The 57,671-nt window shown below is 72.8% G+C and carries 46 protein-coding genes (1 of these 46 running past the window's edge); 19 read left to right on the plus strand and 27 right to left on the minus strand.

Annotated features, from left to right (window positions below):
• The 7 genes from ahcY to ACVV2G_RS20255 form a co-directional block, all read right to left on the minus strand.
• Positions 1-1,458, minus strand: coding sequence for an adenosylhomocysteinase (gene ahcY, locus ACVV2G_RS20225; protein WP_453844136.1), 1,458 nt, complete (start codon positions 1,456-1,458; stop codon positions 1-3).
• Between the two features lie 334 nt (positions 1,459-1,792).
• Entirely contained in the window at positions 1,793-2,773 is a 981-nt protein-coding gene (locus ACVV2G_RS20230) for a cation diffusion facilitator family transporter (protein WP_453844137.1), read from the minus strand.
• A 154-nt stretch (positions 2,774-2,927) separates the two neighbouring features.
• Entirely contained in the window at positions 2,928-4,079 is a 1,152-nt protein-coding gene (gene manA / locus ACVV2G_RS20235) for a mannose-6-phosphate isomerase, class I (protein WP_453844138.1), read from the minus strand.
• Between the two features lie 64 nt (positions 4,080-4,143).
• On the minus strand, positions 4,144-5,271 hold the full coding sequence (locus tag ACVV2G_RS20240) for an SIS domain-containing protein (protein ID WP_453844139.1): 1,128 nt from the start codon (positions 5,269-5,271) through the stop codon (positions 4,144-4,146).
• A gap of 60 nt (positions 5,272-5,331) precedes the next feature.
• A complete protein-coding gene (locus ACVV2G_RS20245) occupies positions 5,332-5,502 on the minus strand; it encodes a Trm112 family protein (protein ID WP_079163527.1) in 171 nt (56 codons plus the stop codon).
• Positions 5,503-5,620: 118 nt separating this feature from the next.
• A complete protein-coding gene (locus ACVV2G_RS20250; protein ID WP_453844140.1) occupies positions 5,621-6,985 on the minus strand; it encodes a phosphomannomutase/phosphoglucomutase in 1,365 nt (454 codons plus the stop codon).
• A gap of 337 nt (positions 6,986-7,322) precedes the next feature.
• The gene (locus tag ACVV2G_RS20255; protein WP_453844141.1) at positions 7,323-7,745 is read right to left on the minus strand and encodes a DUF3499 domain-containing protein; all 423 of its coding nucleotides are present in this window, start codon (positions 7,743-7,745) and stop codon (positions 7,323-7,325) included.
• Positions 7,746-8,039: 294 nt separating this feature from the next.
• Between ACVV2G_RS20255 and ACVV2G_RS20260 the strand changes: the two genes are divergently transcribed.
• Entirely contained in the window at positions 8,040-8,495 is a 456-nt protein-coding gene (locus ACVV2G_RS20260; protein WP_453844197.1) for a metallopeptidase family protein, read from the plus strand.
• Positions 8,496-8,547: 52 nt separating this feature from the next.
• On the opposite strand, the gene ACVV2G_RS20265 is transcribed toward ACVV2G_RS20260, so the two are convergent.
• The 3 genes from ACVV2G_RS20265 to ACVV2G_RS20275 form a co-directional block, all read right to left on the minus strand.
• Positions 8,548-10,056, minus strand: coding sequence for a DUF5719 family protein (locus tag ACVV2G_RS20265; protein WP_453844142.1), 1,509 nt, complete (start codon positions 10,054-10,056; stop codon positions 8,548-8,550).
• A complete protein-coding gene (locus tag ACVV2G_RS20270) occupies positions 10,053-13,817 on the minus strand; it encodes a glycosyltransferase family 2 protein (RefSeq protein WP_453844143.1) in 3,765 nt (1,254 codons plus the stop codon). Before ACVV2G_RS20270 ends, ACVV2G_RS20265 begins: the two co-directional genes overlap by 4 nt.
• Positions 13,818-14,056: 239 nt before the next feature.
• Positions 14,057-14,320, minus strand: coding sequence for a WhiB family transcriptional regulator (locus ACVV2G_RS20275; RefSeq protein WP_003975777.1), 264 nt, complete (start codon positions 14,318-14,320; stop codon positions 14,057-14,059).
• Positions 14,321-15,007: 687 nt separating this feature from the next.
• On the opposite strand from ACVV2G_RS20275, the gene ACVV2G_RS20280 reads away from it, so the two are divergent.
• The 4 genes from ACVV2G_RS20280 (at position 15,008) to ACVV2G_RS20295 (ending at position 18,895) form a co-directional block, all read left to right on the plus strand.
• On the plus strand, positions 15,008-15,505 hold the full coding sequence (locus ACVV2G_RS20280) for a cysteine dioxygenase (RefSeq protein WP_453844144.1): 498 nt from the start codon (positions 15,008-15,010) through the stop codon (positions 15,503-15,505).
• 33 nt (positions 15,506-15,538) lie between these two features.
• Positions 15,539-16,498, plus strand: a complete 960-nt coding sequence (gene cofD / locus ACVV2G_RS20285; protein WP_453844145.1) for a 2-phospho-L-lactate transferase — start codon at positions 15,539-15,541, stop codon at positions 16,496-16,498.
• Positions 16,495-17,826 (plus strand): coenzyme F420-0:L-glutamate ligase, encoded by a 1,332-nt coding sequence (locus tag ACVV2G_RS20290; protein ID WP_453844146.1) that lies wholly within the window; start codon positions 16,495-16,497, stop codon positions 17,824-17,826. The genes cofD and ACVV2G_RS20290 overlap by 4 nt, the downstream gene beginning before the upstream one ends.
• Before the next feature lie 64 nt (positions 17,827-17,890).
• Positions 17,891-18,895 carry a DNA-3-methyladenine glycosylase family protein gene (locus tag ACVV2G_RS20295; protein WP_453844147.1) on the plus strand — a complete coding sequence of 335 codons (1,005 nt, stop codon included), beginning with the start codon at positions 17,891-17,893 and terminating at the stop codon, positions 18,893-18,895.
• Between the two features lie 219 nt (positions 18,896-19,114).
• Here the strand turns inward: ACVV2G_RS20295 and ACVV2G_RS20300 are convergent, their stop codons facing one another.
• Positions 19,115-20,623, minus strand: a complete 1,509-nt coding sequence (locus ACVV2G_RS20300; protein ID WP_453844148.1) for a peptidoglycan recognition protein family protein — start codon at positions 20,621-20,623, stop codon at positions 19,115-19,117.
• 139 nt (positions 20,624-20,762) lie between these two features.
• Here ACVV2G_RS20300 and ACVV2G_RS20305 point away from each other — a divergent pair, with 139 nt between their 5' ends.
• The 6 genes from ACVV2G_RS20305 (at position 20,763) to ACVV2G_RS20330 (ending at position 30,888) form a co-directional block, all read left to right on the plus strand.
• Entirely contained in the window at positions 20,763-21,527 is a 765-nt protein-coding gene (locus ACVV2G_RS20305; protein WP_453844149.1) for a TIGR03089 family protein, read from the plus strand.
• 195 nt (positions 21,528-21,722) lie between these two features.
• Positions 21,723-22,928, plus strand: a complete 1,206-nt coding sequence (locus tag ACVV2G_RS20310) for an LCP family protein (protein ID WP_453844150.1) — start codon at positions 21,723-21,725, stop codon at positions 22,926-22,928.
• Between the two features lie 282 nt (positions 22,929-23,210).
• Complete coding sequence (locus ACVV2G_RS20315; protein WP_453844151.1) at positions 23,211-25,004, plus strand: LCP family protein; 1,794 nt, start codon at positions 23,211-23,213, stop codon at positions 25,002-25,004.
• 185 nt (positions 25,005-25,189) lie between these two features.
• Positions 25,190-26,893: an LCP family protein gene (locus ACVV2G_RS20320; RefSeq protein WP_453844152.1), complete on the plus strand. Its 1,704-nt coding sequence runs from the start codon at positions 25,190-25,192 to the stop codon at positions 26,891-26,893.
• 204 nt (positions 26,894-27,097) lie between these two features.
• Positions 27,098-28,825: an LCP family protein gene (locus ACVV2G_RS20325; protein WP_453844153.1), complete on the plus strand. Its 1,728-nt coding sequence runs from the start codon at positions 27,098-27,100 to the stop codon at positions 28,823-28,825.
• Positions 28,826-29,160: 335 nt separating this feature from the next.
• Positions 29,161-30,888: an LCP family protein gene (locus ACVV2G_RS20330; protein WP_453844154.1), complete on the plus strand. Its 1,728-nt coding sequence runs from the start codon at positions 29,161-29,163 to the stop codon at positions 30,886-30,888.
• A gap of 416 nt (positions 30,889-31,304) precedes the next feature.
• Here ACVV2G_RS20330 and ACVV2G_RS20335 read toward each other — a convergent pair whose 3' ends face one another.
• Entirely contained in the window at positions 31,305-32,333 is a 1,029-nt protein-coding gene (locus ACVV2G_RS20335) for a glycosyltransferase family 2 protein (protein ID WP_453844155.1), read from the minus strand.
• A gap of 137 nt (positions 32,334-32,470) precedes the next feature.
• Between ACVV2G_RS20335 and ACVV2G_RS20340 the strand changes: the two genes are divergently transcribed.
• Entirely contained in the window at positions 32,471-33,982 is a 1,512-nt protein-coding gene (locus ACVV2G_RS20340; RefSeq protein WP_453844156.1) for an LCP family protein, read from the plus strand.
• Between the two features lie 13 nt (positions 33,983-33,995).
• Here ACVV2G_RS20340 and ACVV2G_RS20345 read toward each other — a convergent pair whose 3' ends face one another.
• Positions 33,996-35,261: an LCP family protein gene (locus tag ACVV2G_RS20345; RefSeq protein ID WP_453844157.1), complete on the minus strand. Its 1,266-nt coding sequence runs from the start codon at positions 35,259-35,261 to the stop codon at positions 33,996-33,998.
• Positions 35,262-35,380: 119 nt separating this feature from the next.
• Between ACVV2G_RS20345 and ACVV2G_RS20350 the strand changes: the two genes are divergently transcribed.
• Positions 35,381-35,947: an acyl-CoA thioesterase gene (locus ACVV2G_RS20350; protein ID WP_453844158.1), complete on the plus strand. Its 567-nt coding sequence runs from the start codon at positions 35,381-35,383 to the stop codon at positions 35,945-35,947.
• 32 nt (positions 35,948-35,979) lie between these two features.
• Here ACVV2G_RS20350 and ACVV2G_RS20355 read toward each other — a convergent pair whose 3' ends face one another.
• Positions 35,980-37,137, minus strand: coding sequence for an acyl-CoA dehydrogenase (locus ACVV2G_RS20355; protein WP_453844159.1), 1,158 nt, complete (start codon positions 37,135-37,137; stop codon positions 35,980-35,982).
• A gap of 179 nt (positions 37,138-37,316) precedes the next feature.
• Here ACVV2G_RS20355 and ACVV2G_RS20360 point away from each other — a divergent pair, with 179 nt between their 5' ends.
• Positions 37,317-38,660: a UDP-glucose dehydrogenase family protein gene (locus ACVV2G_RS20360; RefSeq protein WP_453844160.1), complete on the plus strand. Its 1,344-nt coding sequence runs from the start codon at positions 37,317-37,319 to the stop codon at positions 38,658-38,660.
• Positions 38,661-38,911: 251 nt separating this feature from the next.
• On the opposite strand, the gene ACVV2G_RS20365 is transcribed toward ACVV2G_RS20360, so the two are convergent.
• Positions 38,912-39,418, minus strand: coding sequence for a CGNR zinc finger domain-containing protein (locus tag ACVV2G_RS20365; protein ID WP_453844161.1), 507 nt, complete (start codon positions 39,416-39,418; stop codon positions 38,912-38,914).
• A 98-nt stretch (positions 39,419-39,516) separates the two neighbouring features.
• Between ACVV2G_RS20365 and ACVV2G_RS20370 the strand changes: the two genes are divergently transcribed.
• Positions 39,517-39,888 (plus strand): VOC family protein, encoded by a 372-nt coding sequence (locus ACVV2G_RS20370; protein ID WP_453844162.1) that lies wholly within the window; start codon positions 39,517-39,519, stop codon positions 39,886-39,888.
• A gap of 35 nt (positions 39,889-39,923) precedes the next feature.
• Positions 39,924-40,316, plus strand: coding sequence for a VOC family protein (locus ACVV2G_RS20375; RefSeq protein ID WP_453844163.1), 393 nt, complete (start codon positions 39,924-39,926; stop codon positions 40,314-40,316).
• Positions 40,317-40,328: 12 nt separating this feature from the next.
• Here ACVV2G_RS20375 and ACVV2G_RS20380 read toward each other — a convergent pair whose 3' ends face one another.
• The 4 genes from ACVV2G_RS20380 to ACVV2G_RS20395 form a co-directional block, all read right to left on the minus strand.
• Positions 40,329-41,459, minus strand: a complete 1,131-nt coding sequence (locus ACVV2G_RS20380; protein WP_453844164.1) for a dipeptidase — start codon at positions 41,457-41,459, stop codon at positions 40,329-40,331.
• A gap of 408 nt (positions 41,460-41,867) precedes the next feature.
• Positions 41,868-43,046, minus strand: a complete 1,179-nt coding sequence (locus ACVV2G_RS20385) for a dipeptidase (protein WP_453844198.1) — start codon at positions 43,044-43,046, stop codon at positions 41,868-41,870.
• A gap of 14 nt (positions 43,047-43,060) precedes the next feature.
• A complete protein-coding gene (purE, locus tag ACVV2G_RS20390) occupies positions 43,061-43,594 on the minus strand; it encodes a 5-(carboxyamino)imidazole ribonucleotide mutase (protein WP_453844165.1) in 534 nt (177 codons plus the stop codon).
• Entirely contained in the window at positions 43,591-44,730 is a 1,140-nt protein-coding gene (locus ACVV2G_RS20395) for a 5-(carboxyamino)imidazole ribonucleotide synthase (RefSeq protein ID WP_453844166.1), read from the minus strand. Before ACVV2G_RS20395 ends, purE begins: the two co-directional genes overlap by 4 nt.
• 165 nt (positions 44,731-44,895) lie before the next feature.
• Between ACVV2G_RS20395 and ACVV2G_RS20400 the strand changes: the two genes are divergently transcribed.
• On the plus strand, positions 44,896-45,468 hold the full coding sequence (locus tag ACVV2G_RS20400) for a GtrA family protein (RefSeq protein WP_453844167.1): 573 nt from the start codon (positions 44,896-44,898) through the stop codon (positions 45,466-45,468).
• Between the two features lie 224 nt (positions 45,469-45,692).
• On the opposite strand, the gene ACVV2G_RS20405 is transcribed toward ACVV2G_RS20400, so the two are convergent.
• Together ACVV2G_RS20405 and ACVV2G_RS20410 are read right to left on the minus strand one after the other, a co-directional pair.
• The gene (locus ACVV2G_RS20405) at positions 45,693-46,967 is read right to left on the minus strand and encodes an ATP-binding protein (protein ID WP_453844168.1); all 1,275 of its coding nucleotides are present in this window, start codon (positions 46,965-46,967) and stop codon (positions 45,693-45,695) included.
• Positions 46,968-47,077: 110 nt separating this feature from the next.
• A complete protein-coding gene (locus ACVV2G_RS20410) occupies positions 47,078-47,755 on the minus strand; it encodes a response regulator transcription factor (protein WP_453844169.1) in 678 nt (225 codons plus the stop codon).
• A 530-nt stretch (positions 47,756-48,285) separates the two neighbouring features.
• Here ACVV2G_RS20410 and ACVV2G_RS20415 point away from each other — a divergent pair.
• Complete coding sequence (locus tag ACVV2G_RS20415; protein ID WP_453844170.1) at positions 48,286-49,782, plus strand: MFS transporter; 1,497 nt, start codon at positions 48,286-48,288, stop codon at positions 49,780-49,782.
• A 528-nt stretch (positions 49,783-50,310) separates the two neighbouring features.
• Here the strand turns inward: ACVV2G_RS20415 and ACVV2G_RS20420 are convergent.
• Together ACVV2G_RS20420 and ACVV2G_RS20425 are read right to left on the minus strand one after the other, a co-directional pair.
• A complete protein-coding gene (locus ACVV2G_RS20420) occupies positions 50,311-50,931 on the minus strand; it encodes an ATP-binding protein (RefSeq protein ID WP_453844171.1) in 621 nt (206 codons plus the stop codon).
• Between the two features lie 180 nt (positions 50,932-51,111).
• Positions 51,112-51,489: an STAS domain-containing protein gene (locus tag ACVV2G_RS20425; protein WP_453844172.1), complete on the minus strand. Its 378-nt coding sequence runs from the start codon at positions 51,487-51,489 to the stop codon at positions 51,112-51,114.
• Between the two features lie 253 nt (positions 51,490-51,742).
• Between ACVV2G_RS20425 and ACVV2G_RS20430 the strand changes: the two genes are divergently transcribed.
• Complete coding sequence (locus ACVV2G_RS20430; RefSeq protein ID WP_453844173.1) at positions 51,743-52,657, plus strand: RNA polymerase sigma factor SigF; 915 nt, start codon at positions 51,743-51,745, stop codon at positions 52,655-52,657.
• 290 nt (positions 52,658-52,947) lie between these two features.
• Here ACVV2G_RS20430 and hutI read toward each other — a convergent pair whose 3' ends face one another.
• The 4 genes in view from hutI to hutU are tightly spaced (at most 38 nt apart) and all read right to left on the minus strand, a layout consistent with a single transcriptional unit that may run on beyond the window.
• Positions 52,948-54,123, minus strand: coding sequence for an imidazolonepropionase (hutI, locus tag ACVV2G_RS20435; RefSeq protein WP_453844174.1), 1,176 nt, complete (start codon positions 54,121-54,123; stop codon positions 52,948-52,950).
• Between the two features lie 38 nt (positions 54,124-54,161).
• Positions 54,162-55,538 carry a formimidoylglutamate deiminase gene (locus tag ACVV2G_RS20440; protein WP_453844175.1) on the minus strand — a complete coding sequence of 459 codons (1,377 nt, stop codon included), beginning with the start codon at positions 55,536-55,538 and terminating at the stop codon, positions 54,162-54,164.
• Positions 55,535-56,752, minus strand: a complete 1,218-nt coding sequence (locus ACVV2G_RS20445) for an allantoate amidohydrolase (protein WP_453844176.1) — start codon at positions 56,750-56,752, stop codon at positions 55,535-55,537. Before ACVV2G_RS20445 ends, ACVV2G_RS20440 begins: the two co-directional genes overlap by 4 nt.
• Positions 56,749-57,671, minus strand: the 3' portion of a protein-coding gene (gene hutU, locus ACVV2G_RS20450; protein WP_453844177.1) for a urocanate hydratase. Its footprint extends 838 nt past the window's final position; only the last 923 of its 1,761 coding nucleotides appear in the window; its start codon lies beyond the right edge, outside the window; its stop codon occupies positions 56,749-56,751. Before hutU ends, ACVV2G_RS20445 begins: the two co-directional genes overlap by 4 nt.

Raw genomic sequence — 57,671 nt, forward strand, 5'->3', positions numbered from 1 at the left:
TCAGTAGCGGTAGTGGTCCGCCTTGTACGGGCCCTCGACGTTGACGCCGATGTAGTCGGCCTGCTCCTGGCGGAGCGTGGTCAGCTTGACGCCGAGCGCGTCGAGGTGGAGGCGGGCGACCTTCTCGTCCAGGTGCTTGGGCAGCACGTACACGTCGGTCGGGTACGCGTCGGGCTTGGTGAACAGCTCGATCTGGGCCAGGGTCTGGTCCGCGAAGGAGTTGGACATCACGAACGACGGGTGGCCGGTGGCGTTGCCCAGGTTCAGCAGGCGGCCCTCGGACAGCACGATGAGGACCTTGCCGTCGGGGAAGGTCCAGGTGTGGACCTGCGGCTTGACCTCGTCCTTGACGACGCCGGGGATCTTGGCGAGGCCGGCCATGTCGATCTCGTTGTCGAAGTGGCCGATGTTGCCGATGATCGCCTGGTGCTTCATCCTGGCCATGTCCGAGGCCATGATGATGTCCTTGTTGCCCGTCGTCGTGACGAAGATGTCGGCCTGGTCGACGACCTCGTCCAGCGTCGTGACCTGGTAGCCGTCCATCGCCGCCTGCAGGGCGCAGATCGGGTCGATCTCGGTGACGATGACGCGGGCGCCCTGGCCGCGCAGGGACTCCGCGCAGCCCTTGCCCACGTCGCCGTAGCCGCAGACCACGGCCGTCTTGCCGCCGATGAGGACGTCCGTGGCACGGTTGATGCCGTCGATGAGGGAGTGGCGGCAGCCGTACTTGTTGTCGAACTTCGACTTCGTCACCGCGTCGTTGACGTTGATCGCCGGGAACAGCAGGGTGCCGTCGCGGTGCATCTCGTACAGACGGTGGACACCGGTCGTGGTCTCCTCGGTGACGCCGCGGATCTCGGACGCCAGCCGGGTCCACTTCTGCGGGCTCTCACTCACCGTGCGGGTGAGGAGCTCGAGGATGACACGGTGCTCGTCGGACTCGGCGGTGTCGGGCGAGGGAACCTTGCCGTCCTTCTCGTACTCGACGCCCTGATGGACCAGGAGGGTGGCGTCACCACCGTCGTCCAGGATCATGTTCGGGCCGCCGGTGGGAGTGTCCGGCCAGGTCAGCGCCTGCTCCGTGCACCACCAGTACTCCTCCAGGCTCTCGCCCTTCCAGGCGAAGACCGGAACGCCCTGCGGATTGTCGGGCGTGCCGTTCGGGCCGACGGCGATGGCGGCCGCGGCGTGGTCCTGGGTGGAGAAGATGTTGCAGGAGGCCCAGCGGACCTCGGCGCCCAGGGCGACCAGGGTCTCGATGAGCACCGCGGTCTGCACGGTCATGTGCAGGGAACCGGTGACCCGGGCGCCGGCGAGAGGCCGGGCCTCGGCGTACTCCCTGCGGATCGCCATCAGGCCGGGCATCTCATGCTCGGCGAGGGTGATCTCCTTGCGGCCGAACGCGGCCAGGGACAGGTCGGCGACCTTGAAGTCCTGGCGGTTGTCGACAGTCGTCATTGCGGGCTGCTCCTCGGGTTGGGTCGAGGTGGGTACGGCTGACCTGCGCGGCGGCGGACACAGGGGTGCCCCGAAGAGGACACAGGCATGCCCGCGTGCGCGCAGCGCAGTCCGTCGGAGGCCCTCTCTCCCTCGGCCGGTCCGTGTCCGGACCGCCCGACCGCCATCAGCAGCGACGTCTGGCTCCGTCCCAAGCTACACCGGTGGTGCCCGTCGTCCCCAGTCCGCCTCCGCACACGTCCGGACTTCGAGGGGGTGACGGGAGGTGCCTGACGGACGCGGACGGGGCCCGCCGAGGGTTCGGCGGGCCCCGGTGGTGCGGGTGGTGCGGGGGTCAGTGGGCGGCGGGCGGGGTGCTCGGGCCGCCCGGGCTGGCCTCGCGGTCCGGGCCCTTGGCGGCCTCGGTCTCGTTGTAGATGTCCGGCTCCAGGTAGATGACGCGGGCGATCGGGACGGCCTCGCGGATGCGGGCCTCGGCGGCGTCGATGGCGGAGGCGATCTCGATGGCCGTGCCGTCGTGGCGGACGGAGATCTTGGCGGCGACGAGCAGCTCCTCGGGGCCGAGGTGGAGCGTGCGCATGTGGATGATGCCGGTGACCGTGTCACCGGCGGCGATCGCGGTCTCGATCTGCTGGACCGCCTCGACCCCCGCGGCCTCACCGAGGAGCAGGGACTTGGTCTCGACGGCCAGGATCAGAGCGATCACGATGAGCAGCACGCCGATGCACAGGGTGCCGACGCCGTCCCAGACCCCGTCACCGGTGAGCAGGGCCATGCCGACACCGCCGAGGGCGAGGATCAGGCCGACGAGGGCGCCGAGGTCCTCCAGGAGGACGACGGGCAGTTCGGGGGCCTTGGAGTGGCGGACGAACTCCTTCCAGGACTTCTTGCCGCGCAGGGTGTCGGACTCCTTGATGGCGGTCCGGAAGGAGAAGGTCTCGGCGATGATCGCGAAGACGAGGACGCCCACCGGCCAGTACCAGTGCTCGATCTCGTGGGGGTGCTTGATCTTCTCGTAGCCCTCGTAGAGGGCGAACATGCCGCCGACCGAGAAGAGCACGATGGAGACGAGGAAGGCGTAGATGTAGCGCTCGCGGCCGTAGCCGAACGGGTGCTGGGGGGTGGCCTCGCGCTGGGCGCGCTTGCCGCCGAGGAGCAGGAGTCCCTGGTTGCCGGAGTCGGCGAGGGAGTGCACGGACTCGGCGAGCATCGACGACGATCCGCTGAAGAGGAACGCCACGAACTTCGCTACCGCGATCGAGAGGTTGGCGAGCAGTGCCGCCACGATCGCCTTGGTTCCGCCTGACGCGCTCATGTGTCGCGTAGTCCCTTCGCCTTCGTCTGCGTCCGTACGCCGGTGGGGGTGCGGCCGGTCATCGGCCGTGCCCCTCCTTCGCGGTGCGTCATTGTTGCAGCCCGTGCGGGCCCCGAGGTGCCGGATGCCCCGTCGTACGCCCGTCAGGCCTGTGTCAGACGAGCACGGTGGCCCGGAAGAGGGTGCCGGGTCCGGATGTCTCGGCCTTTTCACCCGCCGGGACGAACACGGACTGGCCGGGGGCGAGCACGTGTTCGCCCGCCCGGACGGTGCCCGCCGTGCAGAGCAGGATCTGCGGGGCGGGCAGGGTCAGGTCGTGGGCGCCGGAGCCCTCGGGGAGGACGTGGCGGGACAGCCGGAACTCGTCGATCGGGGTCGCGTAGACCTCTTCGCCGTCGGGGGACGCCTCCGGGCGGAGGACGCCGGGCTCGCCGGCCTCGAAGCGGACGACGCGCAGCAGTTCCGGGACGTCGACGTGCTTGGGGGTGAGGCCGCAGCGCAGGACGTTGTCGGAGTTGGCCATGATCTCGACGCCGAGGCCGCTGAGGTAGGCGTGCGGGATGCCCGCGCCGAGGAACAGGGCCTCTCCCGGCTGGAGCCGGACGTGGTTGAGGAGCAGGGCGGCGAGGACGCCGGGGTCGCCGGGGTAGTGGCGGGCGATGCCGGCGTAGGGCGTGTAGGCGCCGCCGAGGCGGTCGCAGGCGGCCGCGGTCTCGGTGACCGTGCGGGACATCTCCTCGGGGTCGGCCGTGAGGATCGCGGTGAGGACCTCGCGCAGGGCGGCGTCCTCGGGGTGTGCGCGCAGCAGGTCGACGTAGGGCTTGAGGGAGGCGACGCCGAGGCCGTCGAGCAGGTCGGCCGTCCCGGTGGGGGTGCGGAAGCCGCACAGGCCGTCGAACTCGGTGAGGGCGCAGATCAGTTCGGGCTTGTGGTTGGCGTCCTTGTAGTTGCGGTGCGGGGCGTCCAGGGGGACGCCCCGGCGCTCCTCGTCCTCGTAGCCCGCCTTCGCCCGGGCCAGGTCGGGGTGGACCTGGAGGGAGAGCGGGGCGCCGGCGGCGAGGAGCTTGAGCAGGAAGGGCAGCCGGGGGCCGAACCTGGCCACGGAGGCTTCGCCCAGCTCCTTCGCGGGGTCGGCGTCGACGACCTCGGCCAGGGTGCCCCGACCGGTGCGGGAGGGGGCTCCCGGGTGGGCTCCCATCCACATCTCCGCCTGCGGCTCGCCGGTCGGCTCGGTCCCGAGCAGGGCCGGGATCGCGGTGGTGGAACCCCAGGCGTAGGGGCGGACGGTGTTGTCGAGGCGGTCCATGTGCTCTCTCTGCCGGTGCGTGCGCGGTGCGTGTCCTGGTGCGTACGAGATGGTGCGTACGGGGTCAGGTGCTGGAGGCGAGCGCCAGGTAAACGGCGGCGAAATCCGTGATGGCGATCAGTTCGGCGAGGGTCTCCAGTTCGCCGCCCTCCTCCGGCTCCAGTTCGCTGATCGGCGTGTCGTGGCCGAGGGCGAGGTCACGGGCGCCCGGGGCGGCGGTGAGGCCGCCGCTGGGGCGGTCGCGGAGGAGCACCACGCGCGCGTGCAGGGCCGGTGCCTCCTCGACGCGGTCGCGGAAGAAGTCGTCGGGGTCCGCGCCCGCGGCGAGTTGGCCGGCGAGCAGGGCGCTGTGCGCGGCGAGTGCCTCGGGCAGTTCGGCGACGACGGCCGGGGTGCCGGACAACTCGGCGAGCGCGGCGGCGAAGCGGCGGCCCGCCGGTCCGGCCGAGGTGCCCTCGGTCCAGACGACCGGGAGGGAGTCGGCCAGTTCGGACGCCAGGGTCTTGGCGGGGTTGCCGTAGGTCGCGATGGCGGGTCCGCAGCGCTCGGCGATGCGGTCGAGGCGGTCGGCGACCTTCTCCAGGGTCTCGGGCGGCGCGTCGAGCAGGGCGGTGCGGTCCAGCAGCGCGAGGAGCGGGGTGAGCAGCGCCCACAGGACGCCGGGGGCCGCGCCGGCGAGGGGTTCGTCGTGGTCGTAGGGGGCTGTCGCCATCGGGATGAACAGGCCGTGCGAGCCGTTCACCGCCTCGCTGAGCGGGGAGCGGGCGGGGGCGACGGCGACGACCGTGCAGCCCCGGCGGTAGGCCTGTTCGGCGAGCAGGGCGAGGCCCGGCTCGGTGCCTTCGGGGGTGGCGATCAGCAGGAGGTCCACGGAGCCGGCCCAGCCGGGCAGTTCCCAGCGCAGGGCGCCCGCGGCGGGGGCGACGCCTGCGGGGGCGAGGCGGGTGACGGGGCTGCCGGCGCCGGCGAGCGTGCCGAGGAGGTCGGCGGCGTGGGTGGCGGCGGCGCCGGGACCGGCGATCAGTACGGCGCGGGGGCGGCCGTCGGGCTTGAGGTTGCCGACGCCCGCCTCGGCGGCGTACCGGGCGGCGGTGCGTACGCGGGCGCCGGCCTCGGCGGCACCGCGGAGCAGGCCGCGGCGGTCGGCCTCGGTGAGGCGCTCCGGGTCGTCGAGGAGCGTTTCGTCGAGCATGGCGGCAGTCTCCGATCGCCGGAAGCGTTCGTTCGGTTGCGCGGGGCGCCCGGCCGTCGGTTACGCCGGGCGGCGGGCCTCGTCGACGAGGAGGACGGGGATGCCGTCGCGCACGGGGTATGCCAGGCCGCAGTCCTGGCCGGTGCAGATCAGTTCCGCGTCCCGCTCCTCGAGGGGGGCGTGGCAGGCCGGGCAGGCGAGGATCTCCAGGAGGCCGGCTTCGAGCGGCATGGGGGTTCCCTTCGGGGCGGTTGCGGTCTGTGCGGATGTGCTGGTCAGGGTACCGCCGGTGGGCGCCGGGCGGAGGGGTGCCGTCCTTGCGGCCACCGGCGGCCGTGCGAGCGGGGCCTCATCCCCTGATGATCGCCAGCGCCTCGTCGCGCACCTTCGTCATCGTCGCCTCGTCCCGTGCCTCCGCGTTCAGGCGCAGCAGCGGTTCGGTGTTGGAGGGGCGGACGTTGAACCACCAGTCGGCGGCCGTGACGGTGAGGCCGTCCAGGTCGTCGATCGTGACGTCCTCGCGGCCCTGGTACGCGGCCCTGACGGCGTCGAGGCGGGCCGCCTGGTCGGCGACGGTGGAGTTGATCTCGCCGGAGCCGGCGTAGCGGTCGTACTGGGCGACCAGCGCGGACAGCGGGCCCTGCTGGCCGCCGAGGGCGGCGAGGACGTGGAGGGCGGCCAGCATGCCGGTGTCGGCGTTCCAGAAGTCGCGGAAGTAGTAGTGCGCGGAGTGCTCGCCGCCGAAGATGGCACCGGTCCTGGCCATCTCGGCCTTGATGAAGGAGTGGCCCACGCGGGTGCGCTCCGGTGTGCCGCCGTTCTCCTTCACGACCTCCGGGACGGACCAGGAGGTGATCAGGTTGTGGATGACGGTGCCCTCGCCGCCGTTGCGGGCGAGTTCCCGGGCGGCCACGAGGGCGGTGACGGCGGACGGGGAGACCGGGTCGCCGTTCTGGTCGACGACGAAGCAGCGGTCGGCGTCGCCGTCGAAGGCGAGGCCGAGGTCGGCGCCCTCCGCGCGGACGCGCTCCTGCAGGTCGACGAGGTTGGCCGGGTCCAGCGGGTTGGCCTCGTGGTGGGGGAAGGTGCCGTCCAGCTCGAAGTACATCGGCACCAGGTCCAGGGGCAGGCCGGCGAAGACCGAGGGGACGGTGTGGCCGCCCATGCCGTTGCCCGCGTCGACGACGACCTTCAGGGGCCTGAGGGCGGTCAGGTCGACCAGGGAGCGCAGGTGGGCGGCGTAGTCGGCGAGCGTGTCCCGCCGGGTGACCGTGCCCGGCCGGGACGCCGGCTCCGGGGCGCCGGAGGTGCTCCAGCGCTCCACCAGGGTGCGGATCTCGGCGAGGCCGGTGTCCTGGCCGACGGGGGCGGCGCCCGCGCGGCAGAGCTTGATGCCGTTGTACCGGGCGGGGTTGTGCGAGGCCGTGAACATGGCGCCCGGCAGGTCCAGTGCGCCGGAGGCGTAGTACAGCTGGTCGGTGGAGCACAGGCCGATCCCGGTGACGTCGGCGCCGCGGGCCGCGGCCCCGCGCGCGAAGGCACCGGACAGGGCCGGGGAGGAGGGCCTCATGTCGTGGCCGACCACGACGGCGCTCGCGCCGGTCAGCTCGACGAAGGCCGCGCCGAACAGCTCGGCCAGCGATGCGTCCCACTGGTCCGGAACCACACCGCGCACGTCGTACGCCTTCACGATCTGCGCCAGATCAGCAGCCACGGCCAACCTTCCCTGAAGTCCTGTCGGAGTCCACAAACTACCCGTAACCGCCGACCGGGCGTCGGGCGGTTCCCGAAGGCCGGGGCGGGCGGGCCCGGGAACGTGCCGGGCCGGTCGGGGCCTGTCCGGCCCGGGACCGGCGGGGGCTGCCCGCCTGCGCCCGGGCACCCGGCCGGGGCAGGCCGAGACTAGAGGGCGGCGCCTCGCGCGGCAGGCCGCCCCCCGTGCGCCCTGCGGCCGCGCAGGCGAGGGCGGCGTTCTGTGAGGGAGGCGTTTTGCGAGAGAGGGGGCGTCGCCGACGCTTGGGTACGGAAGTGGCCTGAGGTACCGGGAGGAGTCAGTTGTCCGGCGAGCGCAGCACGCGCAGGTGGCCGCGGCGCGCGACCTCCATCGGGTCGGCCGTGCGCGGACCGCCGCCGGCCTCGGCCTTCCGCTCCTGGGGCCGGGCCGCCTCGCGCACCGCGTTGGCGAGCGCTTCCAGGTCGTCACCGCTGGGGCGGGCCGGGGCCGAGCCGTCGAGCAGGCGGACGACCTCCCAGCCGCGGGGGGCGGTGAGGCGCTCGGAGTGCTCGGCGCACAGGTCGTAGCAGTGGGGTTCGGCGTAGGTGGCGAGCGGGCCGAGGACCGCGGTCGAGTCGGCGTAGACGTACGTCAGCGTCGCGACGGCGGGACGGCCGCAGGCGGTGCGCGAACAGCGACGTACAGGGCTCACGATGTTGGACGGTACCGCACTCTTGAGCGGGCCGCGACGACTCTGCACCAGGTCACACCACCGTGTCGGGTTGTGAAACGCCCCACACGGCGCTTCGCACCCACCTCGCTGACCTGCACGGACGCGACTTTTCGCGAGGTCCGGCGCCGGCGGAGCCGGTCGCGAACCGCTACGAACAGCGACATTTGCCTCGAGTTCGGCGGTCGCGGAGCGATATGGAATCGAGCCCTGGGCTGGCTGGAACGGTCATCCTGCGACACGTCCGACCGGGTGCCCCGGCACGTCGCGGTGTGCGTGTGCGGTCCGGCGTGCGGACCCGGCGGGGACTACCCTTCAGCAGTGATGGACAACCCCGTGACGCCCCGTGATGCCGGCCGCCCAGGGCCCCGCCGTCGTGATCGCCACGGCCGGGGCATGCGGGGCCCGATCGCACCCCCGCAGGTGCCGCTGGCCGCGAGCCGCGGCGAGGTCTTCGCGGACCTGGTGCAGGACTCCGTGGAGCGCCTGGAGCGCCGGTGGCCGCAGCTCGCCGACGTCGACTTCCTCGTCCTCGAGGTGCCGCGGCTGGACGGCGCCGCCGACGGGGCGTGGAACGACGAGGCGGTTCCGCTCGGCAGGGCGGTGCCGTCGCGGGAGGGCCGGCGGGGGCGGGTGGTCGTGTACCGGCGGCCGGTCGAGATCCGGACGAAGGGGCGCGACGAGCGGGCGGCGCTCGTGCACGAGATCGTCGTCGAGCAGGTCGCGGAGCTGTTGGGGCTGACGCCGGAGACGGTGGACCCGCGGTACGGGGAGGACTGAGCGGGCGGCCGCGGCACGGGGGCCGCGGCCGCTGTCCGCGCGGTGCGGCCCGCTACCTCTGCAGCACCGACAGGTCCTCGTCCGCGTTCGGTACGGCGACCGTCCCCCGGTCGTCGGGGAGGGTCTGCACGGTGAAGGACGCGACGTCGTCGTCCTGCCCGGTCAGGGTGCGCGACGCGTACACCGGGCCGCCCGAGACCGTCTCGACCGTCAGCGCGTAGGTGCCCTCCAGGCCGGCGGGGACCGGGGCCGCGACGTCCTGGGTCGTGCCGCCCTTGATCGTGTACGTCTCGGTCGCCGCCGTGCCGCCCTCGGTGCCCGCCGACGCCGTGACCCTGACCTGCGCGGCCTCCCCGGGGGCGGTCAGGGACAGCGTCGTGCTCCTGGCGCGGTTGTCCGCCGACGTCGCGCGTGCGCCGACCGGACCGGTGGCCGGGATGAACGCCGACTCCTGCTCCCCGCCCTTGCCCCGCACGACCCGGACCGCGGCCACGACCGGCACCGCACGGCCGGTCGGCGTCAGCACCAGCGACCCGGCCTCGCCGCGCGTGGCCTCACCGAGGTCGACGCCGGTCGTCATGCCCGCCTTCACGCGCACGGTCTCGTTCCCGGCGGGCGTGATCAGCCCGGACGGCGAGGCGAGCCGCACCTTCAGGTCGGCGTCCGTGCCACCGGGCGTGAACAGCACCAGGCGTACGGCCGTGGCGTCCTTCGGGATGCCCGGCAGCACGAGGTCGCCCGCCGGAGCCGCGGCCGCGGTCAGCCAGTCACCGCCGGTCTTGTCGTCCAGTGCCTGCACCGCGGCCCCGACCCGTCCGCTGCGCACGCCGACGTGCACGGTGAGGTCGGTCTCCCGCACGTCGCTGAGCGTGGACAGCAGCAGGGACTCACCGGCGTGCGGCGGCACCGTGACGCCGTCCGCCACCGTGGTCTTCAGGGCGCCGTCCTTGCCGTACAGCTCGATGTCGACGACGGCCGCCGAGTCGTCGGGGTTGGTCAGGTGCAGGTAGTCGGTGCGGTCGGTCACCGTGGCCGCGCCGGGGAACCAGAACTCGGTGTCCGGGGCGGTGCAGTTGACGCCCTGCAGTCCCCGGCCCGTTCCGGCGGCGACCTCCGTGGTCTGCTGCACGGTCCAGCCGGGGGCGTGGCTCCCCTCCGCGGTCCCGATCAGCGCGGGCGTGTCCGCGCCGGAGGTCTTGCCGGTGGCCGGCGTACCGGGCTCCTCGGGCTGCACGACGGGTTTGCCGGTCTTCTCCCCCTCCTCGGCGTCCCCGGCGCCCCCGGTGTCCCCGGACGCGTCGCCCGGCTCCGCCGTCGTGAGCGTGGCCGCGCCCTTCTCGGCGGCGCCCTTGGTGACGGGCGTGAAGGAGGTGTACGAGGTCTCGGCGAGGTCGGAGGTGCTGGGCGCCGGGCACGACAGACTGGTGCGTTCCACGGGCAGCCGGGCCGCCGGCCGGGCGGTGTCCGCACCGGTGGCGTCCGGAGTGGTCACCGCGGCGAATCCGGTGACGGCGGCGAGGGCGGTCGCGCCGGCGATCAGGGACAGGGTGGTGCGCTTCACTGCTGGCTCCCGTCGGGACGCTCACTGCCCGTACCGCGGGGGTCGTGGGGCGGGGAGGGGTCGTACGGCGTGTCGTATCCGCTCCGGCCGTACGCCTGGTCGTAGCCGGGGTCGTACGGTCCGGCCTGGGAGGGGCCGGAGGGGTCGCCGTAGGCATACGGGTCGTACTGGCCCGTGTCGTACCGGCCGCCCGGGCCGCCCTGGTGGGCGTCCGCCTGGTACGGGTCCGCCTGGTACGGCTGTTGCTGTGCGTACGCGCCCGGGTCGTACTGCTGGGTGTCCTGGTACTGCTCGCCGCCGTACGTCCCGTAGGAGCCGTGATCGGCGGCGGTGTACCCCGTCGAGTCCCAGGCGCCGTACGCAGGTTGCTGCGGGACGGACACGGGTGTCTCGGCGGGCGGGGCGGCCTCCTCGAAGGCGTCCGGGGTCCCGGTCGCCGCCTCGGCGCCCGCTCCGGCCTCGGCCTCGGCCTCCGCCCCGGCCTGGGCCCGCAGGCGCCGGGCGCGGCGGCCTTCGCCCTCGACGGCCTCGGCGGGAACGAGCTGCTCGTCGGGCAGGTCGTCGTCGACGTCGCGGCGCCTGCCGGGCAGGGCGAGGACGACCAGGACCACGGCGAGCAGGCCCTGGGCCCAGAGCCAGACGGTGTGGGTGAAGGGGGCGTCGTAGGTGACGTCCAGCCTTCCGCCGGAGGCCGGCAGTTCGAAGCCCTGCGCCCAGCCGTCGACGGTGGTGCGGGTGAGGGGCTTGCCGTCCAGGGTGGCCGTCCAGCCCTCGGCGGCGGTGTCGGCCAGGCGCAGCACGCGGCCGTCGGCGCCGGACGGGATGTCGGTGTGGATCTCGACGGGGCCGGCCGCCACGGGCCGCGGCTCGCCGGCCCCCGCACCGTCGCCGGAGACGATGGTCGCGCGCGCGACCTCCTGGTCCACCCGCCACAGGCCGCTGCCGTCCTGCTGGCTCAGCCGGTTCAGGCCGGGCGTGGTGTCCAGGACGCGGGTGACCTCGCGGGGCGCGCCCTTGTGCACGAGGACGTAGCGCACGGCGAAGCCGCCGAGTTGTTCCGCCTGGTCGGCGCCGGAACCGGCGACGAGGTTGGCGACGATCTTGTCGAGCCGGTCGTTCCCGCCGTCCCCGGCGGCCAGTTCGCCGTCGCCGAGGCGGGCTCCGGAGCCGCGGACCAGCATGTAGCCGACGTGGGCGGCGGAGTCGCTGTCGAGGACGAGGGTGCGGGCCTGGTCGCGGGTGCGGCTCTCCTCGGCGACGAACGCGGGCACCTGGACGGGGTCTCGTCGCTCCAGGGGCCCGTCGGCGCCGCCGATCATCCAGCCGGTGGCGGCGATCAGCGGGCCGACAGCCGAGGCGAGGGCGATCAGGGCGGCGACCGGCTGGCGCCAGCCGAAGCTCTGCTCGGCCACGCGGGAGCGGGCCCCGTCGGCGCCGAGGGTCGCGGCGGACAGGAGGGCGATGCCGTAGACGAGTGTGGCGGGTCCGGCCCAGACGGAGCGGTTGGAGAGCACCGCGAAGACCAGGGCGACCAGGGCGACGGCCCAGGCCGTGCGGATGCCCGACTGCCGCTCCGAGCGCAGCAGGGCGGCCAGTGCGGCGAGCACGATGCCGGTGAGGATCAGTCCGCCCACCGTGCCGGGGCCGCCGGGGCTCGCGCCGAGCAGGTCGAGGGCGGAGGCGGCCGAGGCGCCGTACTCGAGGCCGGCCTGGTCGAAGAAGCCGAACGGGAGCAGCGACAGCGACCAGGGGGCGAGGAGCAGCAGCGGGGTGCCGAGCTGGGCGACGAAACGCAGGCCGTACGCCGTGACGTCGCTCCCGCGCAGGATCACGACCCCGGCGCCGAGGAGCAGCGCGACGGGCCAGACGACGGGCGTGAAGGCGGTGGTGACCGTCAGCAGCAGCGCGTACGCCCAGGTGGCGCGCCAGCTGCCGCGGGTGCCGGCCGGGTTGCTGAGGCCGGCCGCCGCGACGCCCGCGCGCGCGATGAGCGGGAGGAGTACGGCGAGGACGGCGGTGCCGATGCGGCCGCCGGCGAGGGCGCCGGTGGCGGCGGGCAGGAAGGCGTAGGCGACGGCGGCCCACGCGCGCAGCAGCCGCGAGGTGACGAGCCGCCGGGAGGCGAAGTACGCGGTGACGCCGGCCAGGGGGACGGAGCAGACCAGCAGCAGGGTGACGGCGAGTGAGCCGGAGCCCAGCAGCAGGGAGGCGAGTGCGGCGAGGATCGCGAGGTAGGGGGGTGCGGAGGCGGTGCCGCCCGTGCCGACCGTGTGCCAGGCGTCCGTGTACCGCGACCACAGCTCGCCGGCGCCGTCCGGGGCGGGCAGCAGGGCGCCGCCGGCCAGTGCGCCGCCGCCGAACAGGGCGCGGCAGGCGGCCAGGGAGACGAGCAGCAGCACCAGGAGAAGCACCGGGCCCGGCTTGCGGGCGATGCGTTTGAGGCGGGCGAACTGCTCGATCTCCAGGAAGTCCGCGTCGTCGCCGCCGGGTCCGGACTCGATGCCGCCGCCGTGCCGTCCGGCGCCGGTGGCGGTCTCGGCGTCGGAGCTGCCGGCGAGGTTGCCCGCGACCTGCTCGACGGTGACGCGGATGGTCGCGCCGGGCGGCGGGAACAGGGGGCGCAGCTCGTCCTTGGAGATCTGCGGGCTGCCTCGTTCCCGGCGTCCGGCGATGATGCGCTCGGGGCGCAGCAGGACGCCCAGCAGGCCCCGGATCTCGTCGAGGGCCTGTCCGGGGACCTTGCCGACGAGGTGGGCGAGGGTGCGCAGCAGGGTGCCGACGACGATGCGCAGCAGCACCCAGGGCAGGGCGGCCGTGCGGACGTTGACGAGGAGGGTGTGGACGGCGCCCGCCTTGTCCACCTTGTGCGGGGAGGCGGTGGTGCGGCCCGCGCAGTCGACGGTGCGGCGTTCGCGGGAGGCGGCCTCGGCGTGGCGTACGACGGCCTCGGGAGCGACGAGGACGCGGAGGCCGGCGGCGTGCGCGCGCCAGCACAGGTCGACGTCGTCGCGCATCAGGGGGAGCCGGCGGTCGAACCCGCCGAGCCGTTCGAAGACGTCGCGCCGGATCAGCATGCCGGCGGTGGACACCGACAGGACGGGCCGGACGTGGTCGTGCTGGCCCTGGTCCTGTTCGCGGCGGTCCAGGCCGGTCCAGCGGCGGCCGGAGTTGGCGATGGAGACGCCGACCTCCAGCAGTTGCCTGCGGTCGTACCAGCCGCGGAGCTTGGGACCGACCACGGCGAGGTCGTCGCGGCCGAGTTCGTACTCGTTGTCCACGACGCGCAGCAGCTGGGCCAGGGCGTCGGGTTCGGGGGCGCAGTCGTCGTGCAGCAGCCACAGCCACTGCACCGGCTCTCCGTGGGGCAGCTCCGGCAGGTCGTAGGCGTCGTCGCGCCAGGTGCGCGTGACGGGGTCCCAGCCGCTGGGCCGCTTCAGGTACGCCAGGTCGTCGGCGGTGAGGACGGGGGCGGTGCGGGCGGCCTCCTCGACGGCCTGGCCGAAGCCGGTGCGCCGGGCGAGGTGGAGCACGCGGTCGTCGCCGAGGGCGTCGGCGACCAGCCGGGCGGAGTCGTCGGCGCTGCCGGTGTCGGCGGCCACGGCGTACTGGACGGGGCGCTCCTGGCCGAGCAGCCCGGCGAGTGCGTCGGGCAGCCAGCGGGCTCCGTCGTGGGCGACGAGGACCGCGGTCACGACGTGGCGCGGGAACTCAGGTGCGGCAGCGAGGTCTTGCTGGGCTGCCGTGTGGCTGTGCACGGACATCGAGGTACGGGCCCCGGTTCGGTGGACTGCGGTGGACACCCGTGCCCGTTGGGGGTGGCGGGGCGTCTCGGACGAGCGCCCACACTATCGGCTGGGCAGGACCACGGCCCGCCGCCTGTGGACAACCCACCCGCGACGGGCCGTTCCCGCCGATCCTGCCGATCCCGCCGGTATGTACGCGTGCGGGTGCGGGTGCGGGTGCACGCGGGTGTGCGCCGCTCCGTCCGTCGGGCGGCGGCTCAGACGGCGGCCTTCTTCAGCCGGCGGCGTTCCCGCTCGGACAGGCCGCCCCAGATGCCGAAGCGCTCGTCGTTCGCGAGGGCGTACTCGAGGCACTCGGAGCGGACCTCGCAGGCGAGGCAGACCTTCTTGGCCTCCCGGGTGGACCCGCCCTTCTCGGGGAAGAAGGACTCGGGGTCGGTCTGGGCGCACAGTGCGCGCTCCTGCCAGCCGAGTTCCTCGTCCGCGTCGTCGACCAGCAGTTGCTGCACCAGCTCGGTCATGTGCGCCCCTCGTCCGTCTTTCGCGTCCCCGTGATCCAGCCGTTATCGATTCCGGCTGAACGACACGAGTGAAATTACAAGTGTGCTGCTCCGGGCGAGTCAAGCCGAGATCTGCTATTGGGCCCCTTATTCACTCTGCGGAACCAAGGCCATGCGGAAAGTGTTCAAATCGCCTTAAACCTTGACATACCGATGAGGCCCACAGGGGCACCGATCCCGCGCAGAGCCTGCACAGGGAAGGACGTCCCGGCGTTCGATCCCGTTCCGATACACACGCCGAAGCGAACCGGATCACATTCGGATCACGGGATCGCAACGGGGGTTGTGCGCCCGGCTTGTGCGCCATGTGTCCCGGAACCCCCCTGAGCAAACCTTTCACCTGTGAGATGAACCGGATGAGGTGAAGCATGTCCCACATAACGGGCATCGAGTTGACAGTGCCGGTGTGAACCGCTGTCCTTGTGGGCATGCTCGCGAACTTGGCGCTCACCTCGACCCGCACCGCCGGGTCCCACGGTGCTGCCCGCGCTCGCTGTAGCCGTTGTCGCCGTTCCGGCTGTTGAGCCCACCGCGCTCCGGCCGTCTCCGGGTCCACGCGACCCGGCCGTCCACCCCTCGCCCCACCAGGGCCGTGCTTCGCCGTCTCCGCTTCTCCCCCGCACTCTCCTGCCGAGGAACCACCGACCCATGAACAGCGACAGCGACCTCCAGATCGCCGGCGACATCCTCGAAGTCCCGCACCTCCTCCAGGCACCGCGCGAGCACCCTGCCACCGTCGCCGAGTTCGCCGGCCTGGCCCGCTCCCTCGCCGCCGACCGCTCCCAGTGGGCGCACCTCGTGCGGTACGACGCGACGGCACGCTGGTACCACCGGCTGCGCACCGGCCCCGGCTACGAGGTCTGGCTGCTGTCCTGGGTGCCGGGCCAGGGCAGCGGACGACACGACCACGGCCGGTCCTCCGGCGTCCTGACCGTCCTGGACGGCACGCTCACCGAGCGCACTCGGCGCGGCACGCGCGCGTTGGAGAAGGGGGCGCAGCGGGTCTTCGCGCCGGGCTACGTGCACGAGGTGGCCAACGACGCGCTGGAGCCGGCGGTCAGCCTGCACGTCTACCACCCGGGGCTCACGTCGATGCCGATGCACTCCGCGCGGTGCTCGGACGCCGGTGCCGTGACGACTGCCTGACGCACTGTCGCACCCGCCTGCGAGACTGGGGCCATGCGCATTGTGGTTCTGGCAGGCGGCATCGGCGGTGCCCGGTTCCTGCGTGGTCTGAAGCAGGCCGCGCCGGACGCGGACATCACGGTCATCGGCAACACCGGGGACGACATCCACCTTTTCGGGCTGAAGGTCTGCCCGGACCTCGACACGGTGATGTACACGCTCGGTGGCGGCATCAACGAGGAGCAGGGCTGGGGGCGGGCCGACGAGACCTTCCACCTGAAGGAGGAACTCGCGGCGTACGGCGTCGGCCCCGAGTGGTTCGGCCTCGGCGACCGCGACTTCGCCACGCACATCGTGCGGACGCAGATGATCACCGCCGGGTACCCGCTCAGCGCGGTGACGCAGGCGCTGTGCGACCGCTGGAAGCCCGGCGTGCGTCTCATCCCGATGAGCGACGACCGGGTGGAGACCCACGTCGCCGTCGAGCTGGACGGGGAGCGCAAGGCGGTCCACTTCCAGGAGTACTGGGTGCGGCTGCGGGCCTCGGTGCCCGCCGAGGCGGTCGTCCCGGTCGGCGCCGACCGGGCGAAGCCCGCGCCCGGCGTCCTGGAGGCCATCGCGGAGGCGGACGTCATCCTCTTCCCGCCGTCCAACCCGGTCGTCTCGGTCGGCACGATCCTCGCCGTGCCCGGCATCCGGGAGGCGATCGCCGACGCCGGGGTGCCGGTGGTCGGCCTGTCCCCGATCGTCGGGGACGCGCCCGTGCGCGGGATGGCCGACAAGGTGCTCGCGGCGGTCGGCGTGGAGTCCACGGCCGCCGCCGTCGCCGAGCACTACGGCTCGGGCCTGCTCGACGGCTGGCTGGTCGACACGGTCGACGCGGAGTCCGTCACACGCGTGAAGGCGGCCGGCATCCTCTGCCGCGCCGTCCCGCTCATGATGACCGACCTCGACGCGACGGCGCGGATGGCCCGGGAGGCGCTGACGCTGGCGGAGGAGGTGCGGGAGGCGTGAGCGGGGGCGTGCGGGACGGGGCGGCCGGCCACCGGAAGGGCTACCGGGTGTGGGCCGTCCCCGGGCTGCCTGAGGTCCGGCCGGGCGACGACCTGGCCCAGCTGATCGCGGCGGCCGAGCCCGGGCTGGCCGACGGGGACGTGTTGCTCGTCACCTCGAAGATCGTCTCCAAGGCCGAGGGCCGGATCGTCCGAGCCGCCGACCGGGAGGCCGCGATCGACGCGGAGACCGTACGGGTGGTGGCCCGGCGCGGCGCGCTGCGCATCGTCGAGAACCGGCAGGGCCTCGTCATGGCGGCGGCCGGGGTCGACGCCTCCAACACACCCTCCGGGACGGTGCTGCTGCTTCCCGAGGACCCGGACGCCTCCGCGCGCGGCGTCCGCGACGGTCTGCGCGAAGAGCTGGGCGTGGACGTCGGCGTCGTCGTCACCGACACCTTCGGGCGGCCCTGGCGGGCCGGGCTCACGGACGTCGCGATCGGCGCCGCCGGGGTGCGGGTCCTCGACGACCTGCGCGGGGGCACGGACGCGCACGGCAATCCGCTCGGCGTCACGGTCGTCGCCACGGCCGACGAGCTCGCCGCCGCGGGCGACCTGGTCAAGGGCAAGGCGGCGGGCTTGCCCGTCGCCGTCGTGCGCGGGCTGCCGCAGGTGGTGACCGAGGAGGACGGCGAGGGCGCGCGGGCCATGGTGCGCGGCGCGCGCGACGACATGTTCCGGCTGGGTACGTCGGAGGCGGTACGGCAGGCGGTCACCCAGCGCCGTACGGTGCGGGCCTTCACGGATGAGCCGGTCGACCCCGCTGCCGTACGCCGGGCGGTGGCCGCGGCCGTGACCGCACCGGCTCCGCACCACACGACGCCGTGGCGGTTCGTGCTGCTGGAGTCGCCGCGGTCCCGTGTCCGTCTGCTGGACGCGATGCGGGACGCCTGGGTCGCGGACCTGCGGCGGGACGGCAAGAGCGAGGAGTCGATCGCCAAGCGGGTCCGGCGCGGGGACGTGCTGCGCAACGCGCCGTACCTGGTCGTGCCGTGCCTGGTGATGGACGGCTCGCACACCTACGGGGACGCGCGGCGCGACGGGGCCGAGCGGGAGATGTTCGTGGTCGCCACCGGAGCGGGCGTGCAGAACCTGCTCGTCGCGCTCGCCGGGGAGCGGCTGGGGTCCGCGTGGGTGTCCTCGACGATGTTCTGCCGGGACGTCGTGCGTGAGGTGCTGGGGCTGCCGGAGGACTGGGACCCGATGGGTGCGGTGGCGGTCGGTCATCCGGCTCAGGAGCCGAAGGCGCGGCCGGAGCGGGACGCGGGGTCGTTCATCGAGGTGCGGTGAGCGGTCCGGGCGAGCCTCTACCCTCGTAGGGACTGTTCCCTCCCCCGTCTCGAGGACCTCACCCGTGGCAGGACGTTTCGCTCCCCGGCCCACGCGCGCCACCGTGCGCGGCGGGGAGTCCGTCGTGCCCGCGAACGGCGTGCCCCGGCAGGCCCACGCGCCGGGCAGGGTGCGGGTGTGGGTGCCGGACGGGCCGCTGGAGCTGGGGCTGGTGCTCGGTCCGCTGCGACGCGGGCCGGGCGATCCCACGTTCCGGACGATGCCGGACGGATCGGTGTGGCGGGCCAGCCGCACGCCCGCCGGGCCGGGCACGCTGCGGGTCACGGCGCGCGGCGGCGAGGTGCGCGGCGAGGCCTGGGGGCCGGGCGCGCAGTGGCTGCTGGAGCAGCTGCCGCGGATGCTGGGCGCCGACGACGACCCGTCCGCCTTCGTGCCCCGGCACCGGCTGCTGGCGTTCACCGCGCACCGGCGGCCGGGGCTGCGGCTGACGCGGACCGGGCTGGTGCTGGAGTCGCTGATCCCGTCGATCCTGGAGCAGAAGGTCACGACGCTGGAGGCGTACCAGGCGTGGCGGTTGCTCGTCCGGAAGTACGGGGAACCGGCGCCGGGGCCCGCGCCCGGGCGGATGTGTGTCATGCCGGCGGCGCGGACGTGGGCGTTGATCCCGTCCTGGGAGTGGCACCTGGCCGGGGTGGACGACAAGCGGGCGTCGACGGTCCTGCGGGCGGTGCGGGTCGCCACGCGGCTGGAGGAGGCGGCGGGGATGGAGCCGGCGGCGGCGCGGGAACGGCTGGAGGTCGTGTCCGGGATCGGTCCGTGGACGTCCGCGGAGACCGTGCAGCGCAGTCATGGGGCGCCGGACGCGGTGACGGTCGGGGATCTGCACCTGCCGGGGATCGTGGGGTTCGCGCTGGCCGGGGACCGGGATGCGGACGATTCCGCGATGCTGCGGCTGCTGGAGCCGTATGCCGGGCAGCGGCATCGGGCGGCTCGGCTGGTGCTGCTGAGCGGGCGGGTGCCGGGGAGGCGGGCGCCGCGGATGGCTCCGCGGGGGATCGAGCGGCTCTGAGGGGGCGTGTTGGCCGGACGCCGGGCGGGCCGCGGTGGGGGGCCGGTCGGGCGTGGGGCGGTCGGTGTGGGTGGTTGTCCGGCGTGGGCGTGCGCCGAGGGTGGTGCGGGCTGTCCGGCGCTGCGGGGTGCCCCAGCGACGGTGCGGGGGCGTGAGGCTGTCCGGCGCTGCGGGGTGCCCCAGCGCTCACCCGTGCCGCCGTCGTGCGGTGTTCCGCCCTCAGCGGCCCTGGTACTTCGCCGCCGTCGAGCGGCTCGTGCCGAGCTGGGCGTAGAGCTTCTTGCCCGGGCAGCTCGTGGCGAAGCCGTCGCGGTGACCGGAGATGACGTTCAGTCGTACGTTCTTGCCTTTTCGGTGGAGATTGCCGCCGCCCGACTTCAGGTACGTCTTCCCGCGCGGGTTCATACCGTAGAGACCGAGCTTCCACGCGGTGAGCCGGGCAATCGCCTTCACGGCGGCCGACGACGGCTTGCTGGAGCCGTACGTGCCGAGGACGGCGATGCCCATGCTGTGGGAGTTGAACCCCATGGTGTGGGCGCCCAGGACCGCCCTGGACACGCCCCCGGCCCGGCCCTCGTAGATCTTTCCGCACTTGTCGACGAGGAAGTTGTAGCCGAGGTCGCGCCAGCCCATGCTGTTGACGTGGTAGCGGTAGATGCTGCGGATGACCGACGGCGCCTGCGAGCAGCGGTAGTTGTTGCCGGTGGCCGAGTGGTGCACGAAGGCCGCCTTGACCTTCTGCGTGTACACGAACTTCTTCTCCCGCAGCTTCTCGTCGGCACCCCAGCCGCGGCGCGTGGTGATGCCCGGGCGGGGGCCGATGTACGGCTTCGCCCCCTGCGGTGCCGTCAGCACGCCGGTGCTGCCCGCGGCGAGGAGTTCGGCCTCGGTCCGGGCGCGGCTCAGGGCCGGGATCTCGGTGGCGCCGAGCGGGGCGAGCCCGGCGTTGACGGTGGAGGCGGCGAGGGCCTCGGCGGACTCGGCGGCCGGGGCGGCGGTACGGGCGTCTCCTTCCGGTCCCGGGGCCGCGGCGGGCGGTGAGCCGGCGCCGGGGTCGATGAGTTCGAGCCGCATGCCGGTGGGGAGCGGGGAGGCGGCGGCCGGGGCTGCCCCGGCCGCCCTGACGTTCCCGGCGGGTCCGGCGGGCGTCGCGGCCCCGGCGGGCCCGGTGCGTGACGCCGCTTCGGCCCCTGCGGACCCGGTGGGCGGCTCGGCCTCCGCGGGCCCGGTGGGCGTCGTGGCCTCCGGGGTGCTCTCCGCCCGTACCCGCACCTCGACGCCGTCGGACTCGCCCACCCACAGCGGGGCGGTGGCGCCGCGGACGCGGCCCGAGGTGCTCTCGGAGGTGCCGGGGTCGGCGGCGTGCTGGGCGTTGTGGGTCTCCAGTTCCTGCCAGCCGGACCACGCACCGGTCGCGGTGGCGCGGGTGCGGACCTGGACGTGGCCGTGCAGTGCGGTGGCCGGGTCGTCCCAGACGACGCCGACCAGCGAGAAGTGCCGTACGTCCCGACGGGGAACGCCCTGCTCGGCGGCGCCGGGGGCGCGGTCGCGGGCGAGAGGGGTGAGGGGCAGCGACTGGGTGCTGCCGGGGACGGACGCCTCGGCCCGCGCCGTCGTGCCGTTCGTGGGACGGGCCGCGGAGGTGGCCGCCGCCACGGGCGGGGCGAGCGGGAGGGCCAGGGCCGCCGCGCACGTGACACCGATCGAGGAAGCAAGGAATCCACGCATGCCCCTGATCGTGGACATCTCCGAGCAAATCTGTCCATCCGTAACCTGACGGGCCGTAGGGTCGTTTCCTCCGATCCGGTGGCCGTGCGGTACGCCGTACGCCCGGTGCGCAGCCGCCCGCCCGCGTACGCTTGCGCGGGTGAACTCGACCGACCGCACCCCTGCCGACCTGCTGAGTTCCGCGCTCGCCGCGGACCCCGGGCGCCCCCTGGTGACCTTCTACGACGACGCCACCGGCGAACGCGTGGAACTGTCCGTGGCCACCTTCGCCAATTGGGTGGCCAAGACCGCCAACCTGCTCCAGGACGAACTGTCCGCCGAACCCGGCGACCGGGTCGCGCTGCTGCTGCCCGCGCACTGGCAGACGGCGGTGTGGCTGCTGGCGTGCGCGTCGGTGGGTGTCGTCGCCGACGTGGCGGGTGACCCGGCGGCGGCCGACGTGGTCGTGAGCGGGCCGGAGCCGGAGTCGCTGGAGGCGGCACGGGCGTGCCCGGGTGCCCGGGTGGCGCTGGCGCTGCGACCGCTCGGCGGGCGGTTCGTGCCGCGTGCGCCGGAGGGCTTCGCCGACTACGCCGTGGAGGTGCCGGGGCAGGGCGACCGGTTCGTGCCGTACGTGCCGGTGGATCCGGAGTCGCCCGCGCTGATCGTGGCCGGGCGGGAGTTCAGCGCGGCCGAGGTCGTGGAGCGGGCCCGGACGGAGGCGTCGGGGCTGGGGCTCACGGGGCCGGGGGCGCGCATCCTGTCGGGGCTGCCGTACGACACGTGGGAGGGGCTGAGCGCCGGCTTGTACGGGCCGTTGGCCAGCGGCGGGTCGGTGGTGCTGTGCCGGCATCTGGAGCAGGCGGGCGCGGGGGTCCTGGACCAGCGGATCGAAACGGAGAGGGTCTCGGCCACGGCCCGTTGACCGCCCTCCTCCCCGGACCTCGGCCCGGCCCGGACCGGCGAGGCGCCGGGCGTGCCTGTCGGACGTGCCTGTCCGACGTGCCTGTCCGACGTGCCTGGACGGGCCCGCCCCCCGTTCGGCCCAGCCCCGTGCCCCCTCCGGCCTCCGCCCGGGCCATGGTCGTAGGAGCGCACGGGTGCGGGGACGGAGGGAGACGTGAGCGACGACGACGCGGGCACGTCCTTCGGTGGGCTCACGCCCGGGGCGGGGGCGTCCGCGACCGGGGACGGGCTGAGGCGTCGCCGGAGACGGCGGCTGGGGCGTGCGGGCATCGCGGCCGCCGTACTGGTCGTCGGTGCCGCCGGGGCCGGATGGGCGGTGTACGCCAAGCTGGACGGCAACATCACGGCGGACGAGGCGGCGGCGGCCGAACTCGCCCGGTACGAGAAGGAGCGGCCCACCGCGCTGGTCCGCGGCGCCCGGAACGTGCTGGTGATCGGGTCGGACTCGCGGTCCGGCGACGGCAACGGGCGCTACGGGCGGGACGACGGAACCGAGCGGTCGGACACCACCATCCTGCTGCACCTGGCCGCGGGCCGGGACAGCGCCACCGCCGTCTCCCTCCCCCGCGACCTGATGGTGGACGTGCCCGGCTGCCGCCGCCCCGACGGTTCGCGCACGGCGCCCGCGTTCGAGCAGTTCAACCACGCCTTCGAGGCGGGCGGTTCGGCGTGCACGGTACGGACCGTGGAGAAGCTGACCGGCATCCGCGTCGACCACCACGTGGTCGTCGACTTCCAGGGCTTCAAGGAGATGATCGACGCGCTCGACGGCGTCGAGGTGTGCCTGCGGAAGCCGGTCGACGACGAGGACGCCGGCCTGAGGCTGCCCGCGGGCCGGGTGACACTCGACGGGGAGCAGGCGCTCGGCTACGTCCGCGCCCGCAAGTCGCTCGGCGACGGCAGCGACACCGACCGGATGGACCGGCAGCAGCGCTTCCTCGGAGCGCTCGTCAACAAGGTGCAGAGCAACGACGTACTGCTGAACCCCGTGAAGCTGTATCCCGTCCTGGACGCGGCCACGTCGTCCCTGACGACGGACCCGGAGCTGGCGAGCCTGCGGAGCCTGTACGACCTCGCGCGCGGGCTGCGCGACATCCCCACCGCACGCGTGCAGTTCCTGACCGTCCCGCGGGAGTCGTACGCGGGCGACCCCAATCGCGACCAACTGGCGCGGCCCGGCGCCGAGAAGCTGTTCACCCGCCTGCGGACGGACGAACCCGTGACGGTCGAGGCGGCGGCCGAGGCGGAGAACGGCGCGGACACACCGGCCGGCTCCGCGGCACCCCGGGCACCCGGCGCCGACGATTCTCCGGCGCCGACGTTCAGCGGGAACACCGCCGCCCAGGACGTCTGCGGGTAAAGCGCGCGCCAAGACGACGCAAGGCGGACGCAAGGACGGCTCGGCACCGGCAGGACTTCCACGCGGACCGTCGGACAATTGTCCGAGAAATGGGCTGGATTGCCCACTTGTAAGGTTCGTGGAATGTGTCACTGCCGTCGCCCCGTACCGAACAGGACGGTTAATGTGAGCGCTCCGGTGTACCCGGCCACGGGGTTCTGCCCACGGCCGCGCACCGAGTGAGCGAGACCGGGCGCCTTGAGGGGAAGGTGCCACGGGCCACGACGGAGGATTCGGACAACCGTGGACGCGCAAGGCCGTGGGCGGGCGGAAGACACCGACCCCGCAGACCAGTGGGTACTCAATCCGGACACCGGTGAATACGAGCTGCGACTGACCCCTTCCGCACCGCAGTCGAGGGTTCCCGGCCCTCGCGGTGCCGCAGCCGGCCCCACCCGCGGTGCACGCCGGTCCGGCGCCCCCGCCAAGTCCGGAACCCGCGGCCGCGGCGCTCAGGCGTCGGCCTCCGCGCCCTCGGCCGCGCCGGGGCGTGGGGTTCCCGCTCCGCGCAGGCGGCGTGCGGCCCCCGAGGAACCGCCGCCCGGACGGCGGGGGCGCCGGCAGCCGGCGAAGAAGAAGCCGAAGGGCAAGAAGCTCCTGCTGTGGACCGGCGGCACCATGGCGTTCGTCGTCCTCGCCGCCGGCGCCGCCGGTTACCTCTACCTGGACCACCTCAACGACAACATCAAGTCCGTCGCCGACGACGGCGCGAGCACCGGTGGCTTCCAGAAGGACAAGGCGATCAACATCCTGCTGATCGGCACCGACAAGCGCACCGGGGCCGGCAACGAGGGCTACGGGGACACGGGCAGCGCCGGTCACGCCGACACCACGATCCTGCTGCACGTCTCCAAGGACCGCTCCAACGCCACCGCGCTCAGCATCCCCCGCGACCTGATCGTCGACATCCCCGACTGCCCGACCACGCAGGAGGACGGGTCCACGAAGGTCATCCCCGGCTCCACCGGCGTCCGTTTCAACACGAGCCTCGGGCAGAGCGACCGCACGCCCAGTTGCACCATGCGGACCGTCACCGAACTGACCGGGGTCACGCCCGACAACTTCATGGTGGCCGACTTCAACGCGGTCAAGACGCTCACCACCGCCGTCGACGGCGTCGAAGTGTGCCTGGCGAAGGACATCGACGACCCGGACTCGCACCTCAAACTGCCCGCGGGCGAGCACACGATCGAGGGCGAGCAGGCGCTGGCCTTCGTACGCACCCGGCACTCCGTGGGCCTCGGCGGCGACCTGAGCCGCATCGAGATCCAGCAGCAGTTCCTCAGCGCCCTGATGCGCAAGCTCAAATCCAACGACACCCTCACCAGCCCGTCGAAGATGGTGAAGCTGGCCGAGGCGGCGACCGAGGCGCTGACCGTCGACTCCCAGCTGGACAGCATCGGCAAGCTGAAGGACCTCGGACTGGAGCTGGGCAAGCTCAACACCAAGAACCTGACCTTCACCACGGTGCCGGTGCGCGACAACCCCGCCGAGGAGGTCAAGGCGACCGTCGTCCTCCAGGAGGATTCCGCCCAGCAGGTCTTCGACATGATCAAGGGCGACGTCTCCTTCACCGAGGTCAAGGAGAAGGAGAAGGAGGAGGACAAGAAGGAGGCCGCCGCCGACGCCGCCCGGCTCGAGGGCGAGAAGTCCGACCCCTCCGAGATCCGCGTCCGCGTCCTCAACGGCGGCGCCTCCGGCGGCAGTGCCCAGCGGGAGCTGACCTACCTCCAGACCGAGGCCGGCGTCACCAAGTCCGAGAACGGGGGCAACGCCGACGCGGACCTCGCGAAGACCACCCTCGAGTACGCCCCCGACCAGGCCGACCAGGCCCGCGCCCTCGCCGAGATCCTCGGCCTGTCCGGCGCCGCCATGAAACCCGGCGAGAGCGTCACCAACGCCCAGGGCCTGCCCACCATGACCCTCACCCTCGGCAAGGACTTCAAGGGCGCCGGAGTGAAGCTCGACGCCGCTTCCGGCGAGGCTCCCGAGGGCGTGCAGAAGTCCACGGCGGACAAGGTCGAGTGCGCGAAGTGACCTGACGGGCCCGTCGTACGTCTGACAGGACGACAGTCCATCGGTACGACGGGGACGGGAGCGGCCCTTTTGGACGGAGCAATCCGTCGGCCCCGCCGTACAGCCAACGCGCAGGCCCGCACGTCCAACCGGGTGAACGGGCAGCGCGCGAAGGCGGCGTCGCGGGGCAAGGGTGGGAGAGGGACATGACGCAGAGCAGGGCGCGCGGGGACGGACCACGACCGGACACCGCCCGACGCGCCCGGGGCACGCGCGGCACCGCCCCGGGCGGCACCGCCCCGGGCGGGGACGCCCCGGGTGCGAGCGGGCACGGGCGGCGGAGGGGAGGGCGGCGGGCCGGGCGCCGCCATCGCGCGCTGCGGTGGTCCGCGTCGACCCTCGCGGTACTGATACTCGGCACGGCCGGCGCCGGATACCTCTACTACGAGCACCTGAACGGCAACATCAACAAGGGCGAGCGCAGCAGCGGCGACTCCAAGGCCCACAGGACCGAGCCGAACGCGGCCGGCCAGAGGCCCCTGAACATCCTGCTCATCGGCTCCGACAGCCGCGCCTCCGACGCGAACGTGTCACTGGGCGGCGGCAGGAACCACCGCGACAACCCACCACTGGGCGACGTCCAGATGCTCGTCCACCTCTCGGCCGACCGCAAGAGCGCCGCGGTGGTGAGCATCCCCCGCGACACCAGGGTCGACATCCCCGAGTGCACCGACCCGGACAGCGGCGAGAAGTACCCCGCCACCAACACGATCATCAACGAGTCGCTGGGCCGGGGCGGCGCCGGTTGCACCCTGGCCACCTGGGAGAACCTCACCGGCGTCTACATCGACCACTGGATGACGATCGACTTCGCGGGCGTGGTGTCGATGGCCGACGCCGTCGGAGGCGTCGAGGTCTGCGTGAACCAGAACGTGTGGGACCGCCCGCTGCCCGGAGTGCCCGGCGGCTCGGGCCTCAAGATGGAGGCCGGCCGGAAGAAGGTGCGGGGCGAGCAGGCGCTGCAGTGGCTGCGCACCCGGCACGCGTGGGGCAGCGACCTGCTGCGGGCCCGGGCCCAGCACATGTACATGAACTCGATGATCCGCACCCTGAAGGGGCGGAACGTCTTCACCGACACGGGCAGGCTGACGGGTCTGGCCGAGGCGGCCACGAAGTCGCTGACGGTCTCCGAGGAGATCGGCACGGTCAAGAAGCTCTACGACCTGGGCACGCAGCTCAGGACGGTGCCGACGGACCGCATCACCATGACGACGATGCCCACCGTCCAGGACGACCGCGACCGGAACCACCTGCTGCCGGCCGGCGACGACGCGGAGAAGGTGTGGGCGATGATCCGCGACGACGTGTCCTTCGACGACAAGGGCGCCAAGAGCGACGACAAGGGCGTCAGGAACGGCGGCGAGGACGCCGGCGCCGGGGAGGACGCCGGAAAGGACAGCGGCGGCGGGGAGCCGGCCGAGGACGCCGCCGCCCCCGACTCCGAGATCGGCGTCACCGTCCTGAACGCCACCCGCTCCCGCACCCTCGGCCCGGTCACCGGCCGTGCGGGCGCGGTCGCCCGGGCGCTGGTGGAGAAGGGCTTCGGGAAGGCGGCCAAGGACCCCTCGGCCTCCTCGGCCGAGGAACGAACCGCGGTCCGGTACCCGAGCGCCGGGACGGCGGGTGACGCCCTGCGCGTCGCGGAGGCGCTGGGCATACCGGCGAGCGCGGTGCGCGAGTCGGCGGACGTGTCCGGGATCACGCTCGCCGTGGGAGCGGACTGGCGCTCGGGCACGTCGTACCCGGAGCAGGACGAACCCGGGGCCGGGGACCTCCCGGACAACAGCGACGCGATCAACGGCTCGGACACCGGCACGTGCATGAACGTGTACGAGCCGTACCGATGGTAGGAGGTCAGGAAAATAGCAGGAATTGCCCTGTTGTAGGGGTGTCGAATGTGGCACCGGTGTCGTTCGACACCGAACCGGACGGATAGTGTGAGCGCTCCAGTGCCCCCGCCGCGAGGTCCGCCCTGGCGTCGCGCACATGTTGACCCACTATCGTGCGCCTTCCGGCAGAAGGTGCCGCGTGGCCCGACGGAGGATTGGGAGAGCGTGGACGCGCAAGGACGTGGGCGGGCAGACAACGTCGATCCCGCAGACCAGTGGGTCCTCAATCCGCGGACCGGTGAATACGAACTGCGACTGCCTCCTTCCGCACCGCAGTCGTCCGTCCCGGGTCCCCGCGCTTCCGCCCCCGGCGCCGACGGTGCCGGGAGCGGTGCCGGCGCGACGCGTCGCCGTACGGCCGCGCCCGGCCGCGAGGTCCCGCCCCAGCGGCGGCGCACGGCGCCCGAGGAACCGGCGCCGGGACGGCGCGGACGGCGGCCGGGGAAGAAGAAGGCGAAGGGCAGGAAGGTGCTGCTGTGGACCAGCGGCACCACGGCGTTCGTCGTCCTCGGGGCCGGTGTCGGCGGCTACCTCTACCTCAAGCACCTCGAGGGCAACGTCACGACGACGGACGTCGGCAGCGCCGGCAGCAGCAGCTTCAGCAAGGACGACGCCTTCAGCATCCTGGTCCTGGGCACCGACAAGCGCACCGGTGAGGGCAACGAGGGCTACGGGGACACGGGCAGCAACGGGCACGCCGACACCACGATCCTGCTCCACGTCTCCAAGGACCGCACGAACGCCACCGCGCTCAGCATCCCCCGCGACCTGAAGGTGGACATCCCGGACTGCCCGACGAAGCAGGCGGACGGCTCCACGCAGGTGGTCCCGGGACTGACCGACGTGCGCTTCAACCGGAGTCTGGGCGAGGACGGCCGGGACCCGGGCTGCACCATGCGTACGGTCGAGGAGAACACGGGCATCTCCGTGGACCACTTCATGATGGCCGACTTCAACGCCGTCAAGACGCTGACCAGTGCCGTCGGCGGCATCCCGGTCTGCGTGGAGCGGGCCGTCGACGACCCGGACTCCAAACTCCGGTTGCCGGCGGGCGAGTCCGTGATCGAGGGCGAGCAGGCGCTGGCGTTCGTCCGGACCCGGCACAGCTGGGGCAACCAGGGCGACCTGGACCGGATCAAGGTCCAGCAGCAGTTCATGGCCTCGTTGATGCGCAAGATGTCCTCCAGCGACACCCTCACCAGCCCGAGCAAGCTGCTGAAGCTCGCGGAGGCGGCCACCGAGGCGCTCACCGTCGACACCGGCATCGGCAAGGTGACCACGCTCAAGGACGTGGCCCTGGAGCTGAAGAAGGTACCGACGAAGAACATCACCTTCACCACGGTGCCCGTACGGGACAACCCGGCCGAGAGGGTCAAGGCCACGGTCGTCCTGGACGAGGCGAAGGCTCCGGCCGTCTTCGAGGCCATCGAGAACGACGTCTCCTTCACCGAGGTCAAGAAGAAGGAGAAGCAGGAGAAGGCCGCCGTCGACGCGCGGCTGGACGGCACCCGGTCCGAGGCGTCCGAGGTGCGGGTACGGGTCTTCAACGGCGGCGCCGAGAGCGGATCGGCACAGACGACCCTGAACTGGCTGCAGACCGAGGAGGGCGTCACCAAGTCCGAGAACGCGGGCAACGCGCCGGAGAGCCTGAGCAGGACCACGCTCGAGTACGCCCCCGACCAGGCCGACCAGGCACGCCGGCTCGCCGAGATCATGGGACTTGCCGGCTCCGCGCTGAAGCCGGGCGAGAGTGTGGCCAACGCCCAGGGACTGCCCACGATGACGCTGACCCTCGGCAAGGACTTCAAGGGCGCGGGGGTCGCGCTGACCGCTCCGGCGGAGGCGCCGGACGTCGAGAAGTCCACGGCGGACAAGGTGCAGTGCGCCGGCTGACACCGCGACGAGGACCGCTCGGGGCGGCTGTCGACCGCCGGACGACTCGGCCGGCCCGGCGGCTGTCCTCGCGTCAGGTCCCATGACCGGCCGGGGAGCCGCGCGACAACGGTGTCGACACACGCGGCGAGCACGACGACACCAGCCGCGGGTACCGGGGCTGGTGCGGGAAGGACGGTCCGGGAGGGCGTCCACCGCGGCCGGGGCCGCGGTGGACGCGCACCCGGCTGGGCGGCGCGGAACTTGGGTACGCCAGGCGACCTGGCGGGTCGGACGTGCGTCTCCGTGTACGGCGGACACCGCCGGCCGGGGCGCAGGGGTGGGGAGGCGGGAAGATGGGGCGAGGCAGCACATCGCACGAGGGAACACGGCCACGGGTTCCACGCTCGAGACGGCCCGGGAGGGCCGGGGACGGGAGCGGGCCCGCCGGGAGCGGGCCGGCCGAGGACGGGAGCGGTCCCCCGGCGCCGGACACCCGGGACGGGAGCGGTCCCCCGGCGCCGGACACCCGGGACGGCGGTGACGACAGCGGTGACGGAAGCGGCGGCGCGGAGCGGCGCCCGCGCTCCCGGGCGCGCTCCGTCCTGCGCTGGTCCGCGCTGGTCCTGTCGTTCGTCATACTGGGCGCCGCGTGTGCCGGATACCTCTACTACCGGCACCTCAACGGCAACATCAAGAAGGACGAGCTGAGCCTCGGTGAGCGCCGGGCCGCGAAGCCCACACCGAACGCCGCGGGGCAGACGCCCCTGAACATCCTCGTGATCGGCTCCGACAGCCGTAACACCGCGGAGAACCTCAGGCTCGGCGGGCACGAGGAGAGTGTGGGCGCCGAGCCCCTGGCCGACGTGCAGATGCTCGTGCACCTGTCGGCCGACCGGAGCGACATCTCGGTGGTCAGCATGCCGCGCGACACCATGGTGGAGTTCCCCAAGTGCGTCGATCCGGACGACGGGCAGGAGTACCCGGCGAGCACCGGACTGCGGATGACGAACCTGTCGCTGGGGCGCGGCGGACCCGGCTGCACCGTCGCCACCTGGGAGCACCTCACCGACATCCACATCGACCACTTCGTCCAGCTCGACTTCGCCGGGGTGGTCTCGATGGCGGACGCCATCGGCGGGGTCCCGGTCTGCGTGAAGGACAACGTCCACTCACGGACCTCCGGCGGCCAGGGTTCGGGGCTGAAGCTCGCCAAGGGCACCCACGAGGTCAAGGGCGAACAGGCGCTGCAGTGGCTGCGGACCCGCTACGGCTTCGAGGACGGCACCGACCTGGCGCGCACGCACGCGCAGCACATGTACATGAACTCCATGGTGCGCGAGCTGCGCGAGAACGCGACGCTGACCAGCCCCAACAAGCTGCGCCGGCTGGCCGAGACGGCGACCGGGGCGCTCACCGTGGACCCCGAGCTCGGCTCGGTCGCCGAACTGTACGGACTGATGCGCGAGTTGCAGAAGGTGCCGACCGGCCGGATCACCATGACCACCATGCCCACCGAGCCGTGGTCCCAGAACCGCAACCGGGTCGTGCCGAAGGAGGGGGACGCCGCCCGGCTCTTCGCCATGGTCCGCGGCGATCTGCCGCTGGACGGCAAGTCGTCGCAGCGTGAAGCAGCCGAGCCCGACGCCGCCACCTCCGGACCCCCCGCCGTACCGGCCGAGGACATCCCCGTACTGGTGCGCAACGGCACGGGTACGGACACCGCGGCCACGGTGCCGCAGCGCGCCACGGACGTGGTGGCCTCCCTGCGGGAGAAGGGGTTCACCCAAGCCGCCGTGGACCCGCAGTACATGCCGCGGGAGACGACCGCCGTCCTCTACCCGGGCGCCGACCTGGAGGACGACGCCCAGGTCGTGGCCGAGGCCGTGGGGCTCCCCTCGGATTCCGTGCAGAGGTCGACCGACGTCTCGGGGGTCACGCTCGTCGTGGGCGCGGACTGGCGCAGTGGCGCGCTCCCGCCCACCGCCGTCCGGGAAGGCGACACGGCGCCCTCGTCCTCGCGCCCGCTGGGCGGCGACGACACCGACGCCTGCATGGACATCCAGGAGGGCTTCACCTGGTAGCACGGCGGCGCGCGGACCGTCCGGGTGCCGTACCCGCACCCGGACCCCGGACACCGGGGCCGGCCGGGTGCCATACGGCACACCAGGCTGCCCGGATGACGGACCACCGGTCGCGCGGCGCGCCCACCCGCCCGGCCACCGGCCACCGGCCACCGGCCACCGGCCACCGGCCACCGGGAATCGTGCGGCGCACCCACCCGCCCGACGACAGACCACCGGGAGTCGTACGGCACACCAGGCTGCCCGGATGACGGACCACCGGTCGCGCGGCGCGCCCACCCGCCCGGCGACCGACCACCGGGAGTCGTACGGCACACCCACCCGCCCGGTGCCGGACCGGCTCAGCGGCGCGGTGCCTCGGCGGCGGGATGCGGCGCGCGCGTCATGCCGCGCGGAGCCCGGCCACGACCCGGCGCTCAGGCCTCGCCGGTCACCGCCGGCCGCCGGGAGGCGATCACCTTCCGCGCCAGCGACCGCGGGCTGGTCAGGAAGCCCCAGCCCCACGACATGTGCATGGTCGCCAGCGCCACGGGGATCTGCGCCCGCGCCTTCAGCCCCAGCCCCTTGCCGGCCGGGACCGAGCCGACGGCGATCGCGGCCAGGTAGCCGCCGGGTACGACGAAGCCCCACGGGGTCAGTGCCACGCCCACCACGACGCCGGCCGCGATGGCGCACACGGCCGTCGGCGGGGCGAGGTAGCGCAGGTTGATGGAGCCGGAGTGGTAGCGGGCGACGACGTGCCGCCAGCGGCCGTAGTCCTTGTACTGCTTGGCCAGGGCCCGCACGCTGGGCCGCGGGCGGTAGGACACCCTCAGCTCCGGCGAGAACCAGATCAGACCGCCGGCCTCGCGGATGCGGAAGTTCAGCTCCCAGTCCTGGGCGCGGACGAACTCCTCGTTGTAGCCGCCCTGCCGCTCCAGCGCCTCGCGGCGGAACACGCCGAGGTAGACGGTCTCGGCCGGGGCCGCCTCGCCGCCCGTGTGGAAGGCGGCGTTGCCCACGCCGATCCTCGACGTCATCGCGGCGGCGACGGCCTCCTCCCAGGCGTTCTCGCCCTCGGCGTGCATGATGCCGCCGACGTTCTGCGCACCGGTCTCCTCCAGCAGCCGTACGGCCGTGGCGATGTAGTTCGGCGACAGCATCCCGTGTCCGTCGACGCGCACGACGACCGGGTGGCGGGAGGCCTTGATCGCGGCGTTCAGCGCGGCGGGCGTCCGGCCGGTGGGGTTCGGCACGGTGTGCACGCGCGGATCCTCGGCGACGAGCTCGGCGGCGATCTCGTCCGTACGGTCCGTCGAGGGACCGAGGGCGATCACGACCTCCATGTCGCCGGCGTACTCCTGGGCGAGGATGGCGCGGACGGAACCGCGCAGGTGCCGCTCCTCGTTGAGGACGGGCATGATCACGGAAACGGCGGACGGCCGCACGTCGGACTTGGCGTTCATCGGTGCTCACGTTACCGCGAACGGGGGACACGGATGCGCGCCGCGGGGGCGCCGCCCCGGGCAGCCGATCGTATGGGCCTACGGTGCTCACGGATTCCACGTCCGGCCGTACGGCCCGTCCTCGCGGAGGTGTCACCTTGCCCATGCCGCCCCGCTCCCCCCGGGTCCCGGCCTCGTCCCCGCGCGGCGGCCCCCCGCCGCAGCGTGGTGGCGGACGACCGGCCGGGCGCCCGCCGAAACGCTCCGCGCGGCGGAGGAAACCGCGCTGGGCCATGCGGGCGGTGACCGCGCTGTCGGTGGTGGTGCTCGCCTCCGCGGGGATCGGGCACACCGTGCTCTCCGGTCTCGACGCGGACATCTCGCGGGTCGACGCCTTCAAGGACATGAAGAACCGGCCGCGGGCGGGCGACGGCATGAACGTCCTGCTGGTGGGCACCGACGGCCGCGAGAGCATCAGCGCGCAGGAGCGGCGCGAGTACAGGCTGGGCGGCGCCCCCTGCCACTGCACCGACACGATCATGATCGTGCACATCTCGGAGGACCGGGAGCGCGCGAGCGTGGTCAGCCTGCCGCGCGACTCCTACGCCGAGACGCCGGACCACACCGACCGCACCACGGGCAAGCGGCACAAGGGGCACCCCCTCAAGCTGAACGCCGCCTACGCCGAGGGCGGCCCGCAGCTGACCATCCGCACCGTCGAGAACATGACCCGCGTGAAGATCGACCACTATCTGGAGGTCGACTTCACCAGCTTCATGAAGACCGTGGACGTCCTCGGCGGTGTGCGGATCTGCACCGCCCAGCCGCTCAAGGACAGCTACACCGGACTCGACCTGCCGGCCGGCACCCACGAGCTGCGGGGCGGGCAGGCGCTGCAGTACGTGCGCGCCCGCCACCTCGACGGGGCCTCGGACCTGAGCCGGATGAAGCGCCAGCAGCGCTTCCTGGCCGCCCTGATCGACCGGGCGACCTCCTCCGGGCTGCTGCTGAACCCGATCAGGTTCCGCGACGTCACACAGGCGGTGCTGGGCTCGGTCCGGGCCGACGAGGGTTTCGGCACCGACGAGATGCTGGCGCTCGGGCGGGCGATGCGCGACTTCTCGCCGTCCTCGTCGGAGTTCACCACCGTGCCCATCGGGCAGATGGGCTACGCCGTCAAGGGCGTCGGCTCGACCCTGAAGTGGGACCCGGCCAAGTCCGAGCGGATCTTCGACGCCCTGCGCGAGGACGAGCCGCTGACCGTGCCCGGACCGAAGCCGAAGGGCCCGGCCCCGGTACGCGTCCCGGTGGACCCGAAGCGGATCCGGGTCCAGGTGGAGAACGGCACGCGCACACCGGGGCTCGGCAAGCGGGTGGACGACGCGCTGGCCGCGACCGGGTTCCGCACCACGCGGGCGCCGCGGAACGCCGCCGACCGCGCGGTCGTGCGGACCGTCGTGGCCTTCGACCCCCGCTGGGACAACTCGGCGAAGTCGCTGGCCGCCGCCCTGCCCGGCAGCGAGCTGCGGCCGGTCGAGGGCCAGGGCCCGACGCTGAAGGTGATCGCGGGCGCCGGTTTCGAGGACGTGGTGAAGGTGAAGCCGGCGGACCCGCCGCAGGAGTCGGGCACGGTGGTGCGGGGCGACGAGGTGGTGTGCGGGAAGCAGTGACCGCCAGGCGGTCTCAGTTGCCCTTGACGGTGACCTTCTCGTCGTTCTTCAACTGCTCGACCAGCGTCTTGACCTTGGCCTTGTCCCACTGGAGGTTGCCGCCGACGCTGCCCGAGACCGGCATGTTCATCGACGTGCCGTCGCCGCCGCTGACGCTCTTCATCGCCCAGAACATGCCCGCCAGGTCGAACAGGCCCATGTCCTCGTCGACGATGAGGGAGTCGAGGCCGGCGCCCATGGTCGGGTAGAGCCTGAAGGGGTTCAGGACGGTCGACGGGGTGGCCACCTGGTTCGCCAGGGCCGCCAGGAACTTCTGCTGGTTCTTCGTCCGGTCCAGGTCGGAGCCGGCCAGCGCGTACCGGGTGCGGACGAAGGCCAGGGCGTCCTGGCCGTTCAGGGTCTGCTTGCCCTTCTTGAGGTCGGCACCCGACTTGGTGTCCTTGATGTCCTGCGGGATGTCCATCTCGACGCCGCCCACCGCGTCCACGATGTTCGCGAAGCCGGCGAAGCCGATCTCCACGTAGTGGTCGAGGCGCAGTCCGGTGTTGTACTCGACGGTGCGGACCAGCAGTTCCGGGCCGTCCTCCGCGTACGCGGCGTTCAGCTTCACGTGCCGGCCCGTGCCCTGGTAGGTCTTGCCGGACTCGGAACCGACGAAGCTCGGGATCTCCACGTCCGAGTCGCGGGGCAGGGAGATCAGCGTCGACCCGTTGTCCCCGGTGTGCAGGATCATCATCGAGTCCGTGCGCTTGCCCTCGGCGGAGCCGGTGTGCAGGTCCTTCTTCTGCTCGTCGGTCATGCCCTCGCGGCTGTCGGAGCCGACGATGAGGTAGTTCGTGCCCTCGCCGGCCTCGGGCCGTTCGATGACCTTGGAGAGGTCGACCTCGCGGTTGAGCTTGGAGTCGGCCCAGAAGTAGGTACCGACGGTCGTCACGACCAGCGCGGTCACCAGCGTGATGGCCGTCCACTTGATCCGGCGGCGCCAGTCGGGCGCGGGCCGGCCGGGACCGGGGCCGCCGGGGCCGCCGTAGACCTGGCCGGTGTTGTAGCCGCTGTCGTACGCGTCCTGTCCGCCGTGGCCCCGGCCGTCGACGTACGACGGCTGCTGCGGCACCCCGCCGCCGTACGGCGGGGCGGAGGCGCCCGGCCCGGGCGGCGGCGCGGCGCCGCGGCGGACCTGACGCATCACCCGCGCGCTCTCGGGCTGTGCGCTCGCGCTGCCGCGTCCGTACCGTCCGGCGCGGTTGTCACCGGACCATCCCTCGGGCCAATCATTCATGCGCACCAGTGTGCCGGTCCGCACCACGGGCCATACAAGGGTCGTCGGAAAATAGGGCCGGTGCTGTTGCGAAGCTGACACACATCACGCGGTCATCGCCCCGGCATAAGGTGGAGGCCATGACAGACCAGGCAGAACAGGCCTCGGCCGCACGGCCGGCGGCCCCGGAGATCCCGGGCAAGCCGACCTCGGCGTCCCGCACCACCCTCAGCCACATCATGACCCACAGCGACACGAACCTGCTGGGCACGGTGCACGGCGGAGTGATCATGAAGCTCGTCGACGACGCGGCGGGCGCCGTGGCCGGACGGCACTCCGGCGGCCCCGCCGTCACCGCGTCGATGGACGAGATGGCGTTTCTCGAACCGGTCCGCGTCGGCGACCTCGTCCATGTGAAGGCCCAGGTCAACTGGACCGGCCGGAGCTCCATGGAGGTCGGCGTCCGGGTCCTGGCCGAGCGCTGGAACGAGTCCACCCCGGCCACCCAGGTCGGCTCGGCCTACCTGGTCTTCGCCGCGGTCGACGCGGACGGCAAGCCGCGCACGGTCCCGCCGGTGCTCCCGGAGACCGAGCGGGACCAGCGCCGCTACCAGGAGGCCCAGATCCGCCGCACCCACCGCCTGGCCCGCCGCCGCGCGATCATGGAGCTGCGCGAGCGGCGGGTGGCGGAGGGCTTCGACGCCTGAGCCCCGAACCGCCGACGCGAGCCGTCCGCCGGTTACGGCAGGTTGCGCGCCATGACGATCCGCTGGACTTGATTCGTTCCTTCATAGATCTGCGTGATCTTGGCGTCGCGCATCATGCGTTCGACCGGGTAGTCGCGGGTGTAGCCGTAGCCGCCGAGGAGCTGGACCGCGTCGGTGGTGACCTCCATCGCCACGTCGGAGGCGAAGCACTTGGCGGCGGCGCCCTGGAAGGTGAGGTCGCTGTCGCCGCGCTCCGACTTGGCCGCGGCGGCGTAGGTGAGCTGGCGGGCGGCCTCGATCTTCATGGCCATGTCGGCGAGCATGAACTGGATGCCCTGGAAGTCGGCGATCGGCTTGCCGAACTGCTTGCGCTCCTGGACGTAGCCCTTGGCGTAGTCGAGGGCGCCCTGGGCGATGCCGAGGGCCTGAGCGGCGATGGTGATGCGGGTGTGGTCCAGCGTCTTCATCGCGGTGGCGAAGCCGGTGCCCTCCTCGCCGATCATGCGGTCGGCGGGGATGCGGACGTTGTCGAGGTAGACCTCGCGGGTCGGGGAGCCCTTGATGCCGAGCTTCTTCTCCGGGGCGCCGAAGGAGACGCCCTCGTCGGACTTCTCGACGACGAAGGCGGAGATGCCCTTGGAGCGCTTGGCGGGGTCGGTGACGGCCATCACCGTGTAGTACTGCGACTCGCCCGCGTTGGTGATCCAGCGCTTGACGCCGTTGAGGACCCAGAAGTCGCCGTCGCGGACGGCCCTGGTCTTCATGCCGGCCGCGTCCGAGCCCGCGTCGGGCTCGGACAGACAGTAGGAGAACATGCCGTCGCCCTTGGCGAGCGGGGCCATGTACTTCTTCTTCAGCTCCTCGGAGCCGGAGAGGATCACCGGCAGGGAGCCGAGCTTGTTCACGGCCGGGATCAGGGAGGAGGACGCGCAGACGCGGGCGACCTCCTCGATGACGATCACCGTGGCGAGGGCGTCGGCGCCCGCGCCGCCGTACTCCTCGGGGACGTGCACCGCGTGCAGGTCGTTCGCGGTCAGGGCGTCGAGGGCCTCCCGCGGGAAACGGGCCTCCTCGTCCACCGCGGCGGCGTGCGGCGCGATCTTCGCCTCGGCCAGCGCGCGGACGGCGTCCCGGAGCATGTCGTGCTCCTCGGACGGGCGGTACAGGTCGAAGTCAGCCGATCCGGCCAAGGTCTCTCACGCTCCAAAACGCAGTGCTGCTGGGACGCTAACTACCGTTAAGTAACCCAAATTTTAGAGCCCGCCCGCGCTCGTGGATAGGTGAGCTAGGCGACAGCCGACCGGAAGGCCCGCGGCGCTCGCCGGATATGCTCGGGCGCGCACCCGTGCCGTACACCTCTGGAGCACCCATGGCCCTCAAGATCACCGTGATCGGTACCGGCTATCTCGGCGCGACCCATGCCGCGGCCATGGCCGAGCTCGGTTTCGAGGTGCTCGGCCTGGACGTGGTGACGGAGAAGATCGAAATGCTCCAGCGGGGCCGGGTCCCGATGTACGAGCCCGGTCTGGAGGAGCTGCTGGGCAGGCACGTCGCCGGGATCGAGGGGTCCACCGGGCGGCTGCGCTTCACCACCGACTTCGCGGAGGCCGCGGCCTTCGGCGACGTGCACTTCCTGTGCGTGAACACGCCGCAGAAGCACGGCGAGTACGCCTGTGACATGTCGTACGTCGACGCCGCGCTGGCCTCGCTCGCGCCGCACCTGACCGGTCCCGCGCTCGTCGTCGGCAAGTCGACCGTGCCGGTGGGCTCCGCCGACCGGCTGTCCGCCTACCTCGCCGAGCACGCGCCGGCCGGCGACGACGCCGAGCTGGCCTGGAACCCGGAGTTCCTGCGCGAGGGCTTCGCCGTCGAGGACACGCTGCACCCCGACCGGATCGTGGTCGGCGTGCGCAGCGAGCGGGCCGAGAGGCTGCTGCGCGAGGTGTACGCCACGCCGATCGCGGAGGGCTCGCCGTTCGTCGTCACCGACTTCCCGACGGCCGAGCTGGTGAAGACCTCGGCGAACTCCTTCCTCGCCACCAAGATCTCCTTCATCAACGCGATGGCGGAGGTCTGCGAGGCCGCCGACGGCGACGTCGCCAAGCTGGCCGAGGCGATCGGGTACGACGACCGCATCGGCAAGAAGTTCCTGCGGGCCGGGATCGGCTTCGGCGGCGGCTGCCTGCCGAAGGACATCCGGGCGTTCATGGCGCGCGCCGGCGAGCTGGGCGCGGACCAGGCGCTGACCTTCCTGCGGGAGATCGACTCCATCAACATGCGCCAGCGCGGCCAGATGGTGGAGCTGACCCGGCAGGCGCTGGGCGGCGGCCCCTTCCTCGGCAAGCGGGTCGCGGTGCTCGGCGCCACCTTCAAGCCCGACTCGGACGACGTACGGGACTCCCCCGCGCTGAACGTCGCCGGGCAGGTGCACCTCCAGGGCGCCCAGGTGACGGTGTACGACCCCAAGGGCATGGAGAACGCCCGGCGGCTGTTCCCGACCCTCGGTTACGCCGGCTCCGCGCTGGAGGCGGTGCGGGGGGCCGACGTCGTCCTGCACCTGACGGAGTGGCGGGAGTTCCGCGAGCTGGACCCGGAGGCGCTGGGTGAGGCGGTGACGGCCCGGGTGATCCTCGACGGGCGCAACGCCCTGGACCCGCAGGCCTGGCGGAAGGCCGGCTGGACGTACCGGGCGATGGGCCGTCCCACGGCCTAGGGGGGCCGTCCCACGGCCTACGGGGCCGCCCCGCGGTCTGCGGAGTCGCCCCGCGGTCTACAGGGTCGTCCCACGGTCTGCGGAGTCGCCCCGCGGTCTACAGGGCCGCCCCGCGGCCCGGGCCGGGGCAGCCGCCAGGGGGATGGGCCGCGAAGGACGGCGCCGGTTCGGCCGAGGCTCAGTCGGCCGAACCGGCGCCGGTTGCATTCTGCCCCACCGGACGCCGCGCCCGCCCGTGAAGTTCCGGTGCCTCACGCTCCCTTGGCCCGGTACCGGCGCATCTTGGCGCGCGCGCCGCACACCTGCATCGAGCACCAGCGACCGCGTCCGGCCGGGCTGCGGTCGTAGTACGCCCAGTGGCAGTCGGCGGCCTCGCAGGCCTTCAGCCGCTGCCAGGTGCCCGCGACCAGCGCCTCGGCGACGGCGGCGGCGACGCGGGAGGTCAGGGAGCCGTCCCGGGCCGGGGCGAGGGCGGCGGCGCCGTCGGCCGTGTCGACCGTCACCACCAGCGGGGCGGTCGCCAGCAGCTCGCCCAGCGGGGTCACCGCCCGGTGCGGCGGGTGGCCGGCGTGGGCGAGCAGGACCGCGCGCAGGGACTCGCGCAGCTCGCGCGCCCCGGGCAGCTCGTCCTCCGCGAGACCGAGACGCGCCCGGCCCTCCGGTGTGCCCAGCGAGTCGGCGCCGGACTCCAGGTCGATCGTGTTCACCAGTTTCTCGACCAGATCCAGACCTCCCGGCGCGGGCGATCTCTCACTCATGCTTGCGACGTTACCCGCCATACGCAAGCATGAGGTAACCGTTACCGGTTACCCGCACTGTGCAGGTAACCGAGACCGCGGACTTCGAGGAGGAAGTCATGGCTGTCGCCGAACTGGGTGTCGTCGTCCTGGACTGTCCCGACCCCCACGCACTCGCCCGCTTCTACGCCGACGTCCTCGGCGGCACCGTCGAGGACAAGAGCGACGGCCAGGTCGAGTGGGTCGATCTGAATCTGCCCGGCGGGCAGAGCCTGGCCTTCCAGGGCGCCCCCGGTCACGTGGCGCCGAAGTGGCCCGGGCCCGACGGGGCACAGCAGTTCCACCTCGACCTGGACGTGAAGGACCTCGACGCGGCGGAGAAGGCCGTGCTGGAGCTGGGCGCGAAGCCGCTGGACGCGGAGGACCGGACGCGGACGTTCCGCGTTTACGCGGACCCGGCCGGGCACCCGTTCTGCCTCTGCGTCTGCTGAACCGCTCATCGGACCGACAATCCGGGGAGGCCCCCGTGGAACCCGTGGCACGTTTCCGTTCCGTCGTCGTCGACTGTCCCGACCCCCGCGAGCTGGCCCGCTTCTACGCGCAGGTCGGCGGCGGCACGCCTGACGAGCAGGACCCCGACTGGGTGGTGCTCCATGTGCCCGGCGGGCCCCGGGTGTCCTTCCAACGGGCGCCGGGGCTCACCCCGCCGGAGTGGCCGCGCTCCGACCGCAACGCCCAGCAGTTCCACCTCGACTTCGACGGCGGGGCGACCTGGGCGGAGATGGACGCGGCCCACGAGAAGGTGCTCGCGCTGGGCGCCCGGCCGCTGGATCTGGAGGACCGGGAGAAGAAGGGCTTCATGGTGTACGCCGATCCGGCCGGGCACCCGTTCTGCCTGTGCCGGATCGAGCACGCCTGACCGTGCCGGTGCTCAGCCGTCGAGGTCGGCGATCGTCGCGGTCGACGGTTCCCGGCGCAGCTGGGCCGCACGGGCGGTGAAGGCCGCGCCCCGCAGCACCCGCTGGACGTTCCCCCAGGTCAGCAGGGCCACGTCCGACTCGTCCCAGCCACGCCGCAGCAGTTCGGCGATGAGCCGGGGGTAGCAGGAGGCGTCGCCCAGTTCCAGCGGGTGGGCGGCTCCCGTGTCGTAGGTGCCGGACAGGCCTACGCTGTGCGGGCCGGCCACCGTGCGGACGTGGTCGAGGTGGTCGGCCACGTCCCGGACGGTGGGGCCGGTCTGCTCGGCGGTCAGCGGCACCATGCACAGGCCCCCGGCCGCGCCCAGCTCGACGAGCAGGTCGTCGGGGAGGTTGTCGGGGTGCGGGCGCAGGGCGCGGGCGGCGGAGCGGGTGCACAGCGCCGGCGCCTTGGAGACGGCGAGGGTGCGGTGGACGGTCCCGGCGGAGGCTCCGGAGAGGTCGGCGATCACGCCGAGCCGGTTCATCTCCCGGACGACCTCCTCGCCGAACCGGGTCAGTCCCGTCTCGCCGGCCCAGGTGGTCCCCGTCAGCGTGAGCATGCGCAGCCCGAGGGCGTGCAGACTGCGCAGGATGCCCAGGCAGTCGCCGAGGGCGGCGGCGCCGGCGGGGCCCGGCAGCACGGCGACCCGGCCGCAGTTGCGTGCGTCGATGGCCTGGCCGGCGTCGTACGCCAGGCGCAGGCCCTCGGGGTGCGCCCGCACGACCGTCTTCACCAGGTCCAGCTGCTCCAGCGCCGCGCCGACCGCCCGGTCCCCGTCGACGGCCCCGGGCAGGTGCAGCGACCAGAACAGCGCGCCCACACGGCCTTCGCGCAGCCGTGGCACGTCCGTGTCGACGGAGCTCTCGCCCAGCTCCAGGTCGTACCAGGGCAGGTGTCTGAGCGCCCACGGCAGGCCGCTGCAGCCGTCGGCGACGGGGTGGGCGGCCAGCACGGCGTGCGCCCGGGTCAGCGGCTCGTCGCCGGGGTCGGACACGGGCGCGTAGGGCTTCGGCGGGAAGACCTCCGCGGGCAACGGCGCGGGCAGGTCGTCGAGCCCGCCGGCCTCGGTACCGGTGTGCAGGTCGTCCTGGAGGTCTGCCATGGCGGGCTCCGTACGGTCGTCGTGCGTTACGGCCACCGTGGCACGGAGCGGATAGGGCTTCCTGGTGGGTGGGGCGTTCGGGGGTACGGTGCACCGGGACCGGCGCCGGTCCCGGGGCAGGGACCGGGCGGTCGGCGCGCGGTGCTGACCTGATCGTCCTGGGCAGGCCCTCGTCGCCCACTCCGGCCTGGTGAACGCACAGGCCCTTTTCGCCCACCCCCGCCTGCTGAACCGCACAGGCCCTTGTCCCGCCCCGGCCTGGTGAACGCACAGGCCCTCGTCGCCCACCCGGCCGGTGGAGCGGCTGCGGCCCGGCGCGTCGCTGAGCCCGGTACGGGACCGCCGCCCCCCGTACGTGGGCGGGGCGGCCGGCCGTACCGGTCACCCCGCCCTCGGAGACGAGCCGGCTCAGCCGTCGAGCTCCTCCAGCGACGCGTTGGACGGCCCCCGCGTCGCCTGAAGCCCACGGGCCACGTCCTCGGCGGCGCCCAGCACCCGCACCGCGTTCTTCCAGGTCAGCTTGGCCACATCGGCCTGGGACCAGCCGCGGTCGAGCAGCTCGGCGACCAGGTTCGGGTAGCCCGAGACGTCGTCGAGGCCGTCCGGGGTGAAGGCCGTGCCGTCGTAGTCCCCGCCGATGCCGAGGTGGTCGACGCCGGCGACCTCGCGCATGTGGTCGAGGTGGTCGGCGACCGTGGAGACGGTGGCGACCGGACGCGGGATGCGCTCCTCGAAGGCGCGGTGGACCTTCATCGCCTCGGGGCTGGTGTCCAGGTGGTGGAAACCGTTCGCGCGCATGTTCTCGTCCGCGGCGGCGGTCCAGTCCACGGCCGCCTGGAGGACGAACTTCGGCACGAACGTCACCATCGCCACACCGCCGTTGGCCGGCAGCCGCTCCAGGACGTCGTCCGGGATGTTGCGCGGGTGGTCGCAGACGGCCCGTGCGGAGGAGTGGGAGAAGATCACCGGCGCGGTGGAGGTGTCCAGCGCGTCCCGCATGGTCGTCGCGGCGACGTGCGAGAGGTCGACCAGCATGCCCTCGCGGTTCATCTCCCGCACGACCTCGCGGCCGAAGGCCGACAGGCCGCCGGCGGCCGGCTCGTCGGTCGCCGAGTCCGCCCAGGCCACGTTGTCGTTGTGGGTGAGGGTCATGTAGCGCACGCCGAGCGCGTACAGCGCGCGGAGCGTGGCCAGCGAGTCGTCGATGGAGTGGCCGCCCTCGGCGCCCATGAGGGACGCGATGCGGCCCTCGGCCCGCGCGGCCTCCATGTCGGCGGCGGTCAGCGCGGCCCGCAGCTCCCCGGGGTGGCGGTCGATCAGGCGCCGTACGCAGTCGATCTGCTCCAGCGTCGCCGTGACCGCGCCGGGCAGGTCCGAGCGGACGTACACCGACCAGTACTGCGCGCCGACGCCGCCGGCCCGCAGCCGGGCGAGGTCGGTGTGCAGGTGGGCGGACTGGTCGGCGGCGATGTCCCGGGCGTCGAGGTCGTAGCGCACCTGCTCGCGCAGCGCCCAGGGCAGGTCGTTGTGCCCGTCCACGACGGGGAACTCCCGCAGCAGCTCCCGGGCCCGGTCCAGCGAGGTCATCGGCGTCACTTCCGTCATTTTCCGAAGCCGAAGCCGGCCGCGGAACCCTCGACCTTGGTGCGCAGCCGCCGGCCCTTCTCGGTGGCCTGGTCGTTCAGCTCCTGCTGGAACTCGCGCATGCGGCCCAGCATCTCCTCGTCGTGCGCGGCGAGCATGCGGGCGGCCAGCAGCCCGGCGTTGCGGGCACCGCCGACGGAGACGGTGGCCACGGGGACGCCGGCCGGCATCTGCACGATGGACAGCAGGCTGTCCATGCCGTCGAGGTACTTCAGCGGCACCGGCACGCCGATGACGGGCAGCGGGGTGACGGAGGCGAGCATGCCGGGCAGGTGGGCGGCGCCTCCGGCCCCGGCGACGATCGCCTTCAGTCCGCGTCCGGCCGCCTGCTCGCCGTAGGCGATCATCTCGCGGGGCATGCGGTGCGCGGAGACGACGTCGACCTCGTAGGCGACCTCGAACTCGTCGAGCGCCTTGGCGGCGGCCTCCATGACGGGCCAGTCGGAGTCCGACCCCATGACGATGCCCACCACCGGGCTTACCGGGCTCATTCGGTGATCGTCCCTCTCAGGTAGCCGGCAGCGTGACGGGCGCGCTCCAGCACGTCGTCCAGGTCGTCGCCGTAGGTGTTGACGTGGCCGACCTTGCGGCCGGGCTTCACGTCCTTGCCGTACATGTGGATCTTCAGCTGCGGGTCCCGGGCCATGCAGTGCAGGTACGCGGAGTACATGTCCGGGAAGTCGCCGCCGAGGACGTTGACCATGACCGTCCACTCGGCGCGCGGGCGCGGGTCGCCGAGGGGGAGGTCGAGGACGGCGCGGACGTGGTTGGCGAACTGCGAGGTGATCGCGCCGTCCATCGTCCAGTGGCCGGAGTTGTGCGGGCGCATCGCCAGCTCGTTGACGAGGACGCGGCCGTCGCGGGTCTGGAACAGCTCGACGGCGAGGTGGCCGACGACACCGAGTTCCTTGGCGATGCTGAGCGCCATCTCCTCGGCCCGCAGGGCGAGACCCTCGTCGAGGCCGGGAGCGGGAGCGATCACCGTGTCGCAGACGCCGTCGACCTGACGGGACTCGACGACGGGGTACGCCACCGCCTGGCCGTGCGGGGAGCGGACCACGTTGGCGGCCAGCTCGCGGACGAAGTCGACCTTCTCCTCCGCCAGCACGGGCACGCCGGCGCGGAAGGGCTCGGCGGCCTCCTCGACGGAGCCGACGACCCACACGCCCTTGCCGTCGTACCCGCCGCGGACCGTCTTGAGGACGACGGGGAAGCCGTCGCCCTCCGCGGCGAAGGCGCCCACGTCGGCCGGATCGCTCACGATCCGGTGCCGTGGGCAGGGCACGCCGATCGCGTCGAGTCTCGCACGCATCACACCCTTGTCCTGGGCGTGCACGAGCGCGTCGGGCCCGGGGCGGACGGGGACGCCGTCCGCCTCCAGGGCTCTGAGGTGCTCGGTCGGCACGTGTTCGTGATCGAAGGTGATCACGTCACAGCCGCGCGCGAACTCGCGCAGCGTGTCCAGGTCGCGATAGTCGCCGATGACGACTTCGTTCACGACCTGCGCCGCAGAGTCCTGAGGGGTGTCACTGAGGAGCTTGAACCTGATGCCCAGCGGGATGCCCGACTCGTGTGTCATACGAGCGAGCTGGCCACCGCCGACCATACCGACTACCGGGAACGTCACCCCCCTAGCGTATCGGCAGCGCGGAGCCCACCTGTTTACCGGCCGTTTCCCGGCGGTCCCGCCGCCCGGTCCCGCCGTCCCGCGTCCGTCCGCAGGAAGATCCCGCGTCCGGGTGGTTAGCATGAACGGATTGACGCCAACCGACGGACGGGGGCCTGCACGACCATGGGACATGGTTCCTCGGGTGCTCATACGGCTCCCCCTGCTCCCCCGGCGCCCCGCGGCCCGGTGCGGGAGCGGATCGACCGGCTGGTCCGTGAGATCGCGAAGTTCGGCGCGGTGGGCGGTGCGGGGGTTCTGGTCAACCTCCTCGTCTTCAACCTCGTGCGGCACGTGACCGACCTCCAGGTGGTGCGGGCCAGCATCGTCGCGACGATCGTCGCGATCGTCTTCAACTACCTGGGCTTCCGGTACTTCACCTACCGGGACCGTGACAAGGGGCGCCGGACCCGCGAGATGTCGCTGTTCCTGCTGTTCAGCGCGGTCGGGCTGGTGATCGAGAACGGTGTGCTCTACACGGCGACGTACGGCTTCGGCTGGGACAGCCCGCTGCAGAGCAACGTCTTCAAGTTCCTCGGCATCGGTCTCGGCACCCTGTTCCGCTTCTGGTCGTACCGCAGCTGGGTCTTCCGCGCGCTGCCGGCCCGGGAGCCGGTGACGCGGGCCGGGACCTTCCCCGAGCACGAGCACCGCACGGCCGTCCCCACCGAGGACGGCACCCCCGCGGCCCGCCGCTGACCGGCCGGCCGGACCACCGCCGGCCCGCCGGCCCGCCGGCCGGTCTCGGTCGGAGGTGCGGCACGGCGCAGCACGGCACGGCGCGGCACGGCGCGGCACGAGGGCCTTCCGGTCGGTGGGGACGTCGCGGCCCACACCGGGCCCGGCAGGCCCTCACCTGTTCAGGACCCCTCGGCCGAGACCTGGCTCACCGGTCCGCGGCCTTTCCGGACGGAACCGAACCGCTAGCGCACCGTCCCGCCCGAGTGCCCGGACGGCTGCTTCGGCGGCGGCGTGCGGGACAGGAACAGGCCGAAGACCGGGGGGCGGCCCTGGAGGAGTTCCAGCCGTCCGCCGTCCGCCTCGGCCAGGTCCCGGGCGACGGCGAGGCCGATGCCCGTGGAGTTCCGCCCGCTGATCGCCCGCTCGAAGATCCGTGCCCCCAGGTCGCCCGGGACGCCCGCCCCCTCGTCGGTGACCTCGACCACCGCCTGGTTGCCGGTCACCCTGGTCCGCAGGGCCACCGTGCCGCCGCCGTGCATCAGGGAGTTCTCGATCAGCGCGGCCAGCACCTGCGCCACCGCGCCCGGGGTGCCCACGGCCGTCAGGTGCCGCTTGCCGGAGCTGACGATCGCCCGCCCCTCGCCGCGGTAGGCGGGGCGCCACTCGTCGATCTGCTGCTGGATCACGTCGTCCAGCTCGAAGGTGACGGCGGAGCCGCTGCGCGGGTCGCGGGAGTTCGTCAGCAGCCGGTCCACGACGTCCGTCAGTCGCTCCACCTGTGACAGCGCGATCGTGGCCTCCTCCTTCACCGTCTCCGGCTCGTCGGTGAGGGTGATCTCCTCCAGCCGCATGGACAGCGCGGTCAGCGGCGTACGCAGCTGGTGGGAGGCGTCGGCGGCCAGGCGGCGCTCCGCGGTGAGCATCCGGGCGATGCGCTCGGCGGAGGAGTCCAGCACGTCCGCGACCCGGTCCAGCTCGGGGACGCCGTAGCGCTTGTGCCGGGGGCGCGGGTCGCCGGAGCCGAGGCGTTCGGCGGTCTCGGCGAGGTCGGTGAGCGGGGAGGCGAGGCGGTTGGCCTGCCGGATCGCCAGCAGTACCGCGGCGACCACCGCGAGCATCGCCACCAGGCCGATGATCAGCAGGGTGCGGCCGATCTCCCGGGTCACCGAGGATCTCGGCTCCTCGACGAGGACCGTCTCGCCCTCCTCGCCGGTGGCCTTGCCCCGGATGACCTCGCCGACCGGCCGGCTGCCGACCTCCATCACCGGCCGGCCGGGGATACGGATCTCGGCGTACCGGGCGTCCGCGACCTGCGCCCGCAGGAACGCCGCGTCGACCGTCCCGGCACCGAGCAGCCGGCTGTCCACGATGCTGGCCAGCCGTACCGCCTCCAGGTCGACCCGTTCCTGGGCGGTGCTGCTGATCGTCCGGGTTTCGACGATCACGAGGGAGACGCCGAAAACGGCGATCACGACGAGCACCACGGCGAGTGTGGACTGGATCAGTCGACGGCGCATGTCCCCTTACCCGGGCAGGCCCTGCGGGCGCTCAGCTCTACCGGTCACTCAGCGGTCGTTCGGTTCTGCCGGTCGTTCGGTTCTGCCGGCCGTTCAGCTCTGCCGGTCGTTCAGCTCTTCTCGAAGCGGAAGCCCACGCCGCGCACGGTGGCGATGTAGCGGGGGTTCGCCGCGTCGTCCCCCAGCTTCTTGCGCAGCCAGGAGATGTGCATGTCGAGGGTCTTGGTCGACGACCACCAGGTGGTGTCCCAGACCTCGCGCATCAGCTGGTCGCGGGTGACGACCCGGCCGGCGTCGCGCACCAGCACCCGCAGCAGGTCGAACTCCTTGGCGGTGAGCTGGAGCTCCTCCTCGCCCATCCAGGCCCGGTGCGACTCGACGTCGATCCGCACGCCGTGCGTGGCGGCCGGCTGCGCGGGCTCCACGGACCCGCGCCGCAGCAGGGCGCGGACCCGGGCGAGCAGCTCGGCGAGACGGAAGGGCTTGGTGACGTAGTCGTCGGCGCCCGCGTCCAGACCGACGACGGTGTCCACCTCGTCGGCGCGCGCGGTCAGGATGAGGATCGGCACGGCGTGGCCCTCGGACCGCAGCCGGCGGGCGACCTCCAGCCCGTCCATGCCCGGCAGGCCCAGGTCCAGCACGACCAGGTCGACGCCCCCCTGGAGCCCGGCGTCGAGTGCGGTGGGGCCGTCCTCACGCACCTCGACCTCGTACCCTTCCCGGCGCAGTGCGCGGGCCAGCGGCTCCGAGATGGACGCGTCGTCCTCGGCGAGCAGTACACGGGTCATGGGCTGATGGTAGTCCGCTCGGAGCAACCCCCGGGGCGTGATCGCCCCCGGGGACTCCTGCCCGTGGACAAGTCGGGCGCCCCTCGCGCGGCCTGCCCTGCCGCCCCCGGTGCTCACCTGCGGCTGTGAGGTGCCATCCTGGGATGGACCTTCGAAAGGTCGTTCGCGGTTCCGCCGTCACCTGTGATCCCTGTCTCAAGCCCTTCCATACCGGGCGGTGTCCTGCCGTATGGTGAATCAGCGCCTGTAGCACCCAGGGGACCTTTGGCGGCAGTTCGATGCCGAAGGTCTTTTTTGTGTGCGGGTCGGCCCCCACGGCCGACCCCGAAAGGAATGACCTGTGGCCGGGCCTCACCGCGTGCAGTGACGCGCGCAGAGGCGTGGATCCCGGTGGTCGCCGCCCATCGCTTCGTGATCCGGAGCGGAATCCCTCGGGCGTGGGGTGGACGGACGAAAGCCGCCGGTGCCGGCCGCCCCCCCACCGGGCGCGCATCGCCTCATGAGCGCGTCCCGACCAGCAAGGATCGACCATGGCGTCCAGCCTGACGAAGGACTCGGCCACTCCGGGCACCCCCGGCTCCGAGAAGACCTTCTTCGGCCACCCCCGCGGACTGGCCACTCTCTTCATGACCGAGATGTGGGAGCGTTTCTCCTACTACGGCATGAGGGCTCTGCTCCCGCTGTACCTGGTGGCCCCCGGCGGTCTCGGCATGAACGCCGCCACCGCGACCGCGATCTACTCGGTGTACCTCTCGCTGGTGTACCTGCTCACGATGCCGGGCGGCTGGTTCGGCGACCGCGTCTGGGGCCCCCGCAAGACCGTCGCCGTCGCCGGCGGCGTGATCATGCTCGGCCACCTCACGCTGGCGCTGCCGTCCTCCGGCACCTTCTTCGCGGGCCTCGGTCTGGTCGCCATCGGTTCCGGCCTGCTGAAGGCCAACATCTCGACGATGGTCGGCCAGCTCTACGACGGCCCCGACGACCCCCGCCGCGACGGTGGCTTCACCGTCTTCTACATGGGCATCAACCTCGGCGCCTTCGCGGCGCCGCTGATCATCGGCACCATCGGCGAGAACGTCAACTGGCACCTGGGCTTCGCGCTCGCCGCCGTCGGCATGGGCCTGGGCGTGCTGCAGTTCCTGATCGGCAGCCGCAACCTGGCGCCGCACTCCAGCGTCGTACCGAAGCCGCTGTCGGCGGAGGAGAAGACCTCCACCCTCCGCAAGGCCGCGTTCTGGGCCGCGCTCGCCCTCGTGTTCTACGCGATCGTCGGCTTCTCCGGCGTGTACACCCTGAACTGGATCCTGGTCCCGCTGACCCTGCTCGGCGTGATCATCCCCATCCTGGTGCTGACCCGCATCAAGCGGGACAGGTCGCTGGACCGCGCCGAGCAGTCGAAGATGTCCGCGTACATCTGGTTCTTCGTCGCCGCGGCCGTCTTCTGGATGATCTACGACCAGGGCGGCTCGACCCTGGCGATCTTCGCCGACTCCTCCACCGACACCAGCGTCCTGGGATGGGACTTCCCGGTCTCCTGGTTCCAGTCGGTGAACCCGGTCATCATCATGGCCCTGGCCCCGGTCTTCGCCACCCTGTGGCTGGCGCTCGCCCGCCGCGGCAAGGAGCCGAGCACCATCGTGAAGTTCTCGTTCGGCCTGGTCCTGGTCGGCGCGTCCTTCTTCCTCTTCCTGGCCCCGCTGGCCATCGCGGACGGTGGCCACAAGGCGGCCGCGCTGTGGCTGGTGGCGATCTACTTCGTCCAGACCTGCGGTGAGCTGATGCTCTCGCCGGTCGGCCTGTCGGTCACCACGAAGATGGCGCCGGTGAAGTACGCCTCGCAGATGATGGGCGTCTGGTTCCTGGCCGTGACCGCGGGTGACGCCACGACCGGCCTGCTCTCCATCGCCGGCGTCGACCTGAACAGGACGGGCGTCGTGGCGGCGGAGGCCTCGCTCGCCGTGCTCGCCGGCGTCGCGATCTGGATGTACCGCAGGCGCGTCAAGGAGCTCATGGGCGACGTCCGCTGAGCCCTGCCGCCGGGCATCGCCCGACGTCGTGGAAGGGGTCACCGCATCCGGGTGGATGCGGTGACCCCTTCGGGCGTTCCGGGGAGGGCGGGCGTGAGGGGCGGCTCCACGGGCTCGGCGCCGGTCGGCCGGCCCCTCCGCGAAGCCGTGTGCGCCGGGGGGCCTTGCGACCGGGAGAGGACGTACGTCTGCGGGCCTTGCCGGAGCGGGCGGGGCCGCGTGGCGGCGGACCGGCCACCTCGGATCGAGCCGAGGTGGCCGGGGAGCCCAGAAGGTGAGGGGCCGAGACGGCCGGGAGCCCAGGAGGTGAGGGGCCGAGACGGCCGGGAGCCCAGAAGGTGAGGGGCCGAGATGGTCAGGAAGCCGGGGTGGTCAGGAACACGAGCCGTCAGGAGCCCGGCGTTGAGAACAGGAGCTTGCGGATGCGGGACCCGAGGCATCAGCGTGCCGAAAGATGCAGAACCCGAAGGATGCAGAACCCTAAGGATGCGGGCCCCGAGGCACTCGGGACCCCCGCCGCAGCTCCTCCTACGCCGGTGCCCCGAGTTCCGCCCATACGCGCTTGCCCGCGACCCCCGGTGTACGGACGACGCCCCAGTCCAGGCACAGCCGCTGCACGATGAACATGCCGTGACCGCCGGGCCGCCCGGCGCGATGCGGGTTGCGCGGCGCCGGCTGTCCCGTGCCACGGTCGGAGACCTCCAGCCGGATCACCTTCTTCTCACAGGTGATGCTCAGCTCGTCCGGCCCCTCGGCGTGCAGACAGGCGTTGGTGACCAGCTCCGACACCACGAGAAGTACGTCCTCGGCGGCGGCACGCTGGTCCGCGGTGGCGGAGGGCAGCCAGCCCCAGGCGTACAGCGCCTGGCGGGTGAAGTCACGGGCGAGCGGGACCACGCCGCTCTGATCGTCGAAGCTCAGCGTGCGGATCTGCCGCCCACCGCCCTCCGCGACGTCCCCCTCGGGCGCGGACACGGGCTGGGACGGCGACGCCGACGGGGACACGGGCGAGCCGATCACGGCGGCCTGCCCCGCGGGCACGCCCCCCTCGGACTCCCCGGACCCGGGCATGCCCCCCTCGGAGGCCCCGGAAGCGCCGCTGGGCTCCGGACCGCGGTCGCCCGGCGGGTAGGGCCGGGTGGTGCTCATCAGCGCTTCACCTCACCGATTCACCAGTTCACGTTTCAAATTCGTACACAGTCGGTTCAGCATGTCTCCTGCCCGACCGCACCGTCCGAACACCCCTGTATCGGCCACGAAACAGAGGACGGGGTGAAACTCCCGTCCCGGGGAGCGCACGAAGACCGCCGCGGCCGGACAAGGGCGGGGTCAGTCGGAGCCGTCGGCCAGGGCGGCCTCGAGCGTGTCGTGGAGGGTGAAGACCGCCTCGGCCCCCGTGATCTCGAACACGCGAGCCACTACCGGCTGCATGGCCACCAGATGCACACCGCCCCCCGCGGCCTCCGCCTTCAGCCGCGCGCCGAGCAGGACGTTGAGTCCCGTGGAGTCACAGAACTCCAGACGCGAGCAATCGACGACAAGCCGGTTGAATCCCTTGTCGAGACAGTCCTCCAGCGGCTCGCGCAACAGATCGGCGGTGTGGTGGTCCAACTCACCCGCCGGGGTCACGACGGCACTGGGGCCCTCTTCCCGTACCTCCACCAGAAGCCGGCCCGACTGGGCACTGCCGACCGTCCCGCGGTCCATGCCGTTTCTCTCTCCCGAGGTCGTGACTGCTTGCTGACGCCCTCGAACACTACGCCTTCCCAGCGCACTCCGACACCCGAACAACCGCACGGAAACGGACATATCCGCACAGAACACACTTGCGGTGGGCTCGGTAAAGCCGGTAGGCCTATGAGGAACACGTAACCCGACACGGCCGGCTTTGGAGGCGCCGCACACCGCAGTGCACGTAATTGGCTTCGGCAGCCGTATGCCGAGAACGATGGAGGACATCATGTCACCCCGGCTCGACGGATCGCGTACCCAAGAAGCGACGTCGACACTCCCTCCGGAACATCTGGATCCCATCGAGCATCTTGACGTAACCGTCGGACACGACGGCGCACTCGCCGGGCTCCCGGACATCCCCGCGTACGACGAGGTCGCTCCGGCGGACGCCCGGGCCCTGTCCAGGACCCTCTTCGAGCGGCTGGAGTCGCTGGAGGAAGGCACCTCCGAATGCGCGTACGTACGCAATACGCTCGTCGAGCTGAACCTCGCCCTGGTCAAGTTCGCCGCCTCCCGCTTCCGCTCGCGCAGCGAGCCGATGGAAGACATCATCCAGGTCGGCACGATCGGTCTGATCAAGGCGATCGACCGTTTCGAGCTGTCCCGCGGTGTGGAGTTCCCCACATTCGCGATGCCGACCATCATCGGCGAGATCAAGCGCTTCTTCCGCGACACGTCCTGGTCCGTGCGCGTCCCGCGCCGCCTCCAGGAGCTGCGGCTCGACCTGGCCAAGGCCGGCGACGAGCTGGCCCAGCGGCTCGACCGCGCCCCCACGGTGAGTGAACTGGCCGAGCACCTCGGCCTGTCCCGTGACGAGGTCGTCGAGGGCATGGCGGCGTCCAACGCCTACACCGCCTCCTCGCTGGACGCCCAGCCCGAGGAGGACGACGCGGAGGGCGCGCTGGCCGACCGCATCGGCTACGAGGACCACGGGCTCGAGGGCATCGAGTACGTCGAGTCTCTGAAGCCGTTGATCGCCGAACTCCCCGCCCGGGACCGGAAGATCCTCTCCCTCCGCTTCGTCGCGGGCATGACCCAGTCGGAGATAGGCGAGGAACTCGGCATCTCCCAGATGCACGTCTCGCGTCTGCTGTCGCGGACGCTCGTAAGGCTGCGCAAGGGGCTCACGGTCGAGGACTGATCCTCGCCGGGTGACGCTTGTCCTCCAGGGGGGCGGTCCGATGTCGGGCCGCCCCCCTTCGGGATCTTCCGAAGGGCCGACGGGCTCGGGGGACGAGGTCTGTTCGGACGCCGGTTCCGGCTCGGGCGCCGAGTCCCCGCTCGGACGGCCAGGCCTGCACGGACAACCAGACCCGCTCGGACAACCAGACCCGCTCGGACGACGAGCCCCGCTCGGACGGCGGCTCCGGCCCCGCGCGCGACAAGCCCCGTCCCCGTCCCCGTCCCCCGCTCCCGCCGGTGCTCGTGCGCTCACACCCTGCGCAGGCCCCGGCGCCACACACCCGCCACCAGCGGCACGCCCGGCCGGTAGGCCAGGTGGACGTGGCTCGGGGCGTCGAGGAGGGTGAGGTCGGCGTACGCCCCCGGGGTCAGGCGGCCGATGTCGTCGCGGCGCAGGGCCGCCGCGCCGCCCGCGGTGGCCGACCAGACCGCCTCGTCGGGGGTCATGCCCATGTCGCGCACGGCGAGCGCGACGCAGAAGGGCACCGAGGACGTGAAGGACGAGCCCGGGTTGCAGTCGGTGGAGAGCGCGACCGTGGCGCCCGCGTCGAGCAGGCGCCGGGCGTCCGGCCACGGGGCGCGGGTGGAGAACTCGGCACCGGGGAGCAGGGTGGCGACCGTGCGGCTGCCCGCCAGGGCGTCCACGTCGGCGTCGGTGAGGTGGGTGCAGTGGTCGGCGCTGGCGGCGTCCAGCTCGACGGCCAGCCGCACGCCCGGTCCGTAGGAGAGCTGGTTGGCGTGGATGCGCGGGTGCAGGCCCTTGGCCCGGCCCGCGGTGAGGACGGCCCGGGCCTGGTCGCCGTCGAAGGCGCCCTCCTCGCAGAAGACGTCGATCCAGCGGGCGTGCGGCGCGCAGGCGTCGAGCATCTCGCCGGTGACGAGGGCGACGTAGGCGGCCGGGTCCTCGGCGTACTCGGGGGCGACGATGTGGGCGCCGAGGAACGTGACCTCGTCGGTGTGGCGGGCGGCGATGCGCAGCGCGCGGGACTCGTCGGCGGTGGTCAGGCCGTAGCCGGACTTGGTCTCGAAGGTCGTGGTGCCCTGCCGCAGGGCCTCCGCGAGGTGACGGGTGAGGCCCGCCTCCAGTTCCGCGTCGGTGGCGGCGCGGGTGGCGGCCACGGTGGTGCGGATGCCTCCGGCGCTGTAGGGGCGGCCGGACATGCGGGCGTTGAACTCCTCGGTGCGGTCGCCCGCGAAGAGGAGGTGGGAGTGGGAGTCGACGAAGCCGGGGATGACGGCCCGGCCTCCGGCGTCGACCCGGTTGTCAGTGGCGGGTGCTTTGCTTGATTCACCGGTCCACGCGACGCGGTCGCCGTCGATGACGACGGCCGCGTCCCGGACCAGTCCGAGGGGGGAGTTGTCACCGAGGGAGGGGTCGTTGGTGACCAGCGCGGCGATGTTGGTGATGACGGTGCTGCTGCTCATGATGTCCGGGGCGTCCTTGCGGGGGCGGGGGCGGGCGGTTACTGCGCGCGGAGGGCCGCGACGGCCCGCGCGAGGGCCTGCGGCACGTCGGGTACGAGGGTGTGCGTCCCGTCGCGTACGACGTGCCGCCCACCCACGACGGTGTGCCGTACGTCCGCTGCCGTCGCGGCGAATACGGCCGTCTCGGCGCCCAGCCCGGGCAGCGGCCCCGCTGTTCTGACCGAGTCGAGGGCGACGGTCGTCAGGTCGGCGCGGGCCCCGGTCGCGAGGGTGCCCACGTCGTCCCAGCCGAGGGCCGCGTGCCCGTCGGCGGTGGCGGCGCGCAGCAGGGCGGCGGCGGTCCAGTGGCCGCGGGTGCGGGTGCGCAGGCGCTCGTTCAGCTCCATGGCCCGTGCCTCTTCCAGCAGGTCGACGACGGCGTGGCTGTCGGAGCCGAGGGAGAGCGGGGAGCCCGCCCGCTGGAGGGCGGCTGCCGGGCCGATGCCGTCGGCGAGGTCCCGTTCCGTCGTGGGGCACATGCAGGTGCCGGTACGGCTGTCGCCGAGCAGGGCGATGTCCTCGTCGGTGAGGTGGGTGCCGTGGACGCCGGTGGTGCGGGGGCCGAGTACGCCGTGGTCCGCGAGGAGCCGGGTGGGGGTGCACCCGTGGGCGGCGCGGCAGGCGTCGTTCTCGGCGGTCTGCTCGGACAGGTGCACGTGCAGCGGGGCCCGCCGTTCCTCGGCCCAGCGCGCCACGGTGGCCAACTGGCCGGCGGGCACGGCCCGTACCGAGTGGATCGCCGCCCCGATCCGTGCGTGATCCCGTTCCTTGAGAACTGCACAGCGTTCCGCCCAGGCCTGCGCCGTCCCGTCGAAGAAGCGGCGCTGGTGGGTGTCGGGGGGCTGTCCGAAGCCGGAGGACAGGTAGCAGGTGTCGAGGAGGGTGATGCGGATGCCGGCTTCGGCGGCGGCCTCGATCAGGGCCTCGCCCATCGCGTTGGGGTCGGCGTAGGGGGTGCCGCCGGGGGCGTGGTGCACGTAGTGGAACTCGCCGACGGCGGTGATGCCGGCGAGGGCCATCTCGGCGTACACCGCGCGGGCGAGGTCGTGGTAGGTCTCGGGGGTCAGCCGGTCGGCGACGGAGTACATGGCCTCGCGCCAGGTCCAGAAGGTGCCGGAGCCCACCTGGACGGTGCCGCGCAGGGCGCGGTGGAAGGCGTGGCTGTGGGTGTTGGCGAGCCCCGGCAGCGTCAGTCCGCGCAGGATCTCCGCGCCGGGGGGCGGGGCCGAAGTGTCCTGCCGTACGGCGGTGATGCGGCCGCCGTGCCCCGCGGCGGAACCGCCGAGGGACACCGTCAGGGTGACGCCCGGCTCGACGTGGGTGCCGAGCCAGGCGTGCTCCAGCCAGTACGTCCGGGTCCGCTCGGTGGAGGTCACGTGCAGGCCAGCCCTTCCAGTACGTCGGCGAGTGCGCTCACCCCGGCCACGCAGTCGTCCTCGGCGGCGTACTCGGCCGGGGAGTGCGACACGCCGGTGGGGTTGCGTACGAACAGCATGGCGGTCGGGATGCGGCCGGAGAGGATCCCGGCGTCGTGTCCGGCTCCGGTGCCGAGGACGGGCACCTTGAGTTCCGTGTCGGTGCCCAGGATGCGGGCGAGTTCGTCGCGCAGGGCGTGGTCGAACTCGACGACGGGGGTGAAGGACTCGCGGTCCACGGTCAGCTCGACGCCGTGGGCGGCGGCGTACTCGCGGGCGGCGTTCTCCACCGCGCCGACCACGGCGTCCAGGCTCTCCTGGTCGGCGGCGCGGGAGTCGAGCCAGCCGCGTACGAGGGAGGGGATCGCGTTGACTCCGTTGGGTTCGACCCCGATCTTGCCGAAGGTGGCGACGGCACCGGCGAGTTCGGCCTCGCGGCGGGCGGCGAGGACGGTCTCGGCGTAGCCCAGCATCGGGTCGCGCCGGTCGGCGAGCCGGGTGGTGCCGGCGTGGTTGGCCTCGCCCCGGAAGTCGAACCGCCAGCGTCCGTGCGGCCAGATGGCGGACGCGATGCCGATCCGGTCGCCGGACAGGTCGAGGGCGCGGCCCTGTTCGACGTGGAGTTCGACGAAGGCGCCGATGCGGGCGAGCCGCTCGGGGTCGGGGCCGAGGGTGTCCGGGTCGTGGCCGGCGGCCTCCATGGCCCGCGGGAGGGTGATGCCGTCCCCGTCGGTCAGGCGGTGGGCCTGTTCGACGGTGAGCGCGCCCGCGGTGAGCCGGGAGCCGACGCAGGCGAGGCCGAAGCGGGCGCCCTCCTCGTCGCCGAAGTTGACGATGCCCAGCGGCCTGGTGAACCGCGCTCCCCTCCCACGCAGTTCGTCCAGGGCGGCGAATGCGGACACGACTCCGAGGGGGCCGTCGAAGGCGCCGCCGTCGGGCACGGAGTCCAGGTGGGAGCCGGTGACGACGGCGTTCCCGGCGGCGGGGTCGCCGAGCCAGGCCCACTGGTTGCCGTTGCGGTCGGTCTCGTGGGTCAGCCCGCGGGCCTCGGCCTGTTCCCGGAACCACGCCCGGCAGTCGGCGTCGGCGCCGGTCCAGGCGAACCGGCGGTAGCCGCCGGAGGCGGAGCCGCGGCCGACCGGCAGCAGCTCCGCCCACATGCTGTGGAAGCTCACGCGCCGTCACCCTCGTGCGGCCCGTCGGCCTCGTGCGGCCCGTCACCCTCGCCCTCACGCATAGGCACCCGCACGCCCCGCTCCCCGGCGACCGACTCGGCGATGTCGTATCCGGCGTCCACGTGGCGGATGACGCCCATGCCGGGGTCGTTGGTGAGGACCCGGCGGATCTTCTCGCCGGCCAGCGCGGTGCCGTCGGCGACCGTCACCTGACCGGCGTGGATCGAGCGGCCCATGCCGACGCCGCCGCCGTGGTGGAGGGAGACCCAGGAGGCGCCGGAGGCGACGTTGACCATGGCGTTGAGCAACGGCCAGTCGGCGATGGCGTCGGAGCCGTCGAGCATGGCCTCGGTCTCGCGGTAGGGGGAGGCGACGGAGCCGCAGTCCAGGTGGTCGCGGCCGATGACGACCGGCGCGGCCAGCTCACCGCTCGCGACCATGTCGTTGAACCGCTCACCGGCCTTGTCGCGCTCGCCGTAGCCGAGCCAGCAGATGCGGGCGGGCAGGCCCTGGAAGCGGACGCGTTCGCCGGCCAGCTTGATCCAGCGGGCCAGGGACTCGTTCTCCGGGAACAGCTCCAGGATCGCCTTGTCCGTCCTGGCGATGTCGGCCGGGTCACCGGAGAGGGCGGCCCAGCGGAAGGGGCCCTTGCCCTCGCAGAAGAGCGGGCGGATGTAGGCGGGGACGAACCCGGGGAAGGCGAAGGCCCGGTCGTAGCCGGCCAGCCGGGCCTCGCCGCGGAGGGAGTTGCCGTAGTCGAACACCTCGGCGCCGGCGTCCTGGAAGCCGACCATCGCCTCCACGTGCCGGGCCATGGAGGCGCGGGCGCGGGTGGTGAAGCCGGCCGGGTCCTTGGCGGCGGCGTCCGCCATGTCCTCGAAGGCCATGCCGGTGGGCAGGTAGGCCAGCGGGTCGTGGG

Source organism: Streptomyces sp. JK94 (assembly GCF_053613315.1).

Coding starts and splice junctions, on each gene's coding strand:
- ahcY (WP_453844136.1), bottom strand. CDS start 1,458: ATGACGACTGTCGACAACCGCCAGGACTTCAAGGTCGCCGACCTGTCC.
- ACVV2G_RS20230 (WP_453844137.1), bottom strand. CDS start 2,773: ATGAGCGCGTCAGGCGGAACCAAGGCGATCGTGGCGGCACTGCTCGCC.
- manA (WP_453844138.1), bottom strand. CDS start 4,079: ATGGACCGCCTCGACAACACCGTCCGCCCCTACGCCTGGGGTTCCACC.
- ACVV2G_RS20240 (WP_453844139.1), bottom strand. CDS start 5,271: ATGCTCGACGAAACGCTCCTCGACGACCCGGAGCGCCTCACCGAGGCC.
- ACVV2G_RS20245 (WP_079163527.1), bottom strand. CDS start 5,502: ATGCCGCTCGAAGCCGGCCTCCTGGAGATCCTCGCCTGCCCGGCCTGC.
- ACVV2G_RS20260 (WP_453844197.1), top strand. CDS start 8,040: ATGGACAACCCCGTGACGCCCCGTGATGCCGGCCGCCCAGGGCCCCGC.
- ACVV2G_RS20270 (WP_453844143.1), bottom strand. CDS start 13,817: ATGTCCGTGCACAGCCACACGGCAGCCCAGCAAGACCTCGCTGCCGCA.
- ACVV2G_RS20275 (WP_003975777.1), bottom strand. CDS start 14,320: ATGACCGAGCTGGTGCAGCAACTGCTGGTCGACGACGCGGACGAGGAA.
- ACVV2G_RS20280 (WP_453844144.1), top strand. CDS start 15,008: ATGAACAGCGACAGCGACCTCCAGATCGCCGGCGACATCCTCGAAGTC.
- cofD (WP_453844145.1), top strand. CDS start 15,539: ATGCGCATTGTGGTTCTGGCAGGCGGCATCGGCGGTGCCCGGTTCCTG.
- ACVV2G_RS20300 (WP_453844148.1), bottom strand. CDS start 20,623: ATGCGTGGATTCCTTGCTTCCTCGATCGGTGTCACGTGCGCGGCGGCC.
- ACVV2G_RS20320 (WP_453844152.1), top strand. CDS start 25,190: ATGACGCAGAGCAGGGCGCGCGGGGACGGACCACGACCGGACACCGCC.
- ACVV2G_RS20330 (WP_453844154.1), top strand. CDS start 29,161: ATGGGGCGAGGCAGCACATCGCACGAGGGAACACGGCCACGGGTTCCA.
- ACVV2G_RS20335 (WP_453844155.1), bottom strand. CDS start 32,333: ATGAACGCCAAGTCCGACGTGCGGCCGTCCGCCGTTTCCGTGATCATG.
- ACVV2G_RS20345 (WP_453844157.1), bottom strand. CDS start 35,261: ATGAATGATTGGCCCGAGGGATGGTCCGGTGACAACCGCGCCGGACGG.
- ACVV2G_RS20350 (WP_453844158.1), top strand. CDS start 35,381: ATGACAGACCAGGCAGAACAGGCCTCGGCCGCACGGCCGGCGGCCCCG.
- ACVV2G_RS20360 (WP_453844160.1), top strand. CDS start 37,317: ATGGCCCTCAAGATCACCGTGATCGGTACCGGCTATCTCGGCGCGACC.
- ACVV2G_RS20365 (WP_453844161.1), bottom strand. CDS start 39,418: ATGAGTGAGAGATCGCCCGCGCCGGGAGGTCTGGATCTGGTCGAGAAA.
- ACVV2G_RS20370 (WP_453844162.1), top strand. CDS start 39,517: ATGGCTGTCGCCGAACTGGGTGTCGTCGTCCTGGACTGTCCCGACCCC.
- ACVV2G_RS20380 (WP_453844164.1), bottom strand. CDS start 41,459: ATGGCAGACCTCCAGGACGACCTGCACACCGGTACCGAGGCCGGCGGG.
- ACVV2G_RS20385 (WP_453844198.1), bottom strand. CDS start 43,046: ATGACCTCGCTGGACCGGGCCCGGGAGCTGCTGCGGGAGTTCCCCGTC.
- purE (WP_453844165.1), bottom strand. CDS start 43,594: ATGAGCCCGGTAAGCCCGGTGGTGGGCATCGTCATGGGGTCGGACTCC.
- ACVV2G_RS20400 (WP_453844167.1), top strand. CDS start 44,896: ATGGGACATGGTTCCTCGGGTGCTCATACGGCTCCCCCTGCTCCCCCG.
- ACVV2G_RS20405 (WP_453844168.1), bottom strand. CDS start 46,967: ATGCGCCGTCGACTGATCCAGTCCACACTCGCCGTGGTGCTCGTCGTG.
- ACVV2G_RS20410 (WP_453844169.1), bottom strand. CDS start 47,755: ATGACCCGTGTACTGCTCGCCGAGGACGACGCGTCCATCTCGGAGCCG.
- ACVV2G_RS20415 (WP_453844170.1), top strand. CDS start 48,286: ATGGCGTCCAGCCTGACGAAGGACTCGGCCACTCCGGGCACCCCCGGC.
- ACVV2G_RS20420 (WP_453844171.1), bottom strand. CDS start 50,931: ATGAGCACCACCCGGCCCTACCCGCCGGGCGACCGCGGTCCGGAGCCC.
- ACVV2G_RS20425 (WP_453844172.1), bottom strand. CDS start 51,489: ATGGACCGCGGGACGGTCGGCAGTGCCCAGTCGGGCCGGCTTCTGGTG.
- ACVV2G_RS20430 (WP_453844173.1), top strand. CDS start 51,743: ATGTCACCCCGGCTCGACGGATCGCGTACCCAAGAAGCGACGTCGACA.
- hutI (WP_453844174.1), bottom strand. CDS start 54,123: ATGAGCAGCAGCACCGTCATCACCAACATCGCCGCGCTGGTCACCAAC.